The 56,668-nt window shown below is 66.8% G+C and carries 47 protein-coding genes, 5 pseudogenes and 1 other annotated feature (1 of these 53 only partly in view); of the genes and pseudogenes, 30 read left to right on the top strand and 22 right to left on the bottom strand.

Annotation, left to right across the window (positions count from 1 at the left end):
* Nucleotides 1-563: 563 nt before the first annotated feature.
* Nucleotides 564-1,655, top strand: coding sequence for an IS21 family transposase (gene istA / locus ACSQ4M_RS37340; RefSeq protein ID WP_436194529.1), 1,092 nt, complete (start codon nucleotides 564-566; stop codon nucleotides 1,653-1,655).
* Nucleotides 1,613-2,200 (top strand): annotated as a pseudogene (gene istB, locus ACSQ4M_RS37345) (IS21-like element helper ATPase IstB); the annotation flags it as partial. The gene istA and the pseudogene istB, both read left to right, overlap by 43 nt.
* A 302-nt stretch (nucleotides 2,201-2,502) precedes the next feature.
* Here the strand turns inward: istB and ACSQ4M_RS37350 are convergent.
* A complete protein-coding gene (locus tag ACSQ4M_RS37350) occupies nucleotides 2,503-2,742 on the bottom strand; it encodes a hypothetical protein (protein WP_436194530.1) in 240 nt (79 codons plus the stop codon).
* Nucleotides 2,743-2,747: 5 nt separating this feature from the next.
* A pseudogene (locus ACSQ4M_RS37355) lies at nucleotides 2,748-3,077 on the bottom strand (hypothetical protein); the annotation flags it as partial.
* Between ACSQ4M_RS37355 and ACSQ4M_RS37360 the strand changes: the two are divergent.
* Nucleotides 3,009-3,494, top strand: a complete 486-nt coding sequence (locus ACSQ4M_RS37360; RefSeq protein WP_436194531.1) for an SDR family NAD(P)-dependent oxidoreductase — start codon at nucleotides 3,009-3,011, stop codon at nucleotides 3,492-3,494. The pseudogene ACSQ4M_RS37355 and the gene ACSQ4M_RS37360 sit on opposite strands and share 69 nt — an antisense overlap.
* 241 nt (nucleotides 3,495-3,735) lie before the next feature.
* Nucleotides 3,736-4,098 (top strand): hypothetical protein, encoded by a 363-nt coding sequence (locus ACSQ4M_RS37365; RefSeq protein WP_436194532.1) that lies wholly within the window; start codon nucleotides 3,736-3,738, stop codon nucleotides 4,096-4,098.
* A gap of 124 nt (nucleotides 4,099-4,222) precedes the next feature.
* Here ACSQ4M_RS37365 and ACSQ4M_RS37370 read toward each other — a convergent pair whose 3' ends face one another.
* Complete coding sequence (locus ACSQ4M_RS37370) at nucleotides 4,223-4,993, bottom strand: helix-turn-helix domain-containing protein (protein ID WP_436194533.1); 771 nt, start codon at nucleotides 4,991-4,993, stop codon at nucleotides 4,223-4,225.
* 96 nt (nucleotides 4,994-5,089) lie between these two features.
* A complete protein-coding gene (locus ACSQ4M_RS37375) occupies nucleotides 5,090-5,872 on the bottom strand; it encodes a GntR family transcriptional regulator (RefSeq protein ID WP_436194534.1) in 783 nt (260 codons plus the stop codon).
* Nucleotides 5,873-6,162: 290 nt separating this feature from the next.
* Between ACSQ4M_RS37375 and ACSQ4M_RS37380 the strand changes: the two genes are divergently transcribed.
* Nucleotides 6,163-9,675: an indolepyruvate ferredoxin oxidoreductase family protein gene (locus ACSQ4M_RS37380; protein WP_436194609.1), complete on the top strand. Its 3,513-nt coding sequence runs from the start codon at nucleotides 6,163-6,165 to the stop codon at nucleotides 9,673-9,675.
* Nucleotides 9,676-9,786: 111 nt separating this feature from the next.
* Here ACSQ4M_RS37380 and ACSQ4M_RS37385 read toward each other — a convergent pair whose 3' ends face one another.
* Nucleotides 9,787-10,080, bottom strand: a complete 294-nt coding sequence (locus tag ACSQ4M_RS37385; protein ID WP_436194610.1) for a putative quinol monooxygenase — start codon at nucleotides 10,078-10,080, stop codon at nucleotides 9,787-9,789.
* Between the two features lie 138 nt (nucleotides 10,081-10,218).
* Between ACSQ4M_RS37385 and ACSQ4M_RS37390 the strand changes: the two genes are divergently transcribed.
* Both ACSQ4M_RS37390 and ACSQ4M_RS37395 read left to right on the top strand, forming a co-directional pair.
* A complete protein-coding gene (locus ACSQ4M_RS37390; protein WP_436194535.1) occupies nucleotides 10,219-11,190 on the top strand; it encodes a GlxA family transcriptional regulator in 972 nt (323 codons plus the stop codon).
* A gap of 122 nt (nucleotides 11,191-11,312) precedes the next feature.
* A pseudogene (locus ACSQ4M_RS37395) lies at nucleotides 11,313-11,960 on the top strand (IS30 family transposase); the annotation flags it as partial.
* A gap of 225 nt (nucleotides 11,961-12,185) precedes the next feature.
* Here ACSQ4M_RS37395 and ACSQ4M_RS37400 read toward each other — a convergent pair.
* A protein-coding gene (locus tag ACSQ4M_RS37400) for an IS3 family transposase (RefSeq protein ID WP_157086564.1) occupies nucleotides 12,186-13,411 on the bottom strand; the annotation gives its coding sequence in 2 pieces (ribosomal slippage) (nucleotides 12,186-13,123 and nucleotides 13,123-13,411; 1,227 coding nt in all).
* Nucleotides 13,017-13,133, bottom strand: a sequence feature (AL1L pseudoknot). (Overlaps the previous gene by 117 nt.)
* A gap of 653 nt (nucleotides 13,412-14,064) precedes the next feature.
* Entirely contained in the window at nucleotides 14,065-15,381 is a 1,317-nt protein-coding gene (locus tag ACSQ4M_RS37405; protein WP_436188005.1) for an IS1380 family transposase, read from the bottom strand.
* Between the two features lie 205 nt (nucleotides 15,382-15,586).
* Here ACSQ4M_RS37405 and ACSQ4M_RS37410 point away from each other — a divergent pair.
* Nucleotides 15,587-16,165 (top strand): annotated as a pseudogene (locus tag ACSQ4M_RS37410) (tyrosine-type recombinase/integrase); the annotation flags it as partial.
* Nucleotides 16,166-16,689: 524 nt separating this feature from the next.
* Here the strand turns inward: ACSQ4M_RS37410 and ACSQ4M_RS37415 are convergent.
* Nucleotides 16,690-17,208, bottom strand: coding sequence for a DUF3577 domain-containing protein (locus tag ACSQ4M_RS37415; protein WP_436194536.1), 519 nt, complete (start codon nucleotides 17,206-17,208; stop codon nucleotides 16,690-16,692).
* Here ACSQ4M_RS37415 and ACSQ4M_RS37420 point away from each other — a divergent pair.
* The gene (locus ACSQ4M_RS37420; RefSeq protein ID WP_436194537.1) at nucleotides 17,202-17,504 is read left to right on the top strand and encodes a LysR substrate-binding domain-containing protein; all 303 of its coding nucleotides are present in this window, start codon (nucleotides 17,202-17,204) and stop codon (nucleotides 17,502-17,504) included. The genes ACSQ4M_RS37415 and ACSQ4M_RS37420 overlap by 7 nt on opposite strands.
* Here the strand turns inward: ACSQ4M_RS37420 and ACSQ4M_RS37425 are convergent.
* From ACSQ4M_RS37425 to ACSQ4M_RS37440, 4 genes are read right to left on the bottom strand one after another with little or no spacing between them, the layout of a single operon-like run.
* Complete coding sequence (locus ACSQ4M_RS37425; protein ID WP_436194538.1) at nucleotides 17,491-18,273, bottom strand: enoyl-CoA hydratase/isomerase family protein; 783 nt, start codon at nucleotides 18,271-18,273, stop codon at nucleotides 17,491-17,493. The two genes, ACSQ4M_RS37420 and ACSQ4M_RS37425, sit on opposite strands and share 14 nt — an antisense overlap.
* 41 nt (nucleotides 18,274-18,314) lie before the next feature.
* On the bottom strand, nucleotides 18,315-19,187 hold the full coding sequence (locus ACSQ4M_RS37430) for a MaoC/PaaZ C-terminal domain-containing protein (RefSeq protein WP_436194539.1): 873 nt from the start codon (nucleotides 19,185-19,187) through the stop codon (nucleotides 18,315-18,317).
* A gap of 56 nt (nucleotides 19,188-19,243) precedes the next feature.
* Entirely contained in the window at nucleotides 19,244-21,376 is a 2,133-nt protein-coding gene (locus tag ACSQ4M_RS37435; protein WP_436194540.1) for an acetate--CoA ligase family protein, read from the bottom strand.
* A gap of 25 nt (nucleotides 21,377-21,401) precedes the next feature.
* Nucleotides 21,402-22,172, bottom strand: a complete 771-nt coding sequence (locus ACSQ4M_RS37440) for an SDR family NAD(P)-dependent oxidoreductase (RefSeq protein ID WP_436194541.1) — start codon at nucleotides 22,170-22,172, stop codon at nucleotides 21,402-21,404.
* 208 nt (nucleotides 22,173-22,380) lie between these two features.
* Between ACSQ4M_RS37440 and ACSQ4M_RS37445 the strand changes: the two genes are divergently transcribed.
* The 12 genes from ACSQ4M_RS37445 to ACSQ4M_RS37500 all read left to right on the top strand — a co-directional run bounded on the left by ACSQ4M_RS37445 (nucleotide 22,381) and on the right by ACSQ4M_RS37500 (nucleotide 35,729).
* Nucleotides 22,381-22,773, top strand: coding sequence for a Zn-ribbon domain-containing OB-fold protein (locus ACSQ4M_RS37445; RefSeq protein ID WP_436194542.1), 393 nt, complete (start codon nucleotides 22,381-22,383; stop codon nucleotides 22,771-22,773).
* Nucleotides 22,774-22,798: 25 nt separating this feature from the next.
* A complete protein-coding gene (locus ACSQ4M_RS37450) occupies nucleotides 22,799-23,953 on the top strand; it encodes a thiolase (protein WP_436194543.1) in 1,155 nt (384 codons plus the stop codon).
* Nucleotides 23,895-24,698, top strand: a complete 804-nt coding sequence (locus ACSQ4M_RS37455; protein WP_436194544.1) for a TetR/AcrR family transcriptional regulator — start codon at nucleotides 23,895-23,897, stop codon at nucleotides 24,696-24,698. The genes ACSQ4M_RS37450 and ACSQ4M_RS37455 overlap by 59 nt, the downstream gene beginning before the upstream one ends.
* Nucleotides 24,695-25,831: an acyl-CoA dehydrogenase family protein gene (locus ACSQ4M_RS37460; protein WP_436194545.1), complete on the top strand. Its 1,137-nt coding sequence runs from the start codon at nucleotides 24,695-24,697 to the stop codon at nucleotides 25,829-25,831. Before ACSQ4M_RS37455 ends, ACSQ4M_RS37460 begins: the two co-directional genes overlap by 4 nt.
* Nucleotides 25,832-25,856: 25 nt before the next feature.
* Nucleotides 25,857-27,035 carry an acyl-CoA dehydrogenase family protein gene (locus ACSQ4M_RS37465; RefSeq protein WP_436194546.1) on the top strand — a complete coding sequence of 393 codons (1,179 nt, stop codon included), beginning with the start codon at nucleotides 25,857-25,859 and terminating at the stop codon, nucleotides 27,033-27,035.
* 59 nt (nucleotides 27,036-27,094) lie between these two features.
* Nucleotides 27,095-28,075, top strand: a complete 981-nt coding sequence (locus tag ACSQ4M_RS37470; protein WP_436194547.1) for a Bug family tripartite tricarboxylate transporter substrate binding protein — start codon at nucleotides 27,095-27,097, stop codon at nucleotides 28,073-28,075.
* Between the two features lie 22 nt (nucleotides 28,076-28,097).
* The gene (locus ACSQ4M_RS37475) at nucleotides 28,098-29,264 is read left to right on the top strand and encodes a CaiB/BaiF CoA transferase family protein (RefSeq protein ID WP_436194548.1); all 1,167 of its coding nucleotides are present in this window, start codon (nucleotides 28,098-28,100) and stop codon (nucleotides 29,262-29,264) included.
* Complete coding sequence (locus tag ACSQ4M_RS37480) at nucleotides 29,261-30,079, top strand: enoyl-CoA hydratase/isomerase family protein (RefSeq protein ID WP_436194549.1); 819 nt, start codon at nucleotides 29,261-29,263, stop codon at nucleotides 30,077-30,079. The genes ACSQ4M_RS37475 and ACSQ4M_RS37480 overlap by 4 nt, the downstream gene beginning before the upstream one ends.
* Nucleotides 30,080-30,146: 67 nt before the next feature.
* Entirely contained in the window at nucleotides 30,147-31,058 is a 912-nt protein-coding gene (locus ACSQ4M_RS37485) for a Bug family tripartite tricarboxylate transporter substrate binding protein (protein ID WP_436194550.1), read from the top strand.
* A 108-nt stretch (nucleotides 31,059-31,166) separates the two neighbouring features.
* The gene (locus tag ACSQ4M_RS37490) at nucleotides 31,167-31,856 is read left to right on the top strand and encodes a TetR/AcrR family transcriptional regulator (protein ID WP_436194551.1); all 690 of its coding nucleotides are present in this window, start codon (nucleotides 31,167-31,169) and stop codon (nucleotides 31,854-31,856) included.
* Nucleotides 31,857-31,950: 94 nt separating this feature from the next.
* A complete protein-coding gene (locus tag ACSQ4M_RS37495) occupies nucleotides 31,951-34,674 on the top strand; it encodes a LuxR C-terminal-related transcriptional regulator (protein ID WP_436194552.1) in 2,724 nt (907 codons plus the stop codon).
* 140 nt (nucleotides 34,675-34,814) lie between these two features.
* Nucleotides 34,815-35,729: a LysR substrate-binding domain-containing protein gene (locus tag ACSQ4M_RS37500; RefSeq protein ID WP_436194553.1), complete on the top strand. Its 915-nt coding sequence runs from the start codon at nucleotides 34,815-34,817 to the stop codon at nucleotides 35,727-35,729.
* 158 nt (nucleotides 35,730-35,887) lie between these two features.
* Here the strand turns inward: ACSQ4M_RS37500 and ACSQ4M_RS37505 are convergent, their stop codons facing one another.
* Nucleotides 35,888-36,886, bottom strand: a complete 999-nt coding sequence (locus tag ACSQ4M_RS37505; RefSeq protein ID WP_436194554.1) for an SMP-30/gluconolactonase/LRE family protein — start codon at nucleotides 36,884-36,886, stop codon at nucleotides 35,888-35,890.
* Between the two features lie 515 nt (nucleotides 36,887-37,401).
* Between ACSQ4M_RS37505 and ACSQ4M_RS37510 the strand changes: the two genes are divergently transcribed.
* The 4 genes from ACSQ4M_RS37510 (at nucleotide 37,402) to ACSQ4M_RS37525 (ending at nucleotide 41,846) form a co-directional block, all read left to right on the top strand.
* Nucleotides 37,402-37,716, top strand: a complete 315-nt coding sequence (locus tag ACSQ4M_RS37510; protein WP_436194555.1) for a hypothetical protein — start codon at nucleotides 37,402-37,404, stop codon at nucleotides 37,714-37,716.
* 16 nt (nucleotides 37,717-37,732) lie between these two features.
* The gene (locus ACSQ4M_RS37515) at nucleotides 37,733-39,910 is read left to right on the top strand and encodes an acetate--CoA ligase family protein (RefSeq protein WP_436194556.1); all 2,178 of its coding nucleotides are present in this window, start codon (nucleotides 37,733-37,735) and stop codon (nucleotides 39,908-39,910) included.
* 30 nt (nucleotides 39,911-39,940) lie between these two features.
* Nucleotides 39,941-40,936, top strand: coding sequence for a Bug family tripartite tricarboxylate transporter substrate binding protein (locus ACSQ4M_RS37520; protein ID WP_436194557.1), 996 nt, complete (start codon nucleotides 39,941-39,943; stop codon nucleotides 40,934-40,936).
* Between the two features lie 112 nt (nucleotides 40,937-41,048).
* A complete protein-coding gene (locus tag ACSQ4M_RS37525; RefSeq protein WP_436194558.1) occupies nucleotides 41,049-41,846 on the top strand; it encodes an enoyl-CoA hydratase/isomerase family protein in 798 nt (265 codons plus the stop codon).
* A gap of 117 nt (nucleotides 41,847-41,963) precedes the next feature.
* Here the strand turns inward: ACSQ4M_RS37525 and ACSQ4M_RS37530 are convergent, their stop codons facing one another.
* The 7 genes and pseudogenes from ACSQ4M_RS37530 to ACSQ4M_RS37560 all read right to left on the bottom strand — a co-directional run bounded on the left by ACSQ4M_RS37530 (nucleotide 41,964) and on the right by ACSQ4M_RS37560 (nucleotide 48,987).
* Nucleotides 41,964-42,956 (bottom strand): acyl-CoA dehydrogenase family protein, encoded by a 993-nt coding sequence (locus tag ACSQ4M_RS37530; RefSeq protein ID WP_436194559.1) that lies wholly within the window; start codon nucleotides 42,954-42,956, stop codon nucleotides 41,964-41,966.
* A 12-nt stretch (nucleotides 42,957-42,968) separates the two neighbouring features.
* On the bottom strand, nucleotides 42,969-44,123 hold the full coding sequence (locus ACSQ4M_RS37535; RefSeq protein ID WP_436194560.1) for an acyl-CoA dehydrogenase family protein: 1,155 nt from the start codon (nucleotides 44,121-44,123) through the stop codon (nucleotides 42,969-42,971).
* A pseudogene (locus ACSQ4M_RS37540) lies at nucleotides 44,120-45,063 on the bottom strand (NAD(P)H-dependent flavin oxidoreductase). The gene ACSQ4M_RS37535 and the pseudogene ACSQ4M_RS37540 overlap by 4 nt, the downstream one beginning before the upstream one ends.
* Before the next feature lie 62 nt (nucleotides 45,064-45,125).
* Complete coding sequence (locus ACSQ4M_RS37545) at nucleotides 45,126-46,097, bottom strand: Bug family tripartite tricarboxylate transporter substrate binding protein (protein ID WP_436194561.1); 972 nt, start codon at nucleotides 46,095-46,097, stop codon at nucleotides 45,126-45,128.
* Nucleotides 46,098-46,143: 46 nt separating this feature from the next.
* On the bottom strand, nucleotides 46,144-46,947 hold the full coding sequence (locus ACSQ4M_RS37550; RefSeq protein WP_436194562.1) for an enoyl-CoA hydratase/isomerase family protein: 804 nt from the start codon (nucleotides 46,945-46,947) through the stop codon (nucleotides 46,144-46,146).
* A gap of 24 nt (nucleotides 46,948-46,971) precedes the next feature.
* A complete protein-coding gene (locus tag ACSQ4M_RS37555; protein WP_436194563.1) occupies nucleotides 46,972-47,766 on the bottom strand; it encodes a crotonase/enoyl-CoA hydratase family protein in 795 nt (264 codons plus the stop codon).
* A gap of 33 nt (nucleotides 47,767-47,799) precedes the next feature.
* Nucleotides 47,800-48,987: a lipid-transfer protein gene (locus ACSQ4M_RS37560; RefSeq protein ID WP_436194564.1), complete on the bottom strand. Its 1,188-nt coding sequence runs from the start codon at nucleotides 48,985-48,987 to the stop codon at nucleotides 47,800-47,802.
* Between the two features lie 255 nt (nucleotides 48,988-49,242).
* On the opposite strand from ACSQ4M_RS37560, the gene ACSQ4M_RS37565 reads away from it, so the two are divergent.
* The 5 genes from ACSQ4M_RS37565 to ACSQ4M_RS37585 are packed head-to-tail and all read left to right on the top strand — an operon-like array spanning nucleotide 49,243 to nucleotide 55,565.
* On the top strand, nucleotides 49,243-50,037 hold the full coding sequence (locus ACSQ4M_RS37565; RefSeq protein ID WP_436194611.1) for an enoyl-CoA hydratase/isomerase family protein: 795 nt from the start codon (nucleotides 49,243-49,245) through the stop codon (nucleotides 50,035-50,037).
* Nucleotides 50,038-50,059: 22 nt separating this feature from the next.
* Nucleotides 50,060-51,259 carry an acyl-CoA dehydrogenase family protein gene (locus ACSQ4M_RS37570; protein WP_436194565.1) on the top strand — a complete coding sequence of 400 codons (1,200 nt, stop codon included), beginning with the start codon at nucleotides 50,060-50,062 and terminating at the stop codon, nucleotides 51,257-51,259.
* A 16-nt stretch (nucleotides 51,260-51,275) separates the two neighbouring features.
* A complete protein-coding gene (locus tag ACSQ4M_RS37575; protein WP_436194566.1) occupies nucleotides 51,276-52,388 on the top strand; it encodes an acyl-CoA dehydrogenase family protein in 1,113 nt (370 codons plus the stop codon).
* Entirely contained in the window at nucleotides 52,385-54,556 is a 2,172-nt protein-coding gene (locus ACSQ4M_RS37580) for an acetate--CoA ligase family protein (RefSeq protein WP_436194567.1), read from the top strand. Before ACSQ4M_RS37575 ends, ACSQ4M_RS37580 begins: the two co-directional genes overlap by 4 nt.
* A gap of 22 nt (nucleotides 54,557-54,578) precedes the next feature.
* On the top strand, nucleotides 54,579-55,565 hold the full coding sequence (locus ACSQ4M_RS37585) for a Bug family tripartite tricarboxylate transporter substrate binding protein (protein ID WP_436194568.1): 987 nt from the start codon (nucleotides 54,579-54,581) through the stop codon (nucleotides 55,563-55,565).
* Between the two features lie 19 nt (nucleotides 55,566-55,584).
* Here ACSQ4M_RS37585 and ACSQ4M_RS37590 read toward each other — a convergent pair whose 3' ends face one another.
* On the bottom strand, nucleotides 55,585-56,370 hold the full coding sequence (locus tag ACSQ4M_RS37590) for an SDR family NAD(P)-dependent oxidoreductase (RefSeq protein ID WP_436194569.1): 786 nt from the start codon (nucleotides 56,368-56,370) through the stop codon (nucleotides 55,585-55,587).
* Between the two features lie 21 nt (nucleotides 56,371-56,391).
* Nucleotides 56,392-56,668, bottom strand: the 3' portion of a protein-coding gene (locus ACSQ4M_RS37595) for an SDR family NAD(P)-dependent oxidoreductase (protein WP_436194570.1). 476 nt of this gene lie beyond the right edge of the window; only the last 277 of its 753 coding nucleotides appear in the window; its start codon lies off the right edge, out of view; its stop codon occupies nucleotides 56,392-56,394.

Consider the following 56,668-nt stretch of genomic DNA (forward strand, 5'->3'; position numbering starts at 1 on the left):
TCGTTCAGGCTAGCGGGTTGTTCATTCCAATTTGCAGTTATTTCGTACTTCCACACCTGCGTGAGAACGATACCAGTCGGTTACGCCTTGTAGACCCTGGCGCGCGCATCCGCATCCGCTTGAAGAAGGGATGGTTGGACTGCGCTTGTTGCAGGGCCAGGAGGCCTACTGCGCTTGGCTGTGCTGCTGAGCGATCAGCAGCCGCGTCAGGGCAGGCCCTTGGGGGCCATCAGCATGCCGCGCCTGAAGGTTTCTGCGATCAACATGCGCCGTCCCTCGGGCGTCGCGATGCAGTAAAGCCGCGATGCGTCTGGGTCCGGCAAACTGCGTATTCCACGCCATCGCGGGCACCGTTCCGCGCTGATGGCGGGCAGCGTTCCATCTGATCGCGGGCAGCAGTCCGCGCGATCACGGGCAGCGTTCCAAACGATGGCGGGCACGATTCCATTCTGATGGCGGGCAGCTGCCGCGGCCCCGGGGTGACCTATCGCAACCGGGCATAGCCTCGCGCGCTTTGTGTTGAACGAAGCGAGAGCGAGGCGATGCCCACACCGAAGGTACCCATGAGCAAGATCAGAAGAGTTCTCCAACTGCTGCACGAGGCCGACCTGAGCCAACGCGAGGCAGCCCGCGCCGCTGGCGTGAGCAAGAGCTGCGTGAGCGACATCGCCAGCCGCGCCCGCGCCGCAGGCCTGCCCTGGGCGCAGGCCCGCGCGCTGGACGACGACGCCCTGCACGCACGGCTGCACCCCGCCCCCGTGGCACGCAGCGCCCGCCACCTGGAGCCCGAGTGGGCACAGGTCCACCAGCAGCTCAAACGCCCCGGCGTCACGCTGCAGCTGCTGTGGGAGGAGTACCAGCTCGCCCACGATGGCCGCGCCTACAAGTACAGCGCCTTCTGCGACAAATACGCCGCCTTCGCGCGCAGCCTGAAGCGCTCCATGCGCCAGGTGCACAAGGCCGGCGAGCGGCTGTTCGTGGACTACGCCGGCCAGACCGTGGAGCTGGTGGACATCAACAGTTGCGAGATCACCCGCGCGCAGATCTTCGTGGCCGTGCTGGGCGCCTCCAACCTCACGTACGCCTGCGCCACGCGCACGCAGCAGGCCGAGGACTGGGTGCGCTCGATCATCGCGGCCCTGGAGTTCATCGGCGGCGTGCCCCGCCTGCTGGTGCCCGACCAGCCGCGCGCGTTGATGGCCCGGCCCGACCGCTACGAGCCCACGGCCCACCGGCTGCTGGCCGAACTGGGCGATCACTACGGTGTCGCGATCCTGCCGGCGCGCCCGGCGCACCCGAAGGACAAAGCCAAGGTGGAAGTCGGCGTGCAGGTCGTGGAGCGCTGGATCCTGGCGCGGCTGCGCGAGCGCCGCTTTATCAACCTGGGCGAGCTCAACCGGGCCATCGCCCCACTGCTCACGCAGCTCAACGAGCGGGCCTTCAAGAAGCTGCCCGGCAGCCGGCGCAGCGCCTTCGAGCAGATGGAGCGCGCGGCCCTGTCGCCGCTGCCGGCCGCGCCGATGCAGGTGGCGCGCTTCAAACTGGCGCGCGTGAACATCGACTACCACGTGGAGTACGAAGGGCACTACTACAGCGTGCCGCACCGCCTGGTGCCTGCCTGCAGGACATCGACTGGCGCGCCTCGCGCGGCCTGAACCGCGCGCTGATGGCCGAGCTGGCCGGCGTCGGCTGGGTGCGCGAGGGCCGCAGCGTGCTGCTCACCGGGGCCACCGGCTGCGGCAAGACGTGGCTGGCCTGCGCGCTGGCGCGCCAGGCCGCGCGCGCCGGCCATGCCGTGCTGTACACGCGCACCGCGCGGCTGCTGGAGGAACTGCATGTGGCCCATGGCGACGGCAGCTTCAAGCGCCGGCTGGGCCAACTGGCGCGGCTGCAACTGCTGGTGCTGGACGACTTCGCGCTGACGCCGATTGCTGCGCATGAACGGGGCGATCTGCTGGAATTGCTCGACGACCGCGTGGGCACCCGGGCCACCATCATCACCAGCCAGTTGCCGCCGGCGGCCTGGCACGCCTGGCTGGGCGAGCCCACGCTGGCCGATGCGATCCTGGATCGCGTGGTGCACGGTGCACACAAGATCGCGCTCAAGGGCGAGTCGATGCGGCGCAGCCGCGCCAACGCCGCCAACGCCGTCGGCGTCACCGAAGCCGCCATGGCCGAGGACATCAGCCAGGCCGGCTGATACCTGCGCTGACGCGCAGCAGGCCGTGGCATACCAGCCATGGCGCCGCCTGCACCGCCTTGCCCACCGCGGCGGTCGGTTCGTCGCAAGCGCCGACCGCCGCCGTGGACAAGGCTGCCGAGCCCCTCATCCAAACGTCTTCATCGCCTTCGGCGCACCGGTTACCCACCCGGCGCTGCGCGCCGCGTGGATAACCGGCAAGCCCCGCGTTCCACGCTGATCGCGGGCACCTGCACTACCATCGCGCCCGTCACTCCGGGCCACAAGCGGCTGCCCGCCATCACGCGGAACGCTGCCCGCGATCAGCGCGGAATGCTGCCCGCCATCGTTTGGAATGGGTGTCCGCGATCAGTGGAATGCGCAGGCAAACCTCCCGCGGCAGACCACAGGCGCTCCAGCAGCGCCGTTTCGAGGCTCAAGAAGTGGCGCCTCACCCACAGCCGCGAAAGCAGATGCCCGATGGGCAACACGCCGGCTTCCAGGTCACGGCGGATGTCTGCCTGAAGGCCATCCAGGGCGATGTACGCCAGGTTGTCCATCATCACCTGAACGACGCATACATGGGCGATACCGACACCAGTGTGGTGAGGATGGGGGCACTTGCGCCCGTGCTCAACACGTTGCCCAGCGTGAGCTCGGCGCGCGAGATGCGGCCAGAGACCGGTGCGACGACCTGGGTGTAGCCGAGGTTGTCAACCTTCTCAACCGCCTCCATCCGGCCGGAGTAGGTTTGCCATTCGGCGATGGGCTTGGCGATGACGGTCGCCACGTCGACCTGCACTGCCGGAGCCTGCTTTGCCTCGGAGGCATGAGCCGCCGCGATGGGGCTGCTATCGTGGCTCGGCCCGTTGATGGTGATGGCTGCCGCACCCGCGATGGCGGTGACGAAGCCACCTTCGAGACCAACGTGTTCGCCGTGGTCGAAGTCACGCAGGCGTTCCTGCCCTTGCTCCGCGCGGCGCCGGCAGCTCGCATCGTCAACGTGTCGAGCCAACTGGCCTCGTTCGGATGGCACACGGACCCCAGCTCGCCCATCTACAACTTCAAAATTCCCGCCTATAACGCCTCCAAGAGCGTGGTGAACTCGTTGACGGTGCACCTCGCCTACGAGCTGCGCGACACCCCCATCAAGGTGAACGCCATCCACCCTGGCTACGTCCAGACCGACATGAACGGCGGTCACGGCGAAATTTCGGTGCCGGAAGGGGCGAATAGCAGCGTGGAGATGGCGCTTCTCGCGGAGGATGGTCCGTCGGGCACGTTTACCCACCTCGGCAAGCCGTTGCCCTGGTAAGCCCGCCGTCGCAGCGCCCGCGCAGGCCTGCGATGTGATGAGACGCCACGATAAGTTGCGAGCCCCTGCGATAAGGGGCGAGGGCCGTTGATAAGGCCCGTTGCCGGTGTTGCTGGAGCATGGAGCCGGGCAGTCGATGGAGTTGCACCTCAGGGTTCTTCGCTACGACCGGCCTGCGAGCGGGCGCGGTCTGCGTCCGCTCGCCATTCCAGCTAGCAACCCGACAATGAGCGAGACAACCATGGACAACGTCATTGAGGCGCCCGCAGAGGCAGGCATAGGCAGCAAGAAGCTCTTCGAGAACGACAAGGTCATCGTTTGGGACTTCGTTCTTCCAGCAGGGCAGGAGACCCCCGTCCACATGCACAACCACTCGTACATGTGGTTCGCGGTTCAAGGCGCACCGCTTCAAATCTACGACGAGCACGGCAACGACGTGGGACTGTTCCCCGTCCCCACCGACGGAGTCTTCGAACTCAAGGTCGAAGGCGACACCATCGAGGTCATGTCGGACATCGGCAAGGGCGTGAAGGTCCCGTCCAAGCACAAAGCCAAGAACGTGGGCAATGAGACGTACCGCGAAATCCTGGTGGAGTGGAAGTAGCTAAGCCACCGCTGGCATAGGCTGTCGAAGCTGCCCGACGAGGACCGGGCGCCTCGTCCGCAGCAGGCCGGCCTGCATGCATCTCGAGCGGACGACCGCTCGAGGCCCGCGTCCCGCGGCGCAACTACATCACCTCGACAATTTTGCGGTACTTGCTGGGGGCGAACCCCTGCATGCCAACGAAGAACCGCGTGAAATTTCCAGCGGTGTCGAAGCCAAGGTCGAATGCGATGTCCTGCAGCTTGACGTCGCGCTGAGCTACTTTGCGCAGCCCGCATTCCATCTTCAGCATGTTGATGAACAGCGCGGGCGGCATACCTGTGGACTTCCTGAAGAGCCGGAAGAACTGCGCTCGCGACAGCCCGGATTCCACAGCCATGTCTTCCGGTGTCGCGGTGGGTTCCTCGCAGGACAGCATGCGCTCGACGATGCGCCTGATGCGCGCGTCGTAGTCCAGTTCACCGCGCTCGCCGGCAAAGTGCAGAAGGTCGCGCGGCGGTGCGAGTGTCAAAATCTCAGCGAAGATGGATGCGATGAGGTTCTCCATGTCGCGAGGACTTGGCGGCTCGCGCTGAGTCAGGGCGTCCATCACATCGTCGCGACCGCGCTCGAGCAGGGGCGTCAGCACTTGGACTGGTCGGGCGAAGAACTTGGGGTGCGCGCTGTACGCGAACCGCCGGTCCACCTGCTTCAACCAGTGTGGGTTGAGGTAGAGCGCGAGCAGGACGGTCTTCTCCTCCGTCTCGCGAAAGTTGTAGAAGTGCGGCTCCCAGGCGTTAATCAACAGCGCGCCGTGGGCCGTGACGGGGTACTCCTTGCGGCCGATGCCGAAGTCGATGTCGGCGCCGCCAATCTTGAAAACGATGTGGCATTCCCGATGCGCGTGAAGCGCCATGGAATGGTCCAAGCGGACCAGCACGACTCTTCCAAACGTCCCGTGGATGATGCGAAGTGGGTCTGACATAGCTGCTCCTCAACCGTGCCCAATCGTTCACACCGTGTTGGGCTCTAGGGCTACACCGCCCTGAGGGGTTGCGCCGGCCGCTCGCAGCGATGTCGACGCATCGACCAAGAAAAATCGCGAGACCATCTCCTTGGCGATTTCAACGGCTCGCTTGAGGCTGACGTCAATGTGCTCAGTGAGCACTTGAAGCGCCTCCTCAGTCCTCCTGTGGGCGACCAAGTCGATGACGTTGATGTGAGCGTCGAAGGCCTTCAGATTCCACGCTGACAGCTGCTCGATATCGATGTGCCGTGCGACATGGATGCGGCGGGTCACCATCTCGGCGAAGGAGACCAGTTCCTTGTTTTGGGAAAGGGCCACAAGCCTTCGATGGAACTCCTCGTCCGCAAGGACGAGGTCGCCAGTCGACAGGTCCTGAGCCCGTTGCATGACGCCAACCCAGTAGGCCTTGACCGCAGCGATGTCCGCGTCCGAGGCACGCAGAACCGCTAGATGAACTGCCCGCCGCTCCAGTGCGATTCGGACCTGGTAGAGGTCGAACACCTCGTCCACGCTGATGGCCTTGCGGAAGAAGCCCTTGTTCAGCACGAACTCGAAGAGGCCTTCCGACGAGAGTCGGTTCAGGGCTTCCCGCAGCGTGGCACGGGCGACGCCAAGTTCCTCGCTGAGGCCCTTCTCGTTGATGCGCGACCCCGGCTTGAAGTCGTACCGCATGGCGCGGTCACGCAGCTCGTAGTAGAGCCGCTCAACGCTGCTTTCGTCGCGAACGGTTGGCGGCTTTTTCGAGGCCTTCCGGCTGGCTGTTCGCATGGTCCTACACCTGCCTATCCGTGGTCACCAACGAGGCCGCATGCACGCTCGTGCAGACCGGGGATGGCCGGTCGATTTGTGCCTGTAAACGAGGGATTTCCATGAGCTTCTGCGAACGTTGGTGAGCCGGAATGATAAGTGTCGACACTTGTACCGGCATAGAGTTATAGAACTGCTCCGGCCGCGGTTCAAGTGCGTGGTTTCCCGGGGATTGGTCTCAGCTGCGAGCAGGAATTTGGCCGGCATTGAGCGGCGTTGCCGCTCAGCCGACTCGGGCACCGCGCCCTATTTTGTGGACGTTGCAAATGAACCTTCGTACGGTGAGCCTTGACGACAAGTACACGCTTCGCAGCGGGCGAGTTTTCATCACAGGAACGCAGGCACTGGTACGGCTGCCGCTGACGCAGCAGCTGCGAGACAAGGCTGCGGGCCTGAGCACCGCCGGCTACATCACGGGCTACCGCGGGTCGCCGCTTGGCACGTTCGACGAGCAAATCAACAAGGCCTCCAAACACCTCGGCGCGCACGACGTCGTGTTCGTGCCCGGGGTGAACGAAGACTTGGCCGCGACGGCGGTGTGGGGCTCTCAGCAGGCCGAAGCCGCTGGGGAAGGCAAGTACGACGGTGTCTTTGCGCTGTGGTACGGCAAGGGCCCTGGCGTCGACCGCACAGGCGATGCGTTCAGGCATGGGAACTTGGCCGGCTCATCGAAGAATGGCGGCGTCCTCGTTCTGATGGGCGACGACCATACGTGCGAGTCGTCGACGACCTGCCACCAGAGCGAATTCGCGATGGTCGACGCGATGATTCCGGTGCTCAGTCCTGCTGGCGTGCAGGAAATCCTCGACTTCGGCGTAGTGGGCTGGGCGCTGTCGCGCTACAGCGGTTGTTGGGTTGGGATGAAGTGCGTCAAGGACACGGTAGAGGCGACCGCATCGATTGAAGTCGCCATCGACCGTGTGCGCATCAACCTGCCTGAGGGCCTCCAGATGCCTGCGGACGGCTTGAATCTCCGGCAGCCAGACACGCCGCATGCGCAGGAGGCGCGGCTTCACCGGCATAAGCTGGAGGCGGTGAAGGCCTTCGCCAGGGTCAACGCCATCGACCGCACCGTCGTCGATGGGGAGGACGCCAAGCTCGGCATCATCACGCACGGCAAGAGCTACCTGGATGTGCTTCAAGCATTGCATGACCTTGACCTCAGCGAGGAGCAGGCGGGCAAGCTCGGCCTGCGCATCTACAAGGTTGGCATGACTTGGCCGCTCGAACCCACCGGTGCCGCGCTCTTCGCGAAGGGCCTGGAAAAGGTCATCGTCGTCGAGGAAAAGCGCAGCCTGTTGGAGCAGCAGCTCAAGGAGCAGCTCTACGGCAAGCCAGGTGCGCCGACCATCATCGGCAAGCGCGATGAACAAGGGGGCACCCTGTTCCAGTCGGAGCTCGCCCTCGACTCCAATCAAATTGCGGTTGCTCTGGGCCCGCGGCTGCTGGAACTCCACGAAGGCGGGCTTGAAGCGCTCCAGCGTCGCATCGAGCAGATTCGCGCCATGCGTTCTCCCAAGGGGGTCATCGATATCCTGTCTCGCAGCTTCTACTTCTGCAGCGGATGCCCGCACAACTCGTCGACGGTCCTGCCCGAAGGTAGCAAGGGGTATGCGGGCATCGGCTGTAGTTGGATGGCCCAATCGATGGACCGTTCGACGACGGGATACACGCAAATGGGCGCTGAGGGGCTGGCGTGGGTTGGGGAGGCTCCCTTCTCAAAGCGAACGCACATGTTCCAGAACATCGGCGACGGGACGTACTTTCATTCGGGCTTGCTGGCCATTCGCGCTGCTGTCTCCGCGAAGACCAACATCACCTACAAGATTCTGTTCAACGATGCGGTCGCCATGACCGGTGGGCAGCGACACGACGGCACCTTGGATGTGCCGACCATCGCGCGACAAGTCCGAGCGGAGGGCATCCAGCGCATCGCTGTGGTCACCGACGAACCCGGGAAGTACCCAAAGGACATCGATTGGCCAACTGGACTGACGGTCCACCACCGTGACCACCTCGATGTGGTGCAGCGCGAGCTTCGGGAGGTTCAGGGGGCGTCGGCCCTCATCTACGACCAGACCTGCGCGGCCGAGAAGCGCCGCCGCCGCAAGCGGGGCGTGATGCCTGACCCAGCGAAGCGGGTCGTCATCAACGACCTGGTCTGCGAAGGCTGTGGCGACTGCGGGGCAAAGTCCAACTGCGTGTCGGTGCAACCCCTTGAGACTGAGCTCGGGCGCAAGCGCACCATCGACCAGTCGTCCTGCAATAAGGACTTCTCGTGCGTCAAAGGCTTTTGTCCGAGTTTCGTGACAGTCGTGGGTGGCAAGCTGCGCAAGCCACAGCGCGCCGGCGAACAAAGCCGACCGTTCGTGGCTCTTCCCGAGCCAGCGCTTCCGTCTCTCGACGGGCGTGTCTACAGCATCCTGGTCGCGGGCATGGGCGGCACCGGTGTGGTCACGATTGGCGCCATCCTTGGCATGGCAGCGCATCTCCAGGGCCTGGGATGCGGCATTCTGGACATGGCGGGACTGGCCCAAAAAGGCGGCTCCGTGTGGAGCCACCTGCGCTTCGGAGCGACGCCGGGCGCCATCAAGACAATTCGCATCGCAGCGGGTGGCGCCGACCTGATTCTGGGGTGCGACATGATTGTCGCGGGCAACTCAAAGACGCTGGCTGCGGCACGCCCCGGGCGTACGCACATGCTGGTCAACACCCAGGAGACCATGCCTGGTGAGTTCTCCAGGAAGGCCGACATGCAGTATCCGCGCGGCAGCCTTCAACGCAATGTCGTAGACGCCGTCGGCGAAGGCCATGCGCGCTTCATCGAAGCTGGACGCATTGCTACAGCGCTGATGGGCGACAGCATCGCGACCAACCTTTTCATGCTGGGATATGCATACCAGCAGGGCCTGATTCCGTTGGCGAGCGAGGCCATCGAGAAGGCCATCGAACTGAACGGGTCACAGCCGCAAATGAACCAAGAGGCGTTCCTCTGGGGGCGCCGGACAGCCGTTGACCCCACGGCCGTTGACCGGGTTCTCGGCTCGACACAGGCCTCGCTGGCCTCGACTTTGGCACCTTCGGCAATCGCAGACCTGGACGAGGCCATTGCCTGGCGGAAAACCTTCCTAACGGATTATCAGGACGAGCGTTACGCAGACAGGTATCTTGCGCTCGTGGAGCGCGTGCGTGCCGCCGAGCAGGGCAGATTTCCAGGACGGACAGATTTGACGCGCGCCGTCGCGAAGTACTACTTCAAGCTGCTTGCCATCAAGGACGAGTACGAGGTGGCTCGCCTCTACACCGAGACAGAGTTCCTGAAGGGGGTGGAGCGCAACTTCGAGGGCGACTACAGGTTGGTTTTCAACCTCGCACCTCCCTTGCTTGCCAAGCGAGACCGGGAGACTGGTGAGCCCAAAAAGCGAGAGTTCGGTCCATGGCTGCTTCCGGCCTTGCGTCTTCTCGCGAAACTACGCTTCCTCCGTGGGAGCCCCCTCGATGTGTTCGGCTACTCGCAAGAGCGGCGGATGGAACGCAACCTGATTGAGCGCTACGAGTCCAACATCGCCCAGGCCTTGAAAGTACTGACCGCGTCGCGCGACGCAGGCCACCATGACACGGCGTTGAAACTGGCGACGCTTCCTGAGCACATCCGCGGCTACGGCCACGTCCGAGCCCGCAGCGTCGAGGTGGCCAAGCCCGAGGAACAGGCATTGCTCGAGGCGCTGAATCGTAGCGTTATCACCCTGCAGAAGGCTGCGTAGTGCAGCAATCAGTGCCCGCGAGTTCCTCGGTGTAACTCCACCCCGAGGACAAAAGTGAACCGCCCCGCCGGGGCGGTTCACTCAGCTCCTTCGACGCTTCGCCGCTCAGCACTATTTGACCGCCACAACATCCCAGCGTTCGATCACTACTGGTTTCGCGAGAAGCTCGTCCGCATGCTTCATTAGCGCTGCGGCGATAGGCCCATTGAGGTGGGCGGCTCGACCATCTTCGGCTTCGAAAGCGTCGAAGATTGCGAAACTGCTGGGACCGAATTTCAAGGCATACCAGACCGGCGTACCGGTCTCCTCTCGTGCAAGTGGAAGCGCTCCTTTAAGGAACTCCTCTAGCGCGGCTTCCTTACCAGGCTTGGCATCGAGCCGAACAAACAAACCCATTTGCGTCATCTTGATGATCTCCTCGGTGAATGGTTGAGGTTTGTGCTGCCAGGACATTTCAATGATCGGCTGCACACCCAAATCTAGCATCGCAACGCCATAAGGGGACTTGGCAATATTGCCAATTATGATACCGTTCTCGCCATAATGCCATCAACGACGATTTTGGCACTCGATGGCGTGTTCGATACAGGGCTGGCGGCGATACAGGACACCCTGGCGACTGCACGCGACTTGGCTCCCCCTGGCTCCAACGACGCGTGGAAAGCGCAAGTTTTCAGCATCCGCCGCGTAGCACATACCGCGCATGGCCTTGCCATCCCCACCATGCAGGCAGAAGCTCGCTCAAATCCTGAATTTGTGTTTGTCCCAGCCTTGGGTGCCAAGACGAAGGAAGGAATCGAGAAAGCCCTTGCCCATCCGGACGTGCGCCGCGCTGGCGAACTGTTAGGGCGCTGGCAATCGCAAGGAGCCACCATTGCGGCCGCGTGTACGGGGACGTTTGTCTTGGCCGAGGCGGGACTACTCAACGGGCAAGAGGCCACCACAAGTTGGTGGCTCGCTCCCTTCTTCCGCTCGCGCTACCCCGGTGTCACGCTCGATGACAGTCGTTCACTCATACCAGGGAATGCTGTCGTTACCGCAGGCGCGGTGTTGGCACATTTCGACCTGGCGCTTTGGTTCGTTCGTCAACGCAGTCCAGAATTAGCTGACACAGTCGCACGTTACCTCATGCTAGACCCCCGGTCGCCTCAGTCCACCTATGCCATTCCCGACCATTTGCGTCACACGGACCGGTTGGTGAAGCTCTTCGAAAAGTGGGCTCGTCAAAACCTCGATGCGGGCTTCTCCTTGGGACGGGCTGCGACCTTTGTCGGCACGAGCGAGCGGACCTTATCTCGCCGGCTTTACACGATCTTGGGTCGTTCGCCCCTGGCATACTTCCAAGACCTTCGTGTTGAGCGAGCAACTTATCTGCTGAAGACGACCCAGCTGAGCATTGATGAGGTCGCAACACGTACCGGCTACGACAACGCGGCCACGCTCCGCACGCTGTTACGCCGAAAGACTGGCCGCACCGCGTCGGAGATCCGACGCTCAAACCAATTCGGAACGTAGATGCGCAAAGCGCGAACCTAAAACGGAGAACCGTCCTGTGCCCTTAACCCTCTACGACGCCATTGTCGGCAGGGCGGATTCAAACCTGAAGTGCAACACCTGCGATCGCATAAGGTCCGCAGATGCCAGCCTCCCGTTGCCGCCCGTACATCCAACTCCAACCCGAAGATCGCGTCACCATTGCCAGCCTGCGCCAGCAAGGTGTTGGTGTTCGCGCCATTGTCCGCGTGCTGCAACGCTCGCCGTCCACCGTCAGCCGTGAACTGCAACGCAATGGCTGCGAAGGGCCATACGCAAGCGCTGCCGCTCAGGGGCGCTGCCACAAGCGCCGCTTGAGCGCCCGCCCTGCGCGCAAGCTCGATCCTGAGGGCGTCATGTTTGGTGTCGTGCGCCATTGCCTGGGCCTGCGCTGGTCGCCCCAGCAGATTGCCCTGATACTGGCGAGCATCTACCCCAAGGGCCACCCGTACCGCGGGTCGCACGAAACGATCTACAACTGCATCTATGCCCAGCCCGTGGGCGAGCTCAAGCGCGAGCTGGTGGCTTGCCTGCGCCAAGCGCACGACAAGCGGCTGCCGCGCAGCAAGGGCCAGGACCGGCGAGGGCAGATCCCGGACATGCTCAGCATCCACGTGCGCCCGCCCGAGGTCGAGGACCGGCAGTTCCCCGGCCACTGGGAAGGCGATCTGATCAAGGGCGAAGCCAATGCCAGCGCCGTGGGCACGCTGGTCGAGCGCACCAGCCGCCTGCTGATGCTGGTCAAGCTGCCGCACCCCATGTTGTGGATCGCGGATGCTGAGAAGGGGCCCACGGATCCCGAGAACTGGAGTATCCGATAAGTCGTTGATTACGCTAATCATTTCTTTCAAGTCCCGGTCAACAGCCGCGTTGCCGCATTCCAACACACGCGCCTGGGCGGCTCGCCGATCTTGCAAATGCCGGCGGTCGGCTCAAAGTGAACCGCCCCGGAATTCGCGGAGGCCCGTTGGCTTGAGTCAGGCCGACATGGCCTGCTGCTCAAGAGTTCGATAGTAGTTGGCCTCGAACTCGGCCGGTGGCACGTACCCGATGGGTTCGAGCAGGCGCTGGTGGTTGAACCAGGCCACCCATTGCAGCGTCGCCAGCTCTACCGATTCCTTGGTCTTCCACGCACTGCGCCGATGGATGACTTCGGCCTTGTACAGCCCATTGATGGTCTCGGCCAGCGCGTTGTCGTAGGAGTCGCCCTTGCTGCCCACGGAGGGCTCGATGCCGGCCTCGGCAAGCCGTTCGGTGTAGCGGATGCTGACGTACTGCGATCCGCGGTCGGAGTGGCACACAAGGGCATCTTCGCGCTGCGGACGACGGTCGTACAGCGCCTGCTCCAGTGCGCCCAACACGAAGTCCGTCCGCATGGAGCTGCTCGTGCGCCAGCCCACGATGCGCCGCGCAAACACGTCCACGACGAAGGCCACGTACAGCCAGCCTTGCCAGGTGGACACGTACGTGAAGTCCGACACCCAAAGCTGGTTGGGCCGCTGCGCGTTGAACTGGCGATTGACCCGGTCCAGCGGGCAAGGCGCTTTGGCGTCGCTGATCGTGGTGCGTGCGGCCTTGCCACGCATCACGCCGCGCAGACCCATGTGGCGCATGAGTCGTTCCACGGTGCAGCGGGCCACCGTGACGCCCTCGCGCTGCAACTGGTGCCAGACCTTGTCGGCGCCGTAGACCCGCAGGTTCGATTGCCACACGCGCTCGATCTGCGGCATCAGCACCGCATCGCGTTTCGCGCGGGCGCACAGCAGCTCGGGGTGGCGCTGGCGGGCCGCATGGCGCCGGTACGCCGACGGGGCGACCTGCAGTGCCCTGCAGATCGGCTCGACCCCGTGCGCGGCGCGATGCGCGTCGATGAACGCCTTCACGACTTCAGCCGGCGGTCGAGCTCCGCCTGGGCGAAAAACGCGCTGGCCAGCTTCAGGATCTCGTTGGCCTTGCGCAGCTCGCGGTTCTCCCTTTCAAGCTCCTTCATGCGCTGCGTCTGCGTCGTGGTCACGCCCTCGCGCTGGCCCGTGTCACGCTCTTGTTGGCGCACCCAGTTCAGCAGCGTCTGCGGCGTGCTGCCGATCTTGCCGGCAATCGACACCACCGCCGCCCACTGCGACTCGTACTCACCGCGGTGCTCGAACACCATGCGCACGGCGCGCTCGCGTACCTCGGGCGAAAACTTCACTGACTTCCTCATGGCTCCATCCTCTCAAAAGTTGGAGCCTCCTCAAAATACGGGGCGGTTCAGGCCTTCGTAGACTAGAGCTTTCATGCGAATCCTCAGGTGTTGGCTCAGGTGGATGGAAGCTGTCCACTTTAATGGTCATGGTTGGCAGCAACATGGAGCTGCACGCTTACCGCGCGTAGGACCGCGCGTACAAAGGAATCGGAAGGTGCTCAGGCGCTGTGGCCAGGCGGCGCCGTGAGTGCCGGCATTGCCGGCGCTGCCTTGGCACCGCGTGGCCGAGAGAACGAAGGCGTGGCAGTGGCTGTGGCAACGGCTGTACCACTGGCTTACGCAACGTTCGACGCGAGGAATAAGGCCATGGCGTGCGTGGGCCAGATGCCCTGCGGCTTCTTGGAGCATGCCTTGATAGTCGCGGCACGCATCGCAATGGTGGCGATGGCCAGCGGAAAATTGCTGGCGAAGGATGTCCGCTATGCAGCAGAGGACTAACCCGGATCTTTCGTGAACGCGATGCCTATTGCTGCCGCGAGGGCTGCATGAGGTCGATTCGAGGGGGCAGCGAGCCGATCCGCGGTGCTTCGGGCTAAACAGGGCTATTGCGCACGCACCACCCCCTTACCCCCGTTGTTGCTCAACACGCCGGGGACAGCGCTCGGCGTGCACTACGGGGCCAGCGCGTGCGCGGCGCTGGCGAAGACCTCGCGCAGGGGATGGTTGGACGCCAGCATCACGCGCACGCGGCGGGTGTTGCGCACGATGGCCGCAGCGATCTTGAGCAGCTTGACGCGGATGGTGGCCGTGCACGCGTTGGCCAGTTCGGTGCCGGCCAGCGCGTGGCGCCGCAGGTTGATCATCAGCGTGTAGGCCAATGCGGCCAACAGCAGGCGCAGTTGGTTGGCCCAGAAGCGGTGGCAGCTGGCGCGCCGGCCGAACAGGTCCAGCTGCGCCTCCTTGATGCGGTTCTCCGCCTCGCCACGCGCGCAGTAGCGCTGCTCGTACAGGTGCCGGTCCTGGCCAGACAGGCTGGTGACGATGAAGCGCGGGTTGGCGCCTTGCGGGCCGTGCTCCAGTCTGGCAATCACGCGCCGCGGCCGGTCCCAGCTGTCGGCGGCGTAATCGAAGCTGCCGTACATGCGCTGCTTGGTGCCCCGGTCCCGGTACTGATCGGCCAGCGCCAGCTCTGCCAGTTCGCACTGGCGCAGCAGCCGCGCGTTCTTCTGCAGGCCGATCACGTAGTGCACGCCCCAGGTGTCCAGGCGGCGCAGCACGCGCGGGCGGCAGAACCCGCTGTCGCCGCGCACGACGATGCGCACCTTGGGCCAGGCCTTGCGCAGCGCATCGACCAGCCGCTTGAGCAACGCCGTGACCACGCTGGCCGGATCGCGGTCGCTGGGCCGCAGCACGCACGCCAGCAAGTCCTGGCCGCAGAACACGTACAGCGGCAAATAGCAGTAGTTGTCGTAGTAGCCGTGGAAGAAGCCGCGCTCCTGCTCGCCATGCAGCGGCACGTGCGTGGCGTCCACGTCCAGCACCAACTCGCGCGGGGCAGGCCCCGTGCGCCGGCTGGCAATGAACTGCTGCATCAGCACGCCGTGCAGTGCCCAGGCCTGCGCAGGCGTGGCCGCTGTCTCCAGGCGGCTCAGCGTCGGCGCGCTGGCCAACGCCTCATCGCGCCCGACGGCCGTCTGCATCGCCAAGTCGGTGCGCAACGCGTTGTGATCGCTGACGTCGGCCCAGCCTTGGCACAGCCCGTACACCCGCTGCGCCAGCATGCTGGCCAGGCTGTGGCGCACCTTGCCGCGCTGGCGCTCATCGCCCAGCGCTCGCGCAGCCGAGGTGGACAAACCAAGCCGCTGGTCCATGCGCCGCAGCAACAGCACGCCGGCCTCGCTGCTCAGGTCGCCCCCGTCGAAGTCCGCCTCGATGACGCGTCGGCCCGCACGTCCAAAGTCCAGCTTCTTGTTCGTACACTTTGGCATCGGCAGTCCTCGGTTGGCATAGGGGGTGAGATACCTATGGCAACGCGCCTCGGCACGAGGCTGCCGACCCTTACTTCATGAAAGATCCGGGCTAAGCCGCTCGCGCGGCAGGCGCTCCGCGCGACGCCTGGGTGCTTGATTCCCGCGTTGGTGCCACCGTCGATGTCGAGGCAATCCCGCCTCGCTCATCGACGGAGCTGCAACCATGGACACGATCATTCCGGCGGTCACGCCGCTGCGCCAGCGCATGCTCGAAGACATGCGCATCCGCAAGCTGGATCCACGCACGCAGGTGGCCTACATCCGGGCCGTGCGCAAGCTGGCCGCTTACCTGCACCGCTCGCCGGACACGGCCAGCGTGGAAGACCTGCGCAACTTCCAACTGCACCTGGTGGACTCGGGCACTTCGCCCATGACGCTGAACGCCACGCAGACCGGCCTGCGCTTCTTCTTCGACGTCACGCTGCAGCGCGTGGACCTGATGGCTCGCATGCATCCGGTCAAGCTGCCGCACAAGGTGCCCGTGGTGCTCAGCGTGCAGGAGACTACGCGCCTGATCGCCGCAGCCACCAACATCAAGCACCAGGCCGCGCTGTCGGCTGCCTATGGCGCGGGCCTGCGCGCCAGCGAGGTCGTCCACCTGAAGGTCACCGACGTGGATGGCGAGCGCATGACACTGCGGGTGGAGCAAGGCAAGGGCCGCAAGGACCGCTACGCCATGCTCAGCCCGGTGTTGCTGCAGCGCCTGCGCACCTGGTGGCGCGTTGCCAACGCCCAGGGCCGCAACGGCAAAAGGCCCATTGCGACTTTGGCGGATCTTGCGGACCCGTAGCGTCGTGTTCTCGATCTTGATCATGGTGTGTGCTCCGTTGAAGATGGGAGCACCTCCGCGACGGGATGCGTGATCCCGTGGGAAAGAGAGAAGAAAGCGGCGCCGAGGACCGGCGACGACAAGCGAGGGGAAAGAAAGGTTGCGCCCAACCAGCCACCGGCTGGTCGGGAGCACTCGGCTCTGATGATCCGACAGGTGTCCGACCTGCCAGGTGCTGGGCGCCATAACGAGGTGTGCATCAGCGGAGTGGCGCCGCTACATATGCCCCAGTCATTCGACGTTCACCTCTCAGGGGCTGAGGTGCTTCACCGGCAAGCCGGCCTCTGGTTGTTCAAGTGGTACCAGCAAACACTCGGAGAGCGTGCAAAGGATAGCGGAACTGCGCGTCCTTCGGTAGTAGCCGCCGGCTACTTTTGTGCATTCTGGAAATGAAACACCCCCGAGCCGCATAGCGACTCGAGGGTGTTCAGGCTTCGTCAGTTGCGAGCGTACCGGGCAGCCCGCGTGTCGCCACGTTGCTCACGGCGCTGGTGTTGCCGCGCGTCATGACGATCGTCACGCCGCTCGTCACCGCGCTCACCACCACGTTCACGCTGACCCTGGCCCCGGTCGCCAGCCTGATGCTGACCGTTGGAGCCTTGGGAGCGATCGTTGGCAGGCTCGCGGCGTTGAGGCGGCTCGGCGGGATTGGCCTCCTGCGAACCGCCGGTGTCGGCGTTGCCGCCGTCACCATCGTCGCCGGTCTGTGCGCCGGCGTCGTCCGCATCACCAACGTTCCCGTCCTCGGGCTCCTCGCGCTTGTAGACCAGCTCACCGTCCACTTTCGCGGAAGTGATCAGGAGCAGACGCGCCTTGATCAAGGACGCCATCTCCGTCTCGTCGCTACGTTGTCCGTCACGGCCGTGGCGCTTGCGGCGCTCGTACGTGTGGACATAGAGGTCTGTGGCCCTGAACGGCGCGCGAGGTCGGGCCCGGCTTCTTCGACCTCGTGACATCGGCCTGTGTCGCCGCGGGCTTCAGCCCGCGCATCCACCACCATGCGCGCCATCTGCTGACGACGCTCAGCCTGGTCGCCACCAGCGGCGGCGTGTCGCTGGTGCCCGAGTCACTGATGCATGCCTCGCTGCCGGGCGTCGCGCTGCGCCCGTTGTCGGGATCCAAGGTGGCGTCCTCGTATTCGCTGGTCTGGAATCCGGCCAATCCGCTGCCGGTACTGCCGCGCGTGCGGGACGTGTTTCTGAACCGCGCATTTCAGTGGACCGGCGCCAGCCCCCCTCTCACCGGCCCTTGAACACCGGTCGACGCTTCTGCGCGAATGCCAGAGGCCCCTCGACCGCATCCTCAGAGCGCATGACCTGTTGCGCCAAATGCTCCTCTAGTGCCATGCCCGTATCGAAACCCTGCCCCAATCCACCATACACCGCACGACGGGCCGCCTTCACCGCGAGCGGACCGCGCGACGCGACGCGCTCGGCCAGCTCGCAGGCCGCGTTCAGCAATACTGCGCGCGGCACGATGCGGTTGACGAGACCGATGCGCCATGCAGTGTCGGCATCGACCGAGTCGCCGGTCAGGATCATTTCCAGCGCCATGCCGAGAGGCACGCAGCGCGGCAGGCGTTGGGTGCCGCCGCCGCCGGGGATGATGCCCCACTTCACCTCGGCCAAGCCGAAGGTCGCCTGAGGTGAGCAGATGCGGAAGTCGCAGGCTAGTGCGAGTTCCAGCCCGCCTGCCAGACAGTGCCCGTTGATGGCCGCGATGACGGGCTTGCCCGCATCGCGCCCGCACGGCAGGCCACCGCCGAACGCCCACGGCACGCTAAGGCCTTCGCGCGCCGCCGCGCTGCGCGCTGGGATGGACTTCTTGAGGTCAGCTCCAGCACAGAATGCCGTGTCGCCCGCGCCCGTGATCACGGCGACGCGCAAAGCATCGTCGCGCGCGAACCGGTCCCAGGCGATCGTCAGTTCGTGGTTCGCATCGGGATCCAGCGCATTCATCGCCTGCGGGCGGTTGATGGTGAGCACCATCGTGGCGCCCCGGGTCTGCACGTCGATGGCCATCTGTCACTCCATGGGGGCCTGCGGCACGGCGCAGGCCGCCCTCACTCCGGCGTATCCCATGCGGCGAAACGTGCCCGGCCCCGGTCGAGCACCACCACCTTGCGCGCATCCACGTGCGCACGGAACGCGTAGTGGCCCGCGTCCTCCCGCCAGATCTCGAAACGCAGCGTCTCGCCCGGGAAGACCGGCTTGGAGAACCTCGCCTCCAAGGCACGCAACGGGGCCTCTTCGCCGCTGTGACGCAACAGGGCATGGGCCGCGATGCCGAACGTGCACAAGCCGTGCAGGATGGGACGCGGAAAGCCCGCCTTCGACGCAAACGACGGGCTGGCGTGCAGCGGATTGCGGTCTCCGCTGAGCCGGTAGTAGAGCGCCTGGTTGGCCGTGGTCGGCATCACGGCCTCGACATCGGCGGGCCGCTGCGGCAATGCCTCGAAGTCGCGGGACAAGGCCGCGCTGCCGCCGAAGCCACCGTCGGCGCGGCAGAACATGCCGTTCTCCAGGCGCGCAAACAGCGCACCCGTGGCCTTGTCGCACAGCCGCCGCTCGGTGATGAGGATCGCCCCCTTGTCCGCGCCTTTGTCGGCGATCTCGATGTTGCGATGCCGGGCCACGATCCTGGCGTCGGCCGGCATCGGCCGGTGCAGCTCCATGCGCTGCGTTCCATGCACGATCATGCTCGGCGTGATCCCCAGTTGCGGCTCTTTGAACCAGGTGCCGGCATATCCCAGCACCAGGGGCAGCGTGGGAAAGGTGCGCAGCCCCTCTTCGTACACGTAGCGCAGCTCGTCCTCGCGCATCGGGTCGTCCGCCACGCCCAGGGACAGGGCATAGAGCATGCAGAACGTATCTGTCAGCGTCTGCTCCACCGGCTCGAAGGGGTGCGCCAGCACGGCTTGCGGATTCAACGGCATCGATTCACCTTACGCCTGCTTTGAAAAATGGGGGCAACACGCCGCGTGTGATTGCATCAGCGCCGTTCCGACGCCGGCCTGAGCGCGATGAGCGCATCGACGCCAACGATCCCGTCGGCTGTGCAGATCAGCGGATTCACATCGAGCTCCGACACGATGTCGCGATGATCGGCCGCGAAGTCTCCGATCCTGCAGATGATCTTGGCCAGCGCGTCCAGGCCAATGGCGGGACTGCCGCGAAAGCCCTTGAACAGGTGGAAGCCCTTGAGGCGCCGCAGCATCGCGTGCGCCTCCTCCTGGCTGACCGGTGCCAGGGCTATCGCGCTGTCACGCATCAGCTCGACCAGCACGCCACCCAGACCGACCACGACCAGCGGTCCGAACAGCGGATCCATGCGCGCACCCACGATGACTTCCAGACCGGACGGCACCATCGGCTGCACCAGCACGCCATGGATGTCCGACGGCGCGGCAAAGCCGCCCGCGTTCTCCATGATCTCGGCATAGGCCTGGCGCAGCGCGGCGGCATCGCGGATGCCCAGACGCACCACGCCCGCCTCGGTCTTGTGCGGAATCTTCGGCGACTCGGCCTTCAACACCACGGGATACCGATCCTGTGCGGCAGTCAGGGCCTCTTCCACGGACACAGTCAATGCATCGGACACCATCGGCAAGCCATAGTCGGCGAACAAGGCCTTGGCCGCCCGCTCACCCACCACCGTGCCGGGCGCGGCCGCCAGCACCGTGGCGACCCGCTCGCGCGCGGCCGCGGGCGTGCTGGACACGACGGCGGGCTGCGGACTGCGCTGTGCCTCGCTCCACCGGCGCCAGCGCGCCATCGTGCGAAAGCAGCTGTCCATCGAACGGAACATGGCCACATGTGCACCGGCGTCCACCGGCCGCGCGCCCGGCCCTTCCAGCCACAGCGGCAGCCAGACCACACAGACCGGCTTGCCGCTCGTGCGGGCCAGCTCGTCAAGCAGTTGCACTCTTGGCAACACCTCGTCGTAGGCGTACACGAAGGGAACCACCAGCGCCCCATAGTTGGGATCGGTCATCAACGCATTCGCGCAGCGCCGGAACGGTACCGGGTCGCTGACCACCTGCGCCGTCACGTCGCAGGGATTGCGCGCTGAACCGAACTCGGGAATCAGCTCGAGCAGGATGTCCGTGGTCTGCGGCGCCGGCTGGGGCAGCGGCACATCGTTCGCCTCCGCCTTGTCGGCGCACATGATGGCCGCACCGCCCGAGGTGGAGAGCACCGCCACGCCGGGCTGGCCGCACGGGCCGGCCTTGGCGAAGAAGGCCGCTGTCTCGAGCAGCTCCTCGTAGTGCTCGACGACGATGGCGCCGGCTTGCTCGAAAGCCGCCGCATAGACGTCGTTGGCACCCGCCAGTGAACCCGTGTGCGACATGGCCGCCGCCGCACCTTGCGCGCCCGTGGCGATCTTGAACACGACGACCGCCTTGCCGGCGTCGCGGGCCAGGCTGCACGCCTGGAGCATGCGTCCCGGCTCCGCCATGCCCTCGAACAGGCACGCGATCGCACGACAGGCCGGGTCTTCGGCCAGGTAGGCCACGTAGTCGGCCACGTCGACATCGGCCGAGTTGCCGCAGGTCAACACGTGGCTCAACGCCACGCCATGCTCCACCGCCTGGCCGAGCGCGAAGCCCAGCGCACCCGACTGGCTCACCAGGCCGACCGCTGGCGCCTCCACCGGCGGTGGCGCCGGCATGGGCGTCAGAAAGGTGCAGACCGCACCGATGCCCCAGTTCACGTTGCCAATGTTGTTCGGTCCGACCAGCGGAACACCGGCGGCGCGCGCCTTGTCCACGATGCGCGATTGCAGGGCGATGTAAGGTTCGCGCCCCATCTCGGCAAACCCCGATGCGAACACGATCACGCCGCCCGCACCGATCTGTCCGCACACCTCGATCTGCTGCTCGACCTCATCGCGCGGCACCGCGAGGATCACCAGATCCGGAGTCTGCGGCAGCGCCGCGAGAGACGGGTAGCAGGCATGTCCCGCCACCTCGGCATACCGGGAGTTGACGGGCAGGATCGCACCGCGGAAGCCGCGCAGATTCTCGAACACGCGCTGGCCGAAGGCCCGGGGACGGTTCGATGCTCCGACGACCGCAATGCTGCGCGGGTGGATGAGACGCCGCAGCGCGGCGTGGCTGTACACGGGACGCGACATCGGTTACACCGGGTCAGAAGCCGATATGGAAGCCGCCATTGATCGACAGATGCTGGCCGGTGATGTACGACGCCCCTGGCGACAACAGGAAGCACACCGCCGGCGCCACCTCTTCCGGGGTGGTCCAGCGCCCCAACGGGATCTGTGCCATGTAGGTCTCGCGGAACTTGTCGCTGCGCGCCACCTCGGTCATCGGCGTTTCCACCAGGCCGAAACAAACGCTGTTGACCCGGATGCCCCAACGCGCCCACTCGCGCGCCGCGCTCATCGTGAGCCCCAGCACGCCCGACTTCGCCGCGCCGTAGTTGATCTGTCCGATGGTGCCGCGCCGGCCCGCATCCGATGACACGTTGACGATGGCGCCCGGCGCCTTGTCGCCGGCCTTCGCCTTCTCGATCATGGCCCGGCCCACCGCCTGCAGGAACAGGAACGGCCCCGACAGGTTGACGTCGATGACGGACTGCCAGGCCGCGAACGACATCTTGTCGATCATGGCGGCGCGCGTGATGCCGGCGTTGTTGATCAGGCCGTCCACACCACCGAACGCCTGCACGGTGCGTTCGACGGCCTCGGTGGCGAACAGGGGGTTGGACACATCGCCGGCGATCGACACCAATCGTCCCGGATGCGCTTGTGCCAGCGCGTTCAGGCCGTCCTCGTTCATGTCGATGGCTACCACATTTCCGCCCAGGGCGATCACCCGCTCCGCCAATCCGCACCCAATGCCTTGCGCCGCTCCCGTCACGATCACCGTACGGCCCGCAAGACCCGTCGAATCATCCATGTCTGTCTCCATGCTTGTGAATGAGGCGATGCTATTCAGCTCGCTTTTCCATGTCAACAATTTTAATGAACAGTCGTTCTGTAACTTAACGGTCGTTCAATCGTTTTCCCTGATACCGGAGTGCGGCCGAAGCACATACATTGACGACATACCGCGAAACGTCGGCGTTGTCGCGCCGACTCATCCAACCATCCATCGAAGGCCTGTCATGTCGTCACCCACCGGCTTCTCGGAAGCCACCGTCATCCGTCCTGAAAAGGAGTTCATGGAGTTCCTTTCCCGCGGGCGTTTCATGCTGCAGCACAGCCCGAGCAGCGGGCGCTACGTCTATTACCCCCGCATCGCGGAGCCACTGACCGGCGCCACTGATCTGGAATGGGTGCCCGCCAGCGGCAATGCCACGGTCTACGCGACCACCGTCAATCACCCCAAGCCGCCGTTGCCAGCCTACAGCGTGGTGCTGGTCGATCTGGACGAAGGGCCACGCATGATGTCGCGCGTCGAAGGCATCGCACCCGAGGCCGTGCGGATCGGCATGAAGCTCAAGGCGCGCATCGCCAAAGAAGGCGATCAGCACCTGGTCGTCTTCGACCCCGCCTGAATTCCCATTGCCGGAGCCCATCCCAATGAAAGACGCATTTCCCCGTGGCCAGACCGCTATCGTTGGCGCCGCCACCTTCGGCATCGGTGAAGCACCGGGGCTGGACTCGATCGATCTCGCCGCCGCCGCCAGCCTGAAGGCGCTGAGCATGGCCAGGCTGCAGCCCAAGGACGTCGACGCGGTGTTCGTCTGCCTGCCGTCGGATTTTCTGTCCGGGCTGTCGGTCTCCGAGTACCTGGGCATCCAACCGCGCTTCACCGACAACAACCGCACCGGCGGTTCGGCGTTCCTGACGCACATCCAGACCGCGGCGCTCGCTCTAACGAGCGGCCAGTGCGACGTGGCACTGATCTGCTACGGCAGCAACCAGCGCAGCGGTGCGGGCAAGCTGGTCAGCGCGCAGAAGCAGCCCTACTTCGAGGCGCTCTACAGACCGGTGATGCCGGTGTCCGCCTATGCGCTGGCGGCCTCGCGCCACATGCACGAGTTCGGCACCACCCGCGAACAGCTCGCGGCCGTGGCGGTGGCGGCACGTCAGTGGGCCAAGAAGAATCCCGATGCGTTCGCACGCGATGACCTTAGCGTGGAGGATGTGCTCAAGGCCCGCATGGTGGCGAATCCGCTCAGCGTGCGCGACTGCTGCCTGGTCACCGACGGCGCGGCCGCGATCGTCATGACACGCGCGGACCGTGCGCCCGACCATGCGGCCCAGCCCGCCTACGTGCTGGGCGCGGCCGCCGCCACCTCGCACCTGAACATCAGCGCCATGCCCGACCTCACGGTCACGGCCGCGCGGCAGTCGGGCGCGCGCGCCTTTGCGCAGGCCGGCGTCCAGGCGGCCGACATCGACGTAGTCGAGCTGTACGACGCTTTCACGATCAACACCATCCTGTTCCTGGAAGACCTGGGCTTTTGCAAGAAGGGCGAAGGCGGCGCCTTCGTCGCCGACGGCCGCATCGCCCCGGGGGGCGCGCTGCCCGTCAACACCAACGGGGGCGGCCTGTCGTGCGTGCACCCCGGCATGTATGGACTGTTCACGGTGGTGGAGGCCGTGCAGCAGCTGATGGGACAAGCCGGCGAGCGCCAGATCGCGGGCGCAAAGCTGGCGCTGGCCCACGGCAATGGCGGCACACTGTCGAGCCAGGCCACCACGATTCTCGGGACACGGGACACGCTGTGACAACACGTCCCGGCCACCGCGTGCGTCGACCCCATGCGCCGCCGCTGCGGCACGGGGCGCGCGCGTGAGCGTACCCGCACTGGACACCGCGCCACGGGCTCGCCCGGCCGCGCGGCCACGCCGGCCACGCGATTCGCGCGAGCTGCTGATCCGCCACGCCGCGCGGCTGTTCCGCGAGCGTGGGTACACAGCCACCTCGGTCCGCGACATCGTGAAGCGCGCCGGCATCGAGCCCAGTGCGCTGTATTACCACTTCGCATCAAAGGAAGCGCTGCTCGATGAAGTGCTCGACCGTTCGATGAGCTTGCTGATGCACGACGTGCGTGCCGCCGTCGAAGCGCTTCCGCCCCAGACCAGCCTGCGCGAACGCATCCGCACCGCCATCGCCGCCCACGTGCGTTCGCATCTGGGCCATGGCGACTTCGGCCTGGCGAGTCGCCATGTCATGGCACAGACGCCACCCTCGATGCGGCGCAAGCACGAGCTGCTGCGCAGCGCCTACGGCGCCTACTGGCATGCGCTGCTGGAGGAAGCGGCGCAAGGCGGCGCCCTGCGTGCCGCAGGCCATCTCGGCCTGGCGCGCATGTTTTTGATCGGCGCGCTGAACTGGACCAGCGAATGGTTCGATCTCAGAAAAGCCACCCCCGAGATCCTTGCCGACGTGTTCTGCGCCATCCTGTTCGATGGCATCTCAGCGCAGAGCATCGACACACTTCCTTCCTCCAGCACAGGCCTTCTGACATGAGCGACGTCGAACGTTTCGAGATCGAATCCATGCTGCTCGGCGCGGCCGACCAGGTGCTCGCTGCAGAGCATTCACTCACACGCACCCGTGCGTTGCGGCAGCAGGGGCCATCGCCAGATGCGGGGCTGTGGCGCAACATGGCCGAATGCGGCTGGCTGACTATGCTGCTGCCCGAATCGCTGGGAGGCGCGGGACTGGACATCGGCAGCGCCACGGCACTCGCGGCGCGCTTCGGCGCGGCACTGCTGCCGGATCCGTTCGTGGACTGCGGCGTGGCGCCGGCTGCACTGCTGGCCGCAACCGGCACAACGCCCGCAACGGCCGCGCTACTGCGGACCCTCAGTGCCGGCAGCGCACGGCCCGCCCTGGTCTGGCAGGCCGCGCCAGGCGACATCGCGCCCGCATGGCACCTGCAGCTGGAACCGGTGGCGCAGGGCGGAAAGCTGCACGGCCGCGCGATCGCGGTCGAGGCGTCGGCCACCCACTGGTTGGTGGCCGCCATGCAGCAGGGCGTTCCAGTCGTTTGCTTGCTCCAAGCCACGGCGCCGGACGTCACCGTGATGCCGCAGCGCATGGCCGACGGCAGCCGCACGGCGCAGCTCGTCTTTCATGGCACCGCCGTGGCCGCCGACGCCGTGCTGCTGCGCGGGGAAGCCGCGCAGACCGCGCTGGCGCGCGGACTCGATGATGCCCGCCTGGCGCTGGCCGCGCATCTGGCCGGCATCGCCGAGGGCGCATTCGCACAGACCGCCACCTACCTGCGACAGCGTGTGCAGTTCGGACAGCCCATCGCGAGCTTCCAGGCCGTGCGCCACAGGATGGTGGACCTGGACATTCAGAAGCGCCTGGCCTTCGCGTCCTGGCGACGCGCCGTCCAGATGCGCCAGACGCCGGGCGCCGCGCGCGACGAAGCCAGCGCCGCGATCAGCGCCGCCAAGGCACGTTGCTCCGACGTGGCGCTCACCGTGACCCGGGCAGGCGTCCAGTTGCACGGCGCCATCGGCTACACCGAAGAGGCGGACATCGGCCTGTACCTGGCCGCCGCCCATAAGCATGCGGCACAGCTCGGCAATGCCCCGACGCACCGTCGGCGGTTCGCAGCGCTGACCATGCGCGGCGTGCTGGCCACCTGATCCCGCCGCATCGAGGATTCCTTCCATGGACACCGCCCGCACGACCGACTTCGAAGCCATGAGCGACGAGCGCTTCGCCGCCCACCTGCTCGACTTTCTGCAAACCTACTATCCGCCCGCCTGGCGTCAGCCCATCGTGCTGCGTCTGCGTGGCCCGGACGAGCTCCGTTGGCTCAGCCTGCTGCGGGACCACGGCCTGCGTTCGCCTAGCCTGCCGCGCGCGTACGGCGGCATGGGCCTGTCACTGGCCAAGCAACTCGTCTACAAGCACGTGTTCGACACCTACGGCGTGGCCCGCACGCTGGACGTCGGCGGCACGCTGCTGGCACCAGTGCTGATCCGCTACGGCACGCCCGCACAGCAGGCGCATTACCTGCCGCGCATCCTGGCCTGCGAGGACATGTGGTGCCAGGGCTATTCAGAGCCGGGTGCCGGTTCCGACCTGGCCAGCCTGCGCACCACGGCACGGCGCCAGGGCGATCACTTCCTCCTCAACGGGCAGAAGATCTGGACCAGCCACGCGTCCACCGCCAGCCACATTTTCGTGCTCGCGCGCACCGGCAACTATGCAAAGCGGCAGCAGGGCATCAGTTTCCTGCTGTGCGACATGCGCACGCCCGGGATCACGGTACGGCCCATCGTCAATCTCGCGGGCGACGACGAGTTCTGCGAGGTGTTCTTTGACGAGGTGGCGGTACCGGCGGACCACCTGGTCGGCGCGCTCGACGACGGCTGGACAGTCGCCAAAAGCCTGCTGGGCACCGAGCGGCTGATCAACGGCAGCCCCGTACTCGCACGGCAGACCTTCGACTACCTGCAGCGCATGCTGGCTGCAGCCCCGGACATGCATGCGGCTGCGATAGCGGACGACCGCCTCGCCCGGCTGGCCTGCGACCTGCACGATGCCGACGCGCTGTACCAGACGGTGTGCGCGGATGCGCTGGCTGGTACCGCGCAGGACGCCGACTACTCCGTGCTGAAGGTCCTGTCGACCGAACTGTTCCAGCGGGCCGCGGACCTCCTGCTGGACCTGGCCCACGAGCGTGGCGGCAGCGGCGCGGGCTGCGGCTTCGGCGACTGGGAGCTCGACCTGCACCGGCTGTCCATGATTGCCAGGCCCGGCACCATCTACGGCGGCACCAATGAAATTCAGCGCGACATCCTGTCGCGCACCATCCTCGGCGCGCCGACAGCGGCGGCGTGAACACACCGCACGATACCGTCCGCCAGCGGATCTGGCTTGCCCTTCAAGGAGACCACAGCATGGCATCCCTCCACAGACGACATTGGCTCGGCGCGCTGGCCGCCCTGGCTGCCTTCAGCGTCGTCCACGCACAGGCCCAAAGCTTCCCGACACGCCCCATCGTTATCGTCGTCCCCTATGCCGCCGGCGGACCGACCGACATCACCGCGCGCCGGCTCGCCGAGGCCCTGGCCAAGAGCCTGTCGGCCACGGTGGTCGTCGAGAACCGGCCAGGCGCGGCAACGACGCTGGCCGCCGCCTATGTGGCTCGCTCGCCCAAGGACGGCCACACGCTGCTGATGGCGCCGGGTACCACGACCTCGATCAACCCCTACCTCTACCGCAGCCTCAACTACAAGTTCGAAGACTTCGCACCGGTATCGCAGGTCTCGCGCCAGGGCTTCGCGATCACCGCCTCGCCCACGCTGCAAGTGAAGAACCTGCAGGAATTCGTGGCCTGGGCCAAGGCGAAGGGTTCACCGGTGACCTACGGCACCACCGGCACCGGCAGCATGACCAACATCCTCGGCGAATGGATCGGGCGCACCCTGGGCATCGCCGTGACAGAAGTTCCCTACAAAGGCACTTCGCAGATCTTGCCGGACTTGATCAGCGGCCGCATCGACATGAGCGTGGACGGGTTCGCCAGCGCGATCCCGTTCCAGACATCCGGCAAAGTCAAGGTGCTGGGCGTGATGACCGAGGAGCGTTCGCCGAAGATGCCCGACGTGGGGACGACCCGCGAGTCAGGCTATCCGGTGCTGCTCGCCTACACCAACTTCGGGCTGCTGGCGCCGGCGGGAACGCCAGCCGACGTGATCGACAAGCTGCACCGGGGCGTCGTCGCGGCGGCCTCCAGCCCCGAGTTCCAGAACGTCCTGGCCGCCGGCGGCGAGCAGGCCCGGAGCTCGCCCAGTCCCCAGCAGTTCGGCGAGTTCCTACGCTCGGAATACGTGCACTGGGGCACCATCGTGAAGCCGCTGAACATCAAGCTCGACTGAGCACGACTGGAGAGACATAAACATGGCAGGACCACTCGCCGGCCTTCGCATTCTCGACCTCACGAGCGTTCTCATGGGCCCCTTCGCCACCCAGATCCTCGGCGATCTGGGCGCCGAGGTGACCAAGATCGAACCGCCCGAGGGCGACCCCGTGCGCCACCTCGGCCCCTGGCGCCACCCGGGCATGAGTGCCTGCTTTCTGCACGTCAACCGCAACAAGCGCAGCGTGGTGCTGGACCTGAAGAAACCCGAAGACCGGGCGTCGGTCCTGGCGCTGGCCGCGCAGACAGAGGTCTTCGTCACCAACGTGCGGCCCGCCGCCATGGCGCGGCTGCGCCTGTCGTATGAGGAAGTGGCGGCCGTCCATCCCGGCATCATCTACGTGGCGCTGGTCGGCTACGGGCAGGACGGCCCCTACGCCGACCGCGCCGCCTACGACGACATGATCCAGGCGGTCTGCGCGATCCCCTCGCTGATCGCGCAGGTGGGCGATGGCGTGCCCCGCTACGTGCCGCTGGCCATCGTCGACCGCATCGTCGGGCAGGCCGCGGCCACGGCCATTCTGGCCGCCTTCGTGCACAAGCAGAGGACCGGCCGCGGGCAGTACGTCGAGGTGCCCATGTTCGAAACCATGGCGCCCTACGTCCTGGCGGAACACCTGTCCGGCCACACCTACGTCCCCCCCATCGGCGAACCGGGCTACCTCCGGCTGCTGGCCAGTTCCCGCCAGGCCTACGCCACGCGCGACGGCCATGTCTGCACCATCGTCTACACCGACAAGCAGTGGCGCTCCTTCTTCCAGCTGATCGGCCAGCCGGAGCGCTGCAGCACGGACCCGCGCCTGGCCGACATTGCCAGCCGGACGCGTCACATCTCCGATCTCTACGCCGACGTGGCGGCGGCACTGAAGAACGAGACCACCGCCTACTGGCTGGAAGCGCTGGCCCGGGCCGACATTCCTGTGATGCCGCTGCACACGCTGCACTCCATCCAGAACGATCCGCACCTGAAAGCCGTCAACTTCTTTCGCGAGGTGGAGCATCCGACCGAAGGCCGCATGGTCGAACTCGCGCCCATTGGCCGCTGGTCGGATTCTCCCCCTGACGCGCCGTCGCCGGCCCCCACGCTCGGCCAGCACACGGCCGAGATCCTGGGCGCCGTGTCCGGCTGCGCGGTGCTCGCACCATGAGCGGGGCATCACCCGACACAGGCATCCGGTTGGAGCGCCTGGACGACGGCGTGGCCTTGCTGACGCTGGCGCGCCCCGAACGCCTGAACGCCTTCACGCCGGAAACGATGCGCGCGCTGCACACCGTGGTCGACGGCATCGAACGCGACGCGGCGCTGCGCGCCGTCGTGCTCGTCGGTGAAGGCCGTGGTTTCTGCGCCGGGTTGGACCTCAAAGCACTCGCACCGGAGCTGCTGGAGCCCACCTGCTCGCTGCCGGCCTGGGTCGAGGTGCAGGAGCTGTTCTCCGGCATGATGCGCCGCCTGCGGGCACTGGACAAGGTGGTGATCGCGGCCGTCCATGGCGCGGCGGTCGGCGCCGGTTTCGCGCTGGCGCTGGCCGCCGACATCCGTGTGGCAGGCCGGTCCGCCAGCTTCCATGTCGGCGCCGTCAAGATCGGCCTGACGGCGGGGGAATGTGGCATCAGCTACCACCTGCCGCGCCTGATCGGGGCCTCGCGCGCCTTCGAACTGCTGCTGACCGGCCGCCCCGTCACGGCCGATGAAGCCGAGCGCATCGGCCTCGTGTCGGCCGTGGTCGAAGATGCCGAGCTGGCGGGCCACGCGCTGGCCCTGGCACGGCAGGTGTTGCAGAACAGCCCCTACGCCACGCGCCACACCAAGCAGCTGATGTGGACCAACCTCGACACACCCAGCCTGGACGCTGCGCTGCAGCTGGAGAACCGTGCCCAGGTCATGGCCTTGATGACCGACGATTTCCGGGAGGCAGCGGCTGCCTTCGCGCAGAAACGCCCGCCGATCTTCCGCAACCAGTAGCGATTCGACCCGAGGCCTTGCCATGCATCCCCTGCTCTTCATGCGTCAATTGCTGTGCTGCGCCGCCGTGCTGGCCGCGGCCGCGGTCCATGCCCAATCCACGCGTCTGGTGGTGCCTTACAACGCGGGCGGCGCCACCGACGCCTACGCGCGCCAGCTCGCGGATGAGATGGGCAAGCGCGGCGTCCAGACCATCGTGGAGAACAAGCCGGGAGCCTCCGGCATGATCGCGGCCGACTACGTCGCGCGCTCCAAGCCCGATGGACTGACCCTGTTCATCGGATCGAACAGCACGCTGGTCAACAACGTCGTGCTGTTCGCCAAGATGCCGTACGATCCCTTCAAGGACTTCGTGCCCGTCTCGCACTTCGGCTACCAGCCGATGCTGCTGATCGCCCGCAGCAACGCGCCATTTGCGACCGTGGCCGAATACGTGGCGTATGCACGCGCCAACCCAGGCAAGATCAACCGGGCATCGGTCGGTGCCGGCAGCATTACGAACCTGTGCGCCGTGCTGCTCGACCGCGCTGCCGGCATCACCACGACGCACGTCCCCTACACAGGGGAGGCGCCACTCATACAGGCCATGCTGAGCGACCAGCTGGATGTCTACGTGGGGTCCGCCACGCAGGCCGTCGCGCACATCCAGAGTGGCAAGTTCCGCGCGCTGGCGGTCTTCGACCAAATGCGGATGGAGCAGTTTCCCGGCGTGCCGACGCTGAAGGAATCGGGATACGACATCGATGCACTGGCCTGGTTCGGCTTTGTCGCTCCTGCCGGAACGCCGCCCGCCGTGGTCGACCGGTTGGGTCGCGTCATGAGCGAGATCCTCACCAGCGACAGCTTCACCGCCAAGGCAGCGCGCATGGGTTGGATCCGGCGCAGCGGAACGCCACAGGAATTCGGCCGCTTCGTCCAGAAGGAGTACAAGTTGTGGGGACCGCTGATCAAGGATCTTGGCCTGGCCAAATCCATGTGAGGGCGTCGGCCCACGACACGCCCATGGCGCGCAAGACCGAACGGCCTAACCGACAGCATCTGCAGGCGGCTGCGGCGGGCGCTTGCCGCCAATCCTGGACAATGCGGTGTGACCATCAAGACGAACACACCAACGCCCGCCAGACCACCCAGCGCCGTCCGGCCGCGCGCGCGCGCCGGCCGCGACTCCAAGGAACTGTTGCTCGGCATCGCTGCCAAGATGTTTCGCGACAAGGGCTACGCCGGCACGTCGATACGGGACATCGTCAAGAAGGCGCGCATCGAACCGAGCGCGCTGTACTACCACTACGCGTCGAAGGAAGCGCTGCTCGACGCGGTGCTCGAACGCTCGATCCAGGCCGTGCACGACGAGGTGCGCCGCGCCGTCGAACAGCTGCCTGCCAATGCCTCGCCGCGCGAGCGCATCACGGCGGCAATCGCCACCCACCTGCGCGCGATCGGCGTCCACGGGGACTTCGCGCTGGCCAGTCGGCGCGTCATCGGAGAGGTGCCGGCCGCGGTGCGCCGCAAGCACGATGCCATGCGCGCCACCTACGGCACTTATTGGCAATCCCTGTTCGACGATGCCGCGGCGCACGGCGAGTTCGGACAGGATACCCCCCGCGGTCTGGCCCGAATGTTCCTCATGGGTGCTTTGAACTGGTCCAGCGAGTGGTACGACGCCAGGAAGAAGACACCGCAACAGCTGGCCGTCATTTTCAGCCGGATGTTGTTCGACGGCATGGGCCAGCCCGCGTCGGCGCCGCCCGCACGCACGCGCGCCGCCCGCGTCGGCTGATCACGGCAACGCGCCGTCCTGTCGCTGTTGGCGCGCAGTGTGCGCCAACCGCCCGATCGCACGGCGCGCCGCCCGCCGTCGCCGCCTGACTCTTATGCAGGCTCAGCGCCTTCCCCCGGGCATCGTCGAGCGCCCCAGACTCCTCACGCGGCTCGCGGATGCACGCCAGGCCACCTGTGTGCTAATCCAGGGACCGGCCGGCAGCGGCAAGACCATCCTCGCGCTGCAGTGGCGCGCCGAGCTCATCCCCCACGGCCACGACTGCGCCTGGTGCATGACCGGCGCTGGCGACGACGCGGGCCACCTGTTGGAGAACCTGTACGCCAGCCTGGACCGGGTCGATCCGGCCATCGCGCGCGAATGCGCCGCGCTGTATGCCCCCGGGGATGGCATCGTCAACGCCGACCACATCGCCATCGCACTGCTCAACGGCCTGGCGCGCCACCCGCGGCCCTTGGTGCTGTTCATCGACGACTACCATCACGTCACGGACCGGTGGATGCACGCGATCGTTCAGACTTTGCTGGACTTCGCACCACCGCATCTGCGCCTGGCCATCGTCTCGCGCACGGCACCGCCACTCGCGCTGGCACGCGTGCGCGATGCCGGTGCCCTGGTGGAGCTGCACTTTTCCGATCTGCGCTTCACGTTCTCGGAAACCCATGCACTGCTGCGCGCGCGCGACCCCGGCGTGGCCCGCCGCGACGTGCGGCTGCTGTACGACCAAACCGGCGGCTGGGGCGCCGGCCTGCGGCTGGCCGCACTCCATCCGCAGCCTGGCGGCGGCGCGGCCCTTCGGCGCACGCCACTGCAGCACGCCGACGACTTCGAGGCCTACTTCGATCGGGAGATCCTGGCGCGCATGCCAGCCGCCGAACGCGACGCCATCGCTCGGATGTCGGCCCCCCACCGCTTCAGCGATGCGCTGGCTGCCGAGCTGCTGGGGATGGAGGCTGGCATGGCGCTGATGGACCAGCTGCGGCGAGACAACGTGTTCCTGCTGCCGGCGGAAAGCGGCACGCGCGAACTGTGGTGGCGCTTCCACCCGCTGTTCCGCGACGTGATGCAACAGCGTTTCCGATTGTTCACGCAGGCAGAGCAGCGCGACACGCATGCGCGTCTGGGCCGCTGGTTCGGCCAGCGCAAGCTCTTGCCCGAGGCCGTGCGCCATTGCGTGGCGGCCGGTCAGCCCGAAGTGGCGGCGGACTGGGTCGAATGCCATGCACGCAGCATGTTCGTCGTCGGCGAGATGCGTCCGCTGGTGCGCGCAGTGGCCATGCTCCCCCTCGCGCTGATGGACACGCGCGGATCGCTGCGTCTGTGGGTCGCTTGGGCCCAGCTATGCTATCGCCAACTGGACGACTGCCGTGCCAGCATCGCACTGTTGGCGGCTGGCACGCTGCGGGACGATGGCGATGCCCGTAGCCAGCGCACCTTGCTGGAAGGCTGTCTCGCGATCCAGAGCGAAGACACCGATGCGGGCGAACGCCTGGTCACGGCACTGGCGCAGCTTCCGGCCGGCCCCGATGCGATGTTGGCGGGCGGGCGGCGCAACATCCTGGGCTGGCTGCACATCCACCAGGGCCGCTTCGAAGCGGCGCGCAGCCTGCTCGACCAGCCCCCCCTGTTGCTGGGTGACGGCACGCCCCTGCTCAATTCGGCCTTCGGCGCGTTGCAGAGCCGGTGCATGCTCGGCTATGCGCATCTGCGCGAAGGCGACCTGCGCCAGGCCGAGGACATCCTGCACGATGTGCTGAACACATCGGACCGCAGCATCGGCATGTTCAGCGAGCCGGCCTGCAACGCCGCCAGCTTCCTCGCCGCGGTCTGGTACGAAGGGAACCAGCTGGACCGTCTGCACACCGTTCTGGAGCCACGGTTCAACGTCATCGAGCGCGTCGCACTGCCGGAAGCCCTGGTGTGCGCGGCGCTGCCGCGCATCCGGCTCAGTGCCCTCGAAGGCAACCAGGAGGAAGCCTTGTCGGAACTGGACCGTCTGGAGGAGCAGATTGGCCGCCGCCAGTTGGTCCGCGCGCGGGGCTATGTGCTCGCCGAGCGTGCCCGCATGCTGTTGCGCATCGACCGCCGTGACGCGGCCGCGCACAGCCTCACTCAGCTCGAAGCCCTGGCAGAGGGGCAGCCCACGCCCCACGCGGCCACCGGACGCGAGCTTCTCGGGCTGGCGCTTTCGACCCGCGCGTACGCCCTCAAGTCGAGCGGCGACGCCGAGCGCGCGTTGTCGATCCTCCAAGGGCTCGCGCTGAGTGGCACGTACGCCGGCCAGACGCGCCGCAGCGTGCAACTCGAAGCGGGCATTGCGTTGCTGCTGGAGCAGCTCGGCTTCAGCGACCAAGCATGCCGGCGCATGGAGGGTATCCTGTCGGCGGCGCGCAAATCAAGCCTGGTGCGATCGCTGCTGGATCTCGGCACCGCCGTGCTGGACCTCGGTGACGTCGCGCACCGAACGGGCCTGCTGACGCCCGGCAGCAGCTTTTACCTGGAGCACCTGAAAGTGCAGAACGCCCTCGCCGGCCGCCGCACGCCGACAGCGACGACCCTTGCGCGCCCGGACGCTCCGAGCGAACGCGAGCGCGACATCCTGCAGACGCTGGCGTTGACCATGTCGAACAAGCGGGTGGCACAGACGCTGGCCATCTCGCCGGAAACGGTCAAATGGCATTTGAAAAACATCTACGCCAAGCTCGGCGTATACGGCCGTGACGATGCGGTGGCCAAGGCGCGCGCCCTCGGCTGGCTGCAGGGGCCTGGCGAGGGTTCATCCATGCAACGGTACAGCCAGGAGGGACTGGTCCTCTGAGCAGGACTTTGCACTTGAACCATTGCGGCAGCGGTGCCCCACAGGCGTTTGCCGCAAGTGCAAAGCTTGGTGAGAACGACCACCCCATCGATGCCGTCCAGGTCCAGGACAGCCGCACCAGACGCTGACGCACATCGACCATGAAACTCAAGGAACTGCAGAATTTCATTGCCGTAGCCACGACCGGCAGCATCCGCGCGGCAGCCCGCCAGCAAGGCCTGACGCCGCCCGCGCTGACACAGAGTATCGCGCGGCTGGAAGAAGAGTTGCACGTCCCCTTGATCGTCCGCACGACGCGGGGGGCCGTACTGTCCAAGTACGGGACCGCATTCCTGCAACGCGCGCGCCTCATCACGGGAGAAGTGGAGAAGGCCAGCGAAGAAATGGCGCAGATGCTCGGCGAGCGAGGTGGCTTGGTGACCATTGGCTCGTCCATGACGCCAGCGATCACGATCCTGCCGCTGGGCATCGCACAGTTTAGGCAGGACATGCCGGAAGTTCGCGTCAACATTGTCGGCGGCATCTACCATCAACACCTTGCGCCGTTGCGGTCCGGTGAAATGGATTTCGCGATCGGGCCCATCCCCTCCTCCGGACTGGACGCCGATCTCGAAGTCGAGACTTTGTTCGAGAACAATCTGGCCATCGTGGCGCATCGCACCAATCCGTTGCTGCGGGCCCGTTCCCTCGCTGAACTGGTGGATGCCGACTGGATCGTCACGGGCCCGCAGACGCAGGGCCCCGGTGCCACGCTGGCGGACGCCTTTCGCGAACACGGCTTCACGCCACCGCGGGCCATGATCCAGTGCGATTCCATCCTCATCCTGCAGACGCTGCTGGCCAGCACCCGCATGATCTGCGTGCTGCCACGCCAACTGCTGCTGCAGTCGCCCTGGATCCACACGGTCGCCGCAATTCCTGTGGCCGAGGCACTGCCCCGGCACCCGATCAGTCTGTTCCGCCTCGCGGACTCGCCGCTGGTGCCGGCGGCGGCGCACCTGGCGACGCTGCTGCGCCGCCAATCTCATTACCTGACGTCCGCAACCCACGGGTGACGGCGCCCGCCGACGACCGAGCGGCGCATGCAGCATTGCCCGACGCGGCGTCTCGGCCGGCGTCGCCAGTGGGGGCGGCCCAGGCAGCGCCATGGCCGACTTGCGGCGCCCGGCGGCGGCGACCTGTCACGGAGCGCCAACGTGCAACGTGCGCTCGCTCAGCGTTGATTGGCTTGGGGAACGCCAGGAATCTTGGTACGCACGCGCCAGACTTCGTTTTTGAAGGACTCCAAGATGTAGAGCGCCCCCTCCCAGAACGCGAGGTTGGTGGTTCCAATGCCGGCTTCTGCGGGAAGGCGAATGGCACCGTAAGCAAAGCCCTGCCGATCGAAAACCACGACTTCGCCGCCGCGTTGATGCGCGACGTAGACGTTGCCGGCGACATCGATGGCGATACCGTCGGGGCCATTTCCGCCCACGAGGGTGGCAAACACGTAAGGCACGGCGCCAGGGTTCAACACACCGGGCGACAGCAGCGGCAGTGCGATGATGCGGCTGGTCGCATAGTCATTCACATACAGCAGCTTTTCATCGGGCGAGAGTGCGACACCATTCGGGAACGCGAACGTGTTGCCAACCACGACCAGGTCGCGAGGCTTGCCTGCGCCATCGTCGGGCGGCATGTAGAACACGCGTCCATCGGGCTTCACGGCACTGGAGCCGTAGGGTTCGGTGAAGTAAATGCCACCGGCGCTGTCGATCACACTGTCATTGAGCCCGCGCAGTGTTTCGTAGCCATGTTTGCTGCGCAGTGTCCGTGTTTCCCCGCTGACCGTGTCGAGGGACAGCAGCTGCCGGTCGCGGTCGGTGATGATGAGCCGGCCCTGCCTGTCGAAGCGGGCGCCGTTCGGGGCTCCTCCGAGTTTGAAGGCGACCGTGCATTGGCCCGACGGTGTCGCCTTGAGAATTTCTCCTGAGCTCAATCCCGTCATCCACAGGTTTCCCGTGCGGTCGAACGCCGGGCCTTCAACGAACTTCCCGTCGCCGCAGCTCGCGAATTTCTCGACTTTGCAGTCCCCACAGATTGCCGCCATGTCGAGTCTGGCCTGGGTATGTCCGGGCGCAGACGTCAGGGTCGCGGCAGCCAGAAAAAGCATGGCAGCGAGATGGCGGCGCAGGTGCGCTGAAGGTCGTGGCAGATTGGACCGTGCTTTCATTGAAGTGTCTCCTGCGTGAACGAATGGTGAGAAACGGATACCTGGGCTGACGTTCGTGCCGCCGCTCGGCTTTTCCGGGACCTTCATGGTGTTCGGCCAGGCGCCATGCAGCGCCTCGTGGAGACGCAGGTCGGCGCTGATGGCGGCAGAAAGCCCGGGCGTGAACGGCTCGACGATCGGCCCTGAGTTCGGTACGAACGCTGACCAAGGCATCCACCTGGCAGGATGGATGTTATGGACTCTCTGCCAAGCGTCCCCCCCCGCATTGGGGGGGGTGCCAGCTCGCTGCATGTGCCATGGTTCGACCTCGGTTCAACACTGCGGCGCAGTGCAGAACAGCACCCTGACATGGCGCAACGACCCGGACGGCCGAGGGTCCGCACCTTCGCGCCACCTGCTAAGGCGCGCTTAGCGCTTGAGACAGCAGCGAAGCTTATCCCTTGGGCGGCACCTGCCTACGATGGCCGCACAGCAACGAGCTCCAGGCCGACAGCCCCGGGGGCAGGAGACAAGCGATGGCACAGACAGGCAATACCGTGCTGCTCGAGCAGACGGGGGAACATCTGACCACACGCAAGAAGTTCGGTCAGTCGCGTGGCAGCCGTCAGGTTCGGCGCCGTGGCCGCGCAGCCCGCTGCCATGCGGGCGTGTTCAGCAGCGCCGATGCCCGCCACCGGGACACAGTCGGCCGCCGCATCGTCCAGGCCGGCATGAGCGTACGCCAGACCTTTTGCGAACGGCACGGGGCCCGATGCGGGCGCTCTCCCACCGTGCTGCAGTGGCCGATGCTCGGCATGCGCCGGGGCGGCTCCCTCCTCCACACCGACTGAATATGGAAGCCATGCCATGACCTTGCCTGCGACAGCGCCCGCGCTCCCGCCGCGCCTGCAACCCTACCGCCGCGACGAACTGCTGCGCCTGCTGGCCCCGCGCAGCCTGGCGGTGGTCGGCGCCTCACCGCGCAAGGGTTCGTTCGGCGACCGGGTGCTGGCCAACCTGACCCGGTTCGACGGGCAGGTCTATCCGGTCAACGCCGGCCACGCCAGCATCGCTGGCCTGCGCGCCTATGCCCGCATCGAAGACCTGCCGGCCGTGCCCGATTGCGCCGTGCTGGCCGTGCCGCGCGATGCGGTGGAAGACTGCGTGCGCGCCTGCGCTGCCGCTGGCGTGGGCGGCGCCATCGTGTTCGCCTCGGGCTATGCCGAGACCGGCAGCGACGAAGGGCGCGCGCTGCAATTGCGGCTGGCCCGCATCGCGCACGAAACCGGCCTGCGCATCATCGGCCCGAACTGCATGGGCCTGGCCAACTACGCCAGTGGCGCACTGATGTCGTTCAGTTCCTACCACGCGCAGGAGCCGCTGCCACCCCAAGCGATCGGCGTCGTCAGCCAGTCGGGGGCCCTGTCCTTCTCGCTCGGTGAAGCGATCCTGCGCGGCACCGCCTTCAGCCATCTTCTCAGCGCAGGCAACTCCTGCGACGTGGACGTGGCCGACCTGGTCGCCTTCCTCAGCGAAGAGCCCAGTTGCCGTTCCATTGTCTGCGTGCTGGAAGGCATGCAGAACCCGCTGCGCCTGCGTGAGGCTGCCCGGCTGGCATGGGCCGCAGGCAAGCCGCTGATCGTGCACAAGCTGGCGACGGGCGCGGAAGGTGCGGCCGCCGCCGTGTCGCACACCGGCTCGCTGGCCGGCTCGCACGCCGCCTATTTGGCCCTGTTCGAAGACACGGGCGCCATCGTCGCGGAGCGTTTCGAGGACATCCTCGAGATGGCCGCGTTCTTCGCCAAGGCCCCACGCGCCAGCGCCGAAGGCGTGGCCGTGATCAGTTCCTCGGGCGGCGCCGCCATCATGGCGGCCGACTTCGCGCAGAAGCACGGCGTGCCACTGCCCCAGCCCTCGCAGCAGGCCACGGCGACGCTGGCACGCTGCATTCCCGACTTCGGCTCCAGCCGCAATCCCTGCGACGTGACGGCTGAGGTCATCAACGACCCCGCCTCCCTGGCCACCTGCGCGCGGGCGCTGCTGGCCGATGAGGTCTATGGCACGCTGGTGCTCGCACAGCCCCAGGACTACGCACCGGCGGCGCAAAGGGTCCGCATGCTCGGCGAGCAGGCACCGCCGCGCGGCAAGATGGCCTGCAACGTGCTGGTCTCGCAATGGCCGGACGGACCGAGCGCCAGGGAATCCGAGCTGCATCCCCACGTGGCGCTGTTCCGCTCCATGGACCGCTGCTTCGCCACGCTGGCGGCCTGGCACCGGCGCGAGCGCCTGCTGTCCGCGCCGGCCGAGACATCCCCCGGGTCCCGCGCACTGCCCGGAGACGCCGCAGGCACGGCGGCCGCGCTGTTGGCCGAGGCCGACGGTCAGGTGATGGGCGAAAGCCATGCCAAGCGGCTGCTCGCGGCCTACGGCATTGCCGTCACGCGCGAGGAACTGGTCCAGACCTCGGCCCAGGCCGAACGCGCGGCCGAGGCACTGGGCTACCCGGTGGCGTTGAAGGTGCAGTCGCCCCAGTTGCCGCACAAGACCGAGGCCGGCGTGATCCGCCTGCACCTGGCCGATGCGCAGGCCGTGCGCGCGGCCTACGAGGCCATCCTGGTCAACGCGCGCGCGGCAGGAGCGCATGTGCAGATCGAAGGCGTGGTGGTCCAGCAGATGCTGCCCGCCGGCCTGGAGATCATGGTGGGGGCGCGCAACGACCCCCTGTTCGGCCCGCTGGTCGTGGTTGGCCTGGGCGGCGTGCTGGTGGAGCTGCTCAAAGACACCGTGACCGCGCTCGCCCCCGTGGGCCCGGCCCAGGCGCTGCGCATGCTGGCCGGCTTGCGCGGCCGCGCGCTGCTGCAGGGCTTTCGTGGCGCGCCCCCGGTGGACACCGGTCGCCTGGCCGATGCCATCAGCAGGATCTCGCAGCTCATCGCCGACCACCCGCAGCAGATCCAGGAGATCGACGTCAATCCCCTGGTGTGCGGCCCCGACGGCATCACCGCCGTGGACGCCCTGGTCGTCACGCGCCCGCATCCCGCCTAGACCGAGCTTCCATCAATGAAGGAGACACGCATGCACAAGACCACCCCTCCCCTGTTCCAGCGGCGCACCCTGCTGCAAGCCAGCGGCGCCAGCATCGCGGCCAGCACCTGGCCCGCCTGGGCGCAGGACTTTCCGGCCAGGCCGATCACCGTCATCGTGCCCTATGCAGCCGGCGGCCCCACCGACGTCAGCGCGCGCCTGCTCACCGAGGAGATGGGCCGCGCGCTCGGCACGCAGATGCTGATCGACAACCGGCCCAGCGCTGGCGGCATCGTGGCGGCAGGCATGGTGGCCAAGGCAGCGCCGGACGGCTACACGCTGCTGCTGTCGGTGGGCACCATCGTCAGCACCAATCCGAGCCTGTACAGCAAGCTGCCCTACAAGGTGTCGGACTTGGCGCCCATCGCCCAGTACGCGCGCTGGCCGTACGTGATCAGCGCCGCACCGAACTTGCCGGTGAAATCGGTCGCCGACCTGGTGGCGTACGCCAAGCAGCGGCCCGAAGGCGTGACCTTCGCCACCGTGGGCCAGGGCACACAGTCGCACATCATTGCCGAATGGATCGCGCGTCGGCTCGGCATCAAGATCCAGACCGTTCCGTACAAGGGCGTGTCGCAAGCCGTGGCCGACCTGGCGACTGGCCGAGTCGACCTGCTGACCGACGGCATCTCGACCGGGGTGGTCAACCACCAGGCCGGCAAGCTGCGCATCCTCGCGTCGATGGGCGAGGACCGGTTCTTCCTGCCCGAGGGCGTTGGGACCTTCGTGGACGCCGGCTACCCGGATCTCGTGGCGTATTCGGAGTTCGGTCTGATGGCACCGGCGGGCACACCGGACGCCGTGGTCAAGAAGCTGTACGGCGCGATGGCCGCCACGCTGGGGTCGGCCGGCGTGCAGGCCAGGATGCGCGGCCGCGGCGAGGCGCCCGCGCTGTCGCCCAGCCCCCAGGCCTATGGCGACCATATCCGCCAGGAAACCGTCCGCTGGGCGGAATTGATCAAGCCACTGAATGTGCGGCTGGATTGAGCCGTGCGCAAATCGATGCAGCCAAGCGCCATGCACAGGACCGGCCACGGCGGCCCACCCCTGCATGCCGTGGTGCCGCCGACCTCATTTCCCACATTGACAGGAAGCTGACATGTCCGTATTGGAGATCACCCGTCTGGATGCAACGGCCGTTCTCACGATGAACCGCCCGTCCGCCCGCAACGCACTGGATCTGGAACTGCGCAACGCGTTCGCCGAAGCGATTCCCGCCGTGCGCGACGATGAGGGCGTGCGCGCCGTAGTGCTGACGGGCACAGGCGGGCACTTCTGCGCTGGCGGCGACATCCGCGGCATGCGCGGTGGGCAAGGCGGCACCGACATCTTCGAAGGCCGCCAACGTATCGTTTCGATGCAGCGCTGGTTCGACGAGCTGGTCGACCTGGAGAAGCCCGTGATCGCGGCCGTGGAGGGTTCGGCCTTCGGCGCCGGTCTGTCGCTGGCGTTGGCGGCCGACTTCGTGATCGCCGATCCGAGCGCCACCTTCTGTTCGGTGTTCGCGCGCATCGGCTACGTGCCCGATCTGGGTGGCATGTACCTGCTGCCGCGTGCCGTCGGCCTGTCGCGCGCGAAGGAGATGGCGTTCACGGCACGCGTGCTCGATGCCACGGAAGCGCAGGCGATCGGCATCGCGCACCGTGTGGTGGACCACGGTTCGGTGCTGGACGCTGCCCTGTCGTTGGCCGAGCGCTTTGCGCATGCGCCTGCCGGCGCGATCGGCATCATGAAATCGGTCATGAACCATGCATTTGAGTCCGAACGGCGCACCGTCTATGCCCAGGAGGCCATGGCGCAGGCCATGTGCCGAGAGAGCCCGTTCCACAAGGAAGCGAGTCAGCGCTTCCTGAACAAGCAGGCGCCGCTCTACCAGTGGCCCAAGGAGGGTCCATGAACGGGTCCGACGATCGCCATGCTCTGGAATCGACGTTCGCCAAGGTCCACGTGATGGCGCTGGTGCGCGCCAAAGGATCCCGCAAGCGGCATGGCTGCGGGGCCGTTGGTCCGCTCCTCAGGCCACCATCTCCAAACGCAGGAAGTCCAGTACGCTGACGTCGCGCGCGCACAGCGCGGCGCCGGCCACGTCGTTCCAGTACGACTCGGAACCGCCCGCATGTCGCCAGGCATGCAGGCGGCGCGTGTAGAGCTGAAGATCTAGCTCGGCCGTGAACCCGATGGCGCCATGGATCGCATGGCTGGCCGCGGCGACCTCGAGCGCCGCCTCGCTGGTACGCGCCTTCGCCACGGCGACCTGCAGCCGCGCCGGCAAGGCGTCACTGGAGGCGCAGCCGATGCGCGCCGCCATGTCCGAGGCGAACACGTGTTCGGCCATCGTGGCCAACTGGTGCTGGATCGCCTGGAACTTGCCGATCGGCCGGCCGAACTGCTCACGCTCGTTCGCATACGCCAGCGTGCGCTCGAAAACGCTCTTCATGGCGCCGGCCAGCTGCGCCGCCGCGGCGCAGGCCTGCAGCGCATGCACATCGACCACCGGCCACCCGGACAGCGGCCGTAAGGCACTGGCGGGCCATGTGATGCGGCGGTCCAGGCTGGCCCCAATGGGCTCCACGCGGCCCTCGGCCACCGGCAGCAAGCATGGCCGCCCCTTCCACGGCGCCACGACCCAGTCGGCAGCGGCGGCCCCCCAGGCCTGGGCGCACAGAACGCTGGCGTTGCCCTGCGGCGACAGCTCCGCGCCGAAGGCCACGCTTCCCACGGGCCAAGGCGTACCGGCCTGCGAGAACAGCGCCCGCGCCAACATGGTCTCGGCCAGCGGCACAGGCACCAGGTACTCGCCGCACAACGCCATGACGGGGCCGCATTCGCGCAGCGACAGCTCGGCGCCGCCCAGGGCCTGCGTCGCGAGCATGTTCGCGAAGCCCGTCTCCTCGATCGCCTCCCACAGCGCGGCGCCATGGGACGTCGATTCGACGGCGCGCACGAGGGCTGGCGTGCAATGCGTTTGCAGCAGGCGCGCTACCGCCTGGGTGAACAGATCATCCATTGCGCTCTCCTCTCACCGCAGACCCAGCCCACGGGCGATCATGCCGCGCAGGATGTCACGTGTGCCGCCACGCAGCGAGAACGATGGCGCCACCAGCGCCACCGTGTCCAGCGTGCGCAGCAACTCGACCGGCACCGGGGTCTGCCGGGAAAACAGATCGTCCGCGATCCAGCGCGGAACATCCTGCTCGAAGCCGGTACCCAGGTCCTTGACCAGCGCAGCCTCCACGGCGGGACTGTCCCCCCGCACCAGCTTGGCGGTGACGGCGATGGACATGGCGCGCAGCGGTGCGAGTTGCGTCACCAGCCGACCCGCCAGCCGGATGGCGGCCGGGGTGTGGCCCGCTGGCGTGCGCACGAACCGCAGCCATTCGTCGAAAAGCACGATGCTGGAGTACAGGCGCTCGGGCCCGCTGCGCTCGAACGCCAGCTCGGCCGTCACCTGCTCCCAGCCCTGGCCCTCATCGCCGACCAAGGCGTCCGGGTCCAGCGCCACGTTGTCGAAGAAGACCTCGCAGAAATGGCTGCTGCCGGACAGATCGGTGATCGGCCGGACCGTGATGCCGGGCCGTCGCAGATCCACGATCACTTGCGACAGGCCCTTGTGCCGGTCCTGCACCGTGCCCGAGGTGCGGACCAGCGCAATCATGTAGTCGCAATGGTGCGCATTGGTGGTCCAGATCTTCTGGCCATTCAGTACCCAGCCCGTCGGCGTCCGGTCGGCACGCGTGCGCACGGCGGCGAGGTCCGATCCCGCTTGCGGTTCGCTCATGCCGATGCAGAAGAATGCCTGGCCGCGGCAGATGCGCGGCAAGTAGCGTTGCTTCTGCGTTTCGGTGCCGTACTTCAGCAACAAGGGGCCACTTTGCCGGTCGGCCACCCAGTGCAGCGCCACCGGCGCGCCGGCATTCAACAACTCCTCCACCAACACGTAGCGCGTGAACGCGCTGCGCGCCGCGCCGCCATAGGCCGCAGGCAGCCCGAGACCCAGCCAGCCGCGCTGGCCCAGGCGACGGCTGAACCCCGCATCCACGCCATTCCATGACCGCGCCCGTACATGCGCGGGCAGCGCCGCCAGTTCCTGCGCCAGAAAATCACGCACCTCCGTGCGCAGCGCCTCGTCCTCGGCCGGAATGGACGCCGGAGACAGCGATCCGAGCAGGCTCATCCCTTGCCCCCTTGCCCGACCGCGTCGAACTGCGCCAGCCGCTGCCGCAGCACCTCGCGTGCCTCTGTGGCCATGCGGTCGAGCAGTTCCGCGCAGCTCGGAATGTCCTCGATCAGGCCAACGGCCTGGCTGGCCCAGACCAGCCCGCCATCGACCTCCCCGTCCTGCAGCGCAGCGCGGCCGCGCGCACCGGCAACCAGCGGATGGATGTCCTTGAACTCGCAGCCACCGGGGCGGCGCTCGGTTGCCACCACTTCGTCGGAAACCGCGTTCTTGAGCACGCGGCCTGTGTTGCGCAGCGTGCGAAAGATCAGCTGCGTATCGCGCTCGCCGGCGGCCACCAGCGCAGCCTTGATGCGTGGATGGATCGGTGCCTCCTGCGTTGCGCAGAAACGGGTCCCCATGTTCACGCCCTCGGCCCCGAGCGCCAGCGCCGCGGCCAGTCCACGACCATCGGCGATCCCACCGGAGGCCACCACGCGTCCTCACCCGGATGGCCGGCGCATTCAAAGCCATCGATGGAAATGGCGTCCACCCCATTGCGCTCGGCGGACAGCGCGTGGCGTACCGATGTGCACTTGTGGATGATCTTCACCCCGGCGTCCTTGGCCTTGCGGATGAACTCCTTCGGGTTCTGCCCCGCCGTCTCGAGGATTCGGACGCCTCCGGCGATCACGGCATCCAGGTAGGCCTCGTAAGGCGGCGGGCTGGCCGTTGGAAGAATCGTCAGGTTCACGCCGAACGGCTGATCCGTCATGGATCGGCAGCGTGCGATCTCCTCGCTCAAAGCCTGCGGCGTCGGCTGTGTCAGGGCCGTCAGCACGCCTAGGCCGCCGGCGTTGGAAACCGCCGCGGCCAGGTCGGCACTGCCCACCCATTGCATGCCGCCCTGGATGATGGGAAGGCGGATGCCCAGGAGTTCGGTGATACGGGTCTTCATGTGATCCTTTGGACGATGGAGATGAGAGGCATGCCGTTCTCGGCACAGGAGCGGTCCACCCGTCATTGCGGCTGCACGCCGGAACGCTCGATCACGGCCTTCCATCGGTCGCGCTCGGAGGCTAGGTAGGCGCCGTACTCGGCGGGGGTGCCGCCATAGGGGATGGCTCCCGCGGCGCGCAGGCGCTGCACGAACGCCGGCTGCTGCAATGCCTTGTTGACCGCGCCATTCAAGCGCCGCACGACGTGCTCCGGCGTGCCTGCCGCCACGACGATGCCGGTCCACGCCGTCATCTCGAAACCGGGCAGATTCGCCGCCTCCGCCACGGTGGGTACCTGCGCCAGCATCGGCGAACGTTCCAGCGCCGCGATCGCCAGCGGACGGAGTCGCCCGTCCTGCACGAACGGCATGATCGTCGTCAACGTGGTGACCATCATCTGGGTGCTCCCCCCCGCCAGGCCGACCAGGGCCGGCGCGGTGCCGTTGTACGGAACATGCTCCATCTGCAGGCCCAGTTGCGACAGCAGCAACGCCGGCGCCAGATGGTCGATCGTGCCCGCGCCGGACGATCCGTAGTTGAACTTTCCAGGAGCCCCCCGCACGCGGCCAACGAAATCCTGATAATCGCGGGCCGACATGGACGCACTGACCGCGACCACCATCGGAGCCCCCGCGGTGCGCACGACGGGCATCAGATCCTTCAACACGTCATACCCGGCCGATCGGTAGGTCATGGTCGCCAGCACCAGAGAAGAGGTGTTGTAGAGGATCGTGTAGCCGTCCGCCGGCGCGCCGAGTACGGCACGGGTCGCGATCGTGCTGCCGCCGCCGGCGCGGTTCTCCACCACGATCGGCTGGCCGAGGTCCTCGGCCATCGCCTGCGCGAACATCCTGGCCGTCACATCGGTCGGCCCGCCAGCGGGAAATCCCAGCACCATGCGGATGGGTTTGACCGGATAGGGGTCGGCGGCCACGGCGGCCAGCGCGGCACTCGCCAATGCGGCGCCCCATGCGATGCGGTTCAGAAATTTCATGATGTCTCCTTCTTGTTGAATGGTGCGGGCCGCCGGCGTGTCAGCCCTAGCGACCCGCGAAGATGGCCTGGCGCTTGCCGAAGAAGGCATCCAGGGCTTCCCGGAAATCGTCGGTCCCCACGCTGACGCGGAATGCATCGCGCTCGTCATCGAGCTGGCGATCCAGATCGCGCGCGAAAGACTGCCGCAGCAGCCGCTTCATCCGGCCATAAGCCAGCGTCGGCCCGGCCGCAAGCCGGTGCGCCAGCGCCAATGTCACCTCCTCAAGCCGCTCCGCCGGCACGACCTGGTTGACGATGCCCAGGGCCAGAGCTTCCTGCGCGTCGAAGGTTTCCGAAAGCAGCGCGATCTGCATGGCACGCCGCAGCCCGACCATGCGCGGCAGGTTCCAGGAAGCCGACACGTCGCTGCTGGCCGCCACGTTGACGTAAGCCAGGTTGAAACGCGTGCCCTGAGCCGCGACCGCCAGGTCGCACGCCAACGACAAGCTCAGGCTGCCGCCGGCTACCACGCCCTGCACGCTCGCGATGATGGGTGCGTTCAAGCCGGCCAGGATGCGGACCCCTTCATGCATGCATTCGATCAGTTCCAGGGCGGTCGCATCTGGCGCGTCGCGCAGCGCCGCTAGATCGCCGCCCACACCGAATGCCTTGCCTTCTCCGCGCAGCACGACGGCCCGGACATCGGGGGCGTGCACGAGTGTTCGGCAGATGTCGCGAAACGCCTGCGCCGTGGGCACGTCGAGCGCATTCAGCGCTTGCGCGCGCCGCATGCACACCACCGCGACGCCACCGTCACGCTGCAGCTCCACCCGGCCATGCATGGGAACGGCTGTGTCTTGAATCGTCATCGTCTGTTGGCCCGTGGTCAATGCTCAGCCCGTGAACACCGGCGGGCGCTTGTCCAGGAACGCCGCCACGGCTTCCTGGTGATCCGGCGTCTGTTGCAGCAGCGGCTGCAGCGCTGCGGCCAGCTGCAGGGCCGCCTGCAATGGCAACTCCATGGATTCCCGCATCAGGCGCTTGGTGGCCTGTACGGCCTGACGCGGATTGGCCGCGATGCGCCCTGCGAGCGACATGGCGGCCGGCAACAGCTCGGCTGCTGGAACGACCTGCGACACCAAGCCCCATGCCTGAGCCTGCCGGGCATCGAACAGGTCCCCGGTGAACGCCAGTTCGGCCGCACGCGACAGGCCGACCACGCGCGGCAGGATCCACGCGCCGCCATCGGCGGGAATCAGACCCAGCTTGACGAAGCTGGCGGCGAACTTGGCCTGCTCCGAGGCAATGCGGATATCGCACATGCAGGCCAGGTCGAGGCCGGCGCCCACGGCGGCGCCGTTGATCGCGGCGATCACCGGGACATCCAGCGCCGCCAGCGCCAGCGGAAGTTTCTGGATGCCATCCAGGAATCCCTGGCGCAGCGCGAGCCCCGCCGCACCGCCGGCAGCCTGGCCTTGCATGCTCCGGATATCACCCCCGGCGGAGAACGCCGTGCCGGCACCGGTCACGACCAGCGCCCGCACCCGGGGATCGGACCGCGCGCGCTCGAATGCCTGCAGCAGCTCGACGATGGCGGTGTTACCCGTCAGGGGATTGCGCCGCTCGGGCTCGTTCATGGTGAGCAGCACAATGTTCTCGCGCTGTTCGTAGATCAGAAAATCGGACATGGAGGTATCGTCGGAGAATGGAAAGGGTGGCCTTCAGGCATCCAGCCGCTGGTAGGCGGTCACCACACAGGCGCCACCCAGCCCCAGGTTGTGTTGCAGGCCGAAGCGTGCCTGCTCCACCTGCCGCTCACCCGCCTCGCCGCGCAGCTGCTGCGTGAGTTCCACGCATTGAGCCACCCCGGTCGCGCCCAACGGATGCCCCTTCGACAGCAGACCGCCTGACGGATTGACCACGACCTTGCCGCCGTAGGTGTTGTCGCCGTCGTGGACCATGCGCTCGGCCTCACCCTCGCGGCACAGGCCCAGGCTCTCGTAGCTCAGCAGTTCGTTGTGGGCGAAACAGTCGTGCAACTCCACAACATCCACGTCCTCCGGCCCGATGCCGGCGGACTCGTAGACCTGGCGGGCGGCCTCACGCGCCATGCTGCTGCCGACCAGTGCGCGCATATCTTGCGTGAAGCTTTGCGCCCGATCGGTCGTCATAGCCTGCGCGGCAATGACGACACGCCGGTCCAAGCCGCGACGGGCCGCGAAGTCGCTGGAGCACAGCACCGCGGCCGCGGCACCGCAGGTGGGAGGGCAGGCCATCAGCCGGGTCATCACGCCCGGCCACAGCGTGGGGGCGGCCATGACATCGTCCACCGTCAGGACGTCGCGCAGCACTGCCATGGGGTTGCGCGCCGCGTGCCGGCTCGCCTTGGCACGGATGGCCGCAAATGTCTCCAGGCGCGTTCCGTACAGCCGCATATGGTCGCGACCCGCTCCGCCGAAGTAGCGGATGGCCAGGGGCAGTTCGGCGGTGCCGACCAGTTCATCCGTCCTGGCGTCGAAGTGGTCGAACGGCGTCGGCCGGTCGTCGAACACCGTGCGGATCGCACCCGGTCTCATCTGCTCGAAACCCAGTACCAGCGCGCAGTCGACGGCGCCCGATGCGATCGCCTGCCGAGCCAGGTATAGGGCCGTGGATCCGGTAGCGCAGTTATTGTTGACATTGACGACCGGCAAGCCGGTCATGCCGACCTCGTACAGCACGCGCTGTCCGGCCGTGGAGTCGCCATAGACATAGCCGACGTAGGCCTGCTGCATCTCCTCATAGGGCAAGAGCGCATCGGCCAGGGCCGCTCGAACGGCCTGTGCGCCGAGTTCTAGATAGGGCGGGCTTGCTCCGGGCTTGCAGAACGGAACCATACCGACGCCAACGACATGGACAGTTGAGGTCATAAGCAGGGTGTGTGGAAGTTGGCCGCATCCTAGGCAACACGTCCCGCTCCGCCCACCCCCCGGCTCGGGGGGGCGTGGAAACCCGCGTGCGCTGGATCGCGCCAGCCAGCCCACACCGGCGAATGCGCCGTTAAGAGAAACTTTGCACTTGCGCCATCGTGCGTCTGGTGCTGGCGCAGGGCGCCTCTAGGATGCCTTCCGTACCACCACCGCCACGCGACGGTGGATTCGATGGACCACGGAGACATACCCTTGATGGATTTCAGCAGCTACGAAAAGCTCCTTCTGCGCCGTGACGGCGGCGTGCTGTACGCCACCTTCAACCGCCCGGAAGCCCTCAACGCGTTTGGCGACATCCTCGGCCCGGAGGTCGAGCGCTTCTTCCAGGAGGTGGTGCGTGACGAGACCACGTCGGTCATCGTGCTCAGCGGCGCCGGCAAGGCGTTCAGTGCGGGCGGCGACATCGACGGCATGCAAAGAATGATCGACGCGCCCCACACGTTCCAGGCCGTGTCCCAGCGCTCGCGCCGCATCGTGTTCTCGATGCTGGACTGCGACAAACCCGTGATCGCCAAGATCAATGGCGCGGCCACCGGCCTGGGTGCGTCGATCGCCCTCCTTTGTGACCTCACGTATGCCGCGGCCCACGCCAAGATCGGCGACCCGCACGTCAAGGTGGGGCTGGTGGCCGCCGACGGCGGCACGCTGCTGTGGCCGCAGCTCGTCGGCTTCGCCAAAGCCAGGGAATATCTGCTGACCGGCGACCTGCTCCCGGCCCAGGAAGCCGAACGCATCGGCCTCATCAACCACTGTTTGCCCGCCGAAGAGCTCGACGCCGCCGTGGACGCCATGGCACAGCGCCTGGCCAGCGGCGCCGGCATGGCGATCCGCGGTACCAAGGCCAGCATCAACATCGCGCTCAAGCAGATCGCCCAGGCGGTGATGCCGGCGGCCATCGCGATGGAGGATGTCACGGCGATGAGCGCGGACCACGCCGAGGCCGTGGCCGCCTTTCGCGAGAAGCGCACGCCCGTCTTCACCGGCCGCTGAACTTACCACCGTACGAGCATCCATGGAACTTTTTGAGAGCGCACCGGAAGCCGGGTTTCGCGCGGAGATCCAGGCCTTTCTGGCCGCCCACCTGCCAGCGTCGCTGCGCCGCAAGGTGTTGCATTTCCAGCGGCTGGAAAAAGCGGACTTCGTGCTCTGGCACAACATCCTGGCCGACCACGGGTACGCCGGGCCGATCTGGCCGAAGGACTACGGCGGGACCGGCTGGAATGCCATTCAGCGCAAAATCTTTGACGAAGAGTGTTTCCTTGGCGGGGCGCCCCGGTTGATTCCGCACGTCAACATGATCTGCCCCGTGTTGCAGCGCTACGGCAGCGCGGCACAGAAGGCCCGCTTCCTACCTCGCGTTTGGCGCCTGCAGGACTGGTGGTGCCAGGGCTACTCCGAGCCGGGCGCCGGCTCGGACCTGGCCTCGCTCAAGACCCGCGCGGAGCGCCGTGGCGACGTATATGTCGTTAACGGCCAGAAGACCTGGACCACTTGGGCGCACTGGGCCGACTGGATGTTCTGCCTGGTCCGCACCGGCAGCGGCAAGCCGCAGGCCTCGATCTCGTTCCTGCTGATCGACATGAAGAGCCCCGGCCTGAGCGTGCGTCCCATCATTTCCACCGATGGCGTGCACGATCTCAACGAGGTCTTCCTGGACGATGTCCAGGTACCTGTCGAGAACCTGGTCGGCGAAGAGAACGCCGGCTGGACCATCGCGAAGTTCCTGCTAGCGCACGAGCGCACCGATCTGGCGGGGATCGGACTGTGCAAGCGCTTCCTGTCCTTCGCCCGGCGCGCGATGGGGCCCCTGCTGGCGCATGCACCGACTCCTGCCGATCTGCGTTTGCGCGACCGCCTGGTCCAGCTGGAGCTGGACGTCATGGCGCACGAATGGACGGTGCTGCGCGTGCTGTCTGCCGACGACAGCGGCGAGGCGGCCGGTGCAGCCGCCTCCATCCTGAAGATCCGCAGCACCGAGCTTCAGCAATCAATCACGGCACTGATGCTCGACTGCGCAGGACCTCAGGGCCTGCGCCATCTGCGCGAAGCGCGCGAACAGGACTGGGACCAGGGGCCGGGTGCCGGCCTGCCGGTCGATCCGCTGCACCACGCCCTCGTGGCGCACTACCTCGACTGGCGCAAGGTCACCGTATTCGGCGGCACCACCGAGGTCCAGAAGAACATCGTCGGCAAGACCGTGCTGGGTCTCTGACACGCAAAGACACACCATGGATTTTCAACTCGACGACGACGAGCGCATGCTGGCGGATGCCCTGGAGCGCTTTCTCGAACGTGACACGGGTGGCGACGCCTGGCGCACACCCGACCATCCCGACGCTCCGGCCACGCAGCGCCGCTGGGCGACACTGGCCAACATGGGTCTGATCGGGCTGCACATGCCGACGGAACACGGAGGGTTGGCACGGCCTCCCACGGATTCCTTCATCGTGGCAAGCGCACTCGGCCGCCACGGCGTCGCCCTGCCCTACATCGCCACTGCCGTGGTCGGCGCGCATGCCATAGCCAGTGCAGGCTCGCCCGACCAACAATCGACCTGGCTGCCAGCCATGGCCGCCGGCACGCTGCGTACCGCGCTGGCCGTGGTGGAACCCGGTCCGCGCTTTTCTCTCGACAGCTCGGCCGCGCGTCTCGACGGTGGGCGGCTCAGCGGGCAAAAAAGCGTGGTGACGGATGCCGTCGGCGCTGACTTGCTCATCGTCCCGGCCGTCGGCGACGACGGCGCGCGCCATCTTGTGTGCGTCGCCGCCAATGCGCCCGGTGTCCAAGTGAACCCACAGACCGCCATCGACGGGCGGTGGATCGCCGACATCCGTTTCGACGATGTCGCGGTCGGCTCCGGCCAGATCCTGGGCGAGGCGCCGGCCGCCCTGGTGCTCGAAGAGGCCCTGGACCGTGGCACGGCTGCCCTGTGCGCAGAGGCTTACGGCACCATGGCACGCCTGCTGGACTTCACACTGGAACACCTGCGCGCCCGCGTGCAATTCGGCCAGGCGCTGGCCAAGTTCCAGGTGCTGCAGCATCGGACGGTCGACATGCTGCTGCTGCGCGAGCAGGTCCATTCGGCCGCCCTGCTGGCAGCAGCCCATGCGGCCCACGCGGACGCCGCCGTTCGCCGGCGCCATGTCTCGGCAGCCAAAGCCATGACGGGACGCTACGCACGCCAGTTCGGCGAGATCGCGATGCAAATATTTGCGGGCATGGGCATGACCGATGAACTGCCTGCATCGCGCTGTTTCCGCCGCCTGCTGGCTCTAGACGCGACGTGGGGCGACGCCGGGTTCCATTCCGACCGCTACGCCACCGAGGAGACCCACCTGTGAACGCCGAAGCTCGTCCTGTCTACCGCCGCGCCGAACTGTTGCGATTGTTCGAGCCACGCAGCATTGCGATCGTCGGCATCTCGCCGCGCGCGGGCAGCTTCGGCGAACGCACGCTGGCGCAGCTCGCGCAATTCCCAGGCACGGTCCATCTGGTCAACAAGCGCTACACCACAATCGGCGAGCAAACGTGCTACCCCTCGCTCAGGTCTCTGCCCGTCGTACCGGATTGCGTGGTGCTGGCCGTTGGGCGGGAATCGGTGGAGGACTACGTGCGCGAGTGCGCGGAGCTCGGTGTGGGCGGTGTGGTCGTGTTCGCATCGGGCTATGCGGAGACCGGGCTGCCAGACCGCCAGGAGCTGCAGGCACGGCTGACCGAAATCGGGCGGTGCTCAGGCCTGCGCATCCTGGGCCCCAACTGCATGGGCTTCGCCAACTATGCGGCCGAAACCATCCTGTCCTTCGTGGCGTACTCGTCAAGCGGCGTACCGGCCCGCCCGGCGATTGGCATCGCCAGCCAATCGGGTGCCATGTCCAATGCGCTCGGGCAGGCGACGGAGTTGGGTGTCGCCTTCAGCCACGTGTTGGCCAGCGGCAATTCCTGTGACGTCGACATCGCCGACCTGGTCGCCTACTTGGCCGAGTCGCCCCACTGCGGTGCCATCGCCTGCGTCTTCGAGGGCATGGCCGATCCGCGCCGCTTCATGGAAGCCGCCCGCATCGCCTGGGATGCGCAACGCCCACTGGTCGTCTGCAAGATCGCGACCGGCAGCGACGGCGCGGCCGCCGCCGCTTCGCACACGGGATCGATGGCCGGATCCAACGAAGCCTACCGCGCGGCGTTCGAGCAAGCCGGCGTGATCGTGACCGAGCGCTTTGAGGACCTGCTGGAGATGGCCGGTTTTTTCGCGAAGATGCCGGCACCACGCGCGGACGGTGTCGCCGTGATCAGCACCTCGGGCGGCGCGGCTATCATGGCCGCCGACGCGGCGCAAGCCCGCGGCGTGCCCCTACCCCAACCGGGACCGGCGGCGTGCGCGGTGCTGGAGCAGCGGATTCCGGAGTTCGGTTCGAGCCGCAACCCCTGCGATGTCACGGCGCAGGTGATGTCAGATCCCGACTCGCTGGCCGCCTGCGCCCAGGCGCTGTTTGACGACCCGGCCTTCGGTACGGTGGTCATGGCGCAACCCCAGGCCTATCTATTCGCCGTCCCGCGCATCCAGGCGCTGGGCGAGTTGGCACAGGCCGCGGGCAAGGCGGCGTGCAACGTGCTCATCTCGCAATGGCTCAGCGGCCCCGGCGGCCCGGAAACCGAGCGAAACCCACATGTGGCCCTGTTCCGCTCCATGGACCGCTGCTTCGCCGCGCTCGAGCGCTGGCAAACCTGGCACGCGCGGCGCGGACAGCCCGCGGCACTGGACGCACCGTTCAAGGCGGATGCCAAAGCCCGCGACGAGGTCCACCGCCTGCTCGATGCCGCGTCCGGCTCGATTCTGACGGAACGCGCGGGCAAGCAGGTGCTCGCAGCCTATGGAATCCCCGTGGTGCGGGAGATTCTGACCGCCGACGAGGACGAAGCCGCACGCGCCGCGGCGGAACTGGGTTACCCCGTCGCGCTGAAGGGGGAGTCGCCCGATCTGCCGCACAAGACGGAAGCCGGCGTGGTGCAGCTCCATCTGCGCGACGAAGCGGAGGTCCGGCGAGCTCACGCGCTGATCGTGCAGCGGGCGCACGCGGCCGGCGCGCACGTACGGTTGACCGGCGTGCTGGTGCAGCCCATGGTGCCGCCCGGCCTGGAACTGGTCGTTGGCGCCAAGCGCGATCCGCAGTTCGGCGCGCTTGTCGTCGCCGGGCTGGGCGGGATACTGGTCGAGTTGCTGCGCGACACCACGGTTGCGCTGGCTCCGGTCGGCCCCGTCGCCGCGACGTCCATGTTCGAGAAACTGCGCGGCGCTGCCTTGCTCAATGGCTTCCGGGGCAGTGCGCCCGTAGACAAAGCGGCGCTCGCCGACATCGTCACGCGCCTGTCAGCCCTGGCGGACGATTTCAGCGACCGAATCAGCGAGATCGACGTCAATCCACTCATCTGTTCACCGCGCGGCATCTTCGCCGTCGATGCGCTGCTGGTCCTGGCGCCCGCGCCGCCCGTGACTTCCAGCCCCAGTTTTTGACCGCACCAAAAAGGAGACATTTATGACAACACGCTTGCCACGCCGCCGCCTGCTCGCCGCCATGAGCGGGACCGCGCTCGCCTGCGCCATCCCCACGGGCTGGGCACAAGCCTATCCCGGCAAGAAGCCCATCAAGATCGTCGTGCCCTATGCTGCTGGCGGCTCGCTCGATGCGATGAGCCGCGAGGTGGCAGCGCGGCTACAGACGCAGCTCGGCCAGACCGTGGTCGTCGAGAACAAGCCCGGCGCCGGCACCATGCTGGGCACGCAGACCGTTGCGCGCGCCGAAGCGGATGGCTACACGCTGCTGATCGCGTCCTCCTCCTTCGTCAGCGCCACCGTGTTTTACCGCAAACCCCTCCACAAGATCAGCGAGTTCGCGCCCATCACGCAGTTCGCCAACGACAACCACATGATCGTGGTCAATCCGGCCAAGGTGCCGGTCAGCAATCTGTCTGAGTTCATCGCCCATGTCAAAGCGAACCCCGGAAAGATCAGCTATGGCACTGCGGGTACCGGCACCTCGCCGCACTTGGAAGGCGAGGAGTTCGCACAGTTGGCGGGCATCAAGATGCTGCACGTGCCCTTCAACGGCAGCGCGCCCGGCGTGACGGCCCTGGTTGGCGGCCAAATCGACGCGATGTTTGATGCCTATACCTCCGCGGGGCCGCACGTGCAGACCGGGCGCTTGCGCGCCATCGCCGTGCTGGGCGCCAACCGTTTGATTGAACTGCCCAGCGTGCCGACGGTCGCGGAGTCCGGTTATCCCAGTTACGTGCGCGGTGCCTGGGACGGCCTTCTGGCCCCGGCCGGGACACCGCCAGACATCATCGACCGCCTGCATGCCGCCATGGCGCACGTGCTAAAGGATCCACAGCTGCTGGCGGCCTGGGCCAAGCGCGGCCTGGAACCCATCGGCAGCAGCCCCGCCGAGTTCTCCGCGTTCCTGCAGCAGCAATTGGCCATCAACGAAAAACTCTCCAAAAGCCTCGGACTGCAGCTCGACTGAAGTGGCCGCGCCCGCCGCATCAGGTGGCGGGCGTCCGAACGGTGAAGCGCGGCCGCAGCACACCGGCCGTACTGCCCCCGTCCACCACGTACTCGGCGCCGGTCACGTAGGACGCGGCATCGGAGGCCAGGAAGCACACGACCTCGGCGACCTCCGCGGCCTGGCCGGCCCGCATCAGCGGAACGCTCTCCCCGACCGCCTGGATGCGCTCCTGCCCCATTTCCTCGTGGTTCATTGGTGTGTCGATCAAGCCCGGATGCACGGAGTTGACGCGGATGCCATGGCGGCCGAACTCCACCGCCGCGATCTTGCTCATGCCGCGCACGGCCCACTTGCTGGCGCCGTAGGCGATGGAGTTCTGGTTGCCGCGCAGTCCGGAGGTGGAGGACAGGTTGACGATGGCGCCGCCACCCTCGCGCATCGCCGGCAGTACCGCCCGCATGCCGAGGAAGACACCGACCTGGTTCACCCGCAGGATGCGCTCGTACAGCGCCAGCGAGGTGTCCTCCAGCGGCGCGGTGTGGTAGATGCCTGCGCTCGCCACCAGGATGTCGATGCGGCCGTGCAGGCCAACCACCGCCTGCACCGCGCGCGTCCACCCGGCCTCGTCACCCACGTCCAGCGGCACGAACATCGCGCGTGGCAACTCCCGGGCCAGTGCCGCACCTTGGTCCTCACGCAGATCGGCCACCACGACGGCAGCCCCGCGGGCTGCCAGTTGCCGCGCCACGGCCTCGCCGATGCCGCGCGATGCGCCGGTGACGAGGGCGACCTTGCCCTCGAAGGTCTGTGTGGAAACGCTCATCTCGAACCTTCCCGACGAACGTCAGTTGAACCAGCGGCCGCCATTGACGATCAGCGTTTGCCCCGTCACGAAGCGGCTGTCGTCGCTGGCGAAGAACGCCACGGCGTGGGCGATGTCCTCGGGCTCGCCGAGCATGCCGAGCGGGGTGTCGCCAATGACCTTTTGCAGCTGCTCCGGCGTATGTGCCGCCATGGCCCGCGTCCGGATGTAGCCCGGCGCCACGGTGTTGACGTTGACACGGAACGGCGCCAGCTCGCGCGCCAGCGCCCGCGTGAAGCCGATCAGCCCGGCCTTGGCC

Origin of the sequence: Pseudorhodoferax sp. LjRoot39 (assembly GCF_964253035.1) — a bacterium.
Lineage (GTDB): Bacteria > Pseudomonadota > Gammaproteobacteria > Burkholderiales > Burkholderiaceae_C > Pseudorhodoferax.

Excerpts from the sequence above, each read along its gene's own strand:
- ACSQ4M_RS37450 (WP_436194543.1), top strand. The coding sequence starts at position 22,799 with ATGAAAGACGCATTTCCCCGTGGCCAGACCGCTATCGTTGGCGCCGCC.
- ACSQ4M_RS37385 (WP_436194610.1), bottom strand. The coding sequence starts at position 10,080 with ATGACGCAAATGGGTTTGTTTGTTCGGCTCGATGCCAAGCCTGGTAAG.
- ACSQ4M_RS37440 (WP_436194541.1), bottom strand. The coding sequence starts at position 22,172 with ATGGATGATTCGACGGGTCTTGCGGGCCGTACGGTGATCGTGACGGGA.
- ACSQ4M_RS37510 (WP_436194555.1), top strand. The coding sequence starts at position 37,402 with ATGGCACAGACAGGCAATACCGTGCTGCTCGAGCAGACGGGGGAACAT.
- ACSQ4M_RS37365 (WP_436194532.1), top strand. The coding sequence starts at position 3,736 with ATGGACAACGTCATTGAGGCGCCCGCAGAGGCAGGCATAGGCAGCAAG.
- ACSQ4M_RS37350 (WP_436194530.1), bottom strand. The coding sequence starts at position 2,742 with ATGATGGACAACCTGGCGTACATCGCCCTGGATGGCCTTCAGGCAGAC.
- ACSQ4M_RS37555 (WP_436194563.1), bottom strand. The coding sequence starts at position 47,766 with ATGTCCGATTTTCTGATCTACGAACAGCGCGAGAACATTGTGCTGCTC.
- ACSQ4M_RS37470 (WP_436194547.1), top strand. The coding sequence starts at position 27,095 with ATGGCATCCCTCCACAGACGACATTGGCTCGGCGCGCTGGCCGCCCTG.
- istA (WP_436194529.1), top strand. The coding sequence starts at position 564 with ATGAGCAAGATCAGAAGAGTTCTCCAACTGCTGCACGAGGCCGACCTG.
- ACSQ4M_RS37475 (WP_436194548.1), top strand. The coding sequence starts at position 28,098 with ATGGCAGGACCACTCGCCGGCCTTCGCATTCTCGACCTCACGAGCGTT.
- ACSQ4M_RS37535 (WP_436194560.1), bottom strand. The coding sequence starts at position 44,123 with ATGAGCCTGCTCGGATCGCTGTCTCCGGCGTCCATTCCGGCCGAGGAC.
- ACSQ4M_RS37390 (WP_436194535.1), top strand. The coding sequence starts at position 10,219 with ATGCCATCAACGACGATTTTGGCACTCGATGGCGTGTTCGATACAGGG.
- ACSQ4M_RS37445 (WP_436194542.1), top strand. The coding sequence starts at position 22,381 with ATGTCGTCACCCACCGGCTTCTCGGAAGCCACCGTCATCCGTCCTGAA.
- ACSQ4M_RS37375 (WP_436194534.1), bottom strand. The coding sequence starts at position 5,872 with ATGCGAACAGCCAGCCGGAAGGCCTCGAAAAAGCCGCCAACCGTTCGC.
- ACSQ4M_RS37360 (WP_436194531.1), top strand. The coding sequence starts at position 3,009 with ATGAGCCGCCGCGATGGGGCTGCTATCGTGGCTCGGCCCGTTGATGGT.
- ACSQ4M_RS37505 (WP_436194554.1), bottom strand. The coding sequence starts at position 36,886 with ATGAAAGCACGGTCCAATCTGCCACGACCTTCAGCGCACCTGCGCCGC.
- ACSQ4M_RS37500 (WP_436194553.1), top strand. The coding sequence starts at position 34,815 with ATGAAACTCAAGGAACTGCAGAATTTCATTGCCGTAGCCACGACCGGC.
- ACSQ4M_RS37550 (WP_436194562.1), bottom strand. The coding sequence starts at position 46,947 with ATGACGATTCAAGACACAGCCGTTCCCATGCATGGCCGGGTGGAGCTG.
- ACSQ4M_RS37455 (WP_436194544.1), top strand. The coding sequence starts at position 23,895 with ATGGCGGCACACTGTCGAGCCAGGCCACCACGATTCTCGGGACACGGG.
- ACSQ4M_RS37415 (WP_436194536.1), bottom strand. The coding sequence starts at position 17,208 with ATGTCACGAGGTCGAAGAAGCCGGGCCCGACCTCGCGCGCCGTTCAGG.
- ACSQ4M_RS37575 (WP_436194566.1), top strand. The coding sequence starts at position 51,276 with ATGGATTTTCAACTCGACGACGACGAGCGCATGCTGGCGGATGCCCTG.
- ACSQ4M_RS37460 (WP_436194545.1), top strand. The coding sequence starts at position 24,695 with ATGAGCGACGTCGAACGTTTCGAGATCGAATCCATGCTGCTCGGCGCG.
- ACSQ4M_RS37545 (WP_436194561.1), bottom strand. The coding sequence starts at position 46,097 with ATGAAATTTCTGAACCGCATCGCATGGGGCGCCGCATTGGCGAGTGCC.
- ACSQ4M_RS37465 (WP_436194546.1), top strand. The coding sequence starts at position 25,857 with ATGGACACCGCCCGCACGACCGACTTCGAAGCCATGAGCGACGAGCGC.
- ACSQ4M_RS37570 (WP_436194565.1), top strand. The coding sequence starts at position 50,060 with ATGGAACTTTTTGAGAGCGCACCGGAAGCCGGGTTTCGCGCGGAGATC.
- ACSQ4M_RS37525 (WP_436194558.1), top strand. The coding sequence starts at position 41,049 with ATGTCCGTATTGGAGATCACCCGTCTGGATGCAACGGCCGTTCTCACG.
- ACSQ4M_RS37590 (WP_436194569.1), bottom strand. The coding sequence starts at position 56,370 with ATGAGCGTTTCCACACAGACCTTCGAGGGCAAGGTCGCCCTCGTCACC.
- ACSQ4M_RS37560 (WP_436194564.1), bottom strand. The coding sequence starts at position 48,987 with ATGACCTCAACTGTCCATGTCGTTGGCGTCGGTATGGTTCCGTTCTGC.
- ACSQ4M_RS37565 (WP_436194611.1), top strand. The coding sequence starts at position 49,243 with ATGGATTTCAGCAGCTACGAAAAGCTCCTTCTGCGCCGTGACGGCGGC.
- ACSQ4M_RS37430 (WP_436194539.1), bottom strand. The coding sequence starts at position 19,187 with ATGCCGTTGAATCCGCAAGCCGTGCTGGCGCACCCCTTCGAGCCGGTG.
- ACSQ4M_RS37425 (WP_436194538.1), bottom strand. The coding sequence starts at position 18,273 with ATGGCCATCGACGTGCAGACCCGGGGCGCCACGATGGTGCTCACCATC.
- ACSQ4M_RS37405 (WP_436188005.1), bottom strand. The coding sequence starts at position 15,381 with ATGCCAAAGTGTACGAACAAGAAGCTGGACTTTGGACGTGCGGGCCGA.
- ACSQ4M_RS37495 (WP_436194552.1), top strand. The coding sequence starts at position 31,951 with ATGCAGGCTCAGCGCCTTCCCCCGGGCATCGTCGAGCGCCCCAGACTC.
- ACSQ4M_RS37520 (WP_436194557.1), top strand. The coding sequence starts at position 39,941 with ATGCACAAGACCACCCCTCCCCTGTTCCAGCGGCGCACCCTGCTGCAA.
- ACSQ4M_RS37530 (WP_436194559.1), bottom strand. The coding sequence starts at position 42,956 with ATGGATGATCTGTTCACCCAGGCGGTAGCGCGCCTGCTGCAAACGCAT.
- ACSQ4M_RS37585 (WP_436194568.1), top strand. The coding sequence starts at position 54,579 with ATGACAACACGCTTGCCACGCCGCCGCCTGCTCGCCGCCATGAGCGGG.
- ACSQ4M_RS37480 (WP_436194549.1), top strand. The coding sequence starts at position 29,261 with ATGAGCGGGGCATCACCCGACACAGGCATCCGGTTGGAGCGCCTGGAC.
- ACSQ4M_RS37370 (WP_436194533.1), bottom strand. The coding sequence starts at position 4,993 with ATGGCGCTTCACGCGCATCGGGAATGCCACATCGTTTTCAAGATTGGC.
- ACSQ4M_RS37515 (WP_436194556.1), top strand. The coding sequence starts at position 37,733 with ATGACCTTGCCTGCGACAGCGCCCGCGCTCCCGCCGCGCCTGCAACCC.